This is a genomic window from Paenibacillus eucommiae (assembly GCF_017874215.1).
GTDB lineage: Bacteria > Bacillota > Bacilli > Paenibacillales > NBRC-103111 > Paenibacillus_AI > Paenibacillus_AI eucommiae.
Map to the genome: position 1 here is coordinate 1 of NZ_JAGGLB010000012.1, position 57,671 is coordinate 57,671.

Annotated in this window: 41 protein-coding genes and 1 pseudogene (1 of these 42 running past the window's edge); 12 read left to right on the forward strand and 30 right to left on the reverse strand. The window is 46.4% G+C overall.

Translation table 11 applies throughout. The features are described 5' to 3' along the window. Window positions 1–375: 375 nt before the first annotated feature. A complete protein-coding gene (locus J2Z66_RS17675; protein ID WP_209972781.1) occupies window positions 376–2,169 on the reverse strand; it encodes an alpha-L-arabinofuranosidase family protein in 1,794 nt (597 codons plus the stop codon). 424 nt (window positions 2,170–2,593) lie between these two features. Here J2Z66_RS17675 and J2Z66_RS17680 point away from each other — a divergent pair, with 424 nt between their 5' ends. From J2Z66_RS17680 to J2Z66_RS17695, 4 genes are all read left to right on the forward strand, one after another. Beyond that, on the forward strand, window positions 2,594–5,485 hold the full coding sequence (locus tag J2Z66_RS17680; protein WP_209972782.1) for a glycoside hydrolase family 31 family protein: 2,892 nt from the start codon (window positions 2,594–2,596) through the stop codon (window positions 5,483–5,485). Window positions 5,486–5,624: 139 nt separating this feature from the next. Next, entirely contained in the window at window positions 5,625–5,891 is a 267-nt protein-coding gene (locus J2Z66_RS17685) for a hypothetical protein (protein ID WP_209972783.1), read from the forward strand. 337 nt (window positions 5,892–6,228) lie between these two features. Then, a complete protein-coding gene (locus tag J2Z66_RS17690; RefSeq protein WP_209972784.1) occupies window positions 6,229–7,818 on the forward strand; it encodes a helix-turn-helix domain-containing protein in 1,590 nt (529 codons plus the stop codon). A gap of 208 nt (window positions 7,819–8,026) precedes the next feature. Further along, window positions 8,027–9,079, forward strand: coding sequence for an ABC transporter substrate-binding protein (locus J2Z66_RS17695; protein ID WP_209972785.1), 1,053 nt, complete (start codon window positions 8,027–8,029; stop codon window positions 9,077–9,079). 241 nt (window positions 9,080–9,320) lie between these two features. On the opposite strand, the gene J2Z66_RS17700 is transcribed toward J2Z66_RS17695, so the two are convergent. Together J2Z66_RS17700 and J2Z66_RS17705 are read right to left on the reverse strand one after the other, a co-directional pair. Continuing rightward, window positions 9,321–10,196: a metal-dependent hydrolase gene (locus tag J2Z66_RS17700; RefSeq protein ID WP_209972786.1), complete on the reverse strand. Its 876-nt coding sequence runs from the start codon at window positions 10,194–10,196 to the stop codon at window positions 9,321–9,323. A 170-nt stretch (window positions 10,197–10,366) separates the two neighbouring features. Then, entirely contained in the window at window positions 10,367–10,774 is a 408-nt protein-coding gene (locus J2Z66_RS17705; protein ID WP_209973090.1) for a CHRD domain-containing protein, read from the reverse strand. A 180-nt stretch (window positions 10,775–10,954) separates the two neighbouring features. Here J2Z66_RS17705 and J2Z66_RS17710 point away from each other — a divergent pair, with 180 nt between their 5' ends. Continuing rightward, window positions 10,955–11,227 carry a hypothetical protein gene (locus J2Z66_RS17710; protein ID WP_209972787.1) on the forward strand — a complete coding sequence of 91 codons (273 nt, stop codon included), beginning with the start codon at window positions 10,955–10,957 and terminating at the stop codon, window positions 11,225–11,227. Between the two features lie 154 nt (window positions 11,228–11,381). On the opposite strand, the gene J2Z66_RS17715 is transcribed toward J2Z66_RS17710, so the two are convergent. The 16 genes from J2Z66_RS17715 to J2Z66_RS17790 all read right to left on the reverse strand — a co-directional run bounded on the left by J2Z66_RS17715 (window position 11,382) and on the right by J2Z66_RS17790 (window position 38,207). Continuing rightward, window positions 11,382–13,166, reverse strand: coding sequence for an ABC transporter substrate-binding protein (locus tag J2Z66_RS17715; RefSeq protein ID WP_209972788.1), 1,785 nt, complete (start codon window positions 13,164–13,166; stop codon window positions 11,382–11,384). Window positions 13,167–13,212: 46 nt separating this feature from the next. Further along, window positions 13,213–13,806: a hypothetical protein gene (locus J2Z66_RS42710; RefSeq protein ID WP_245375640.1), complete on the reverse strand. Its 594-nt coding sequence runs from the start codon at window positions 13,804–13,806 to the stop codon at window positions 13,213–13,215. A 132-nt stretch (window positions 13,807–13,938) separates the two neighbouring features. Then, window positions 13,939–15,495, reverse strand: coding sequence for a response regulator (locus tag J2Z66_RS17725; protein WP_209972789.1), 1,557 nt, complete (start codon window positions 15,493–15,495; stop codon window positions 13,939–13,941). Then, on the reverse strand, window positions 15,492–17,258 hold the full coding sequence (locus J2Z66_RS17730) for a sensor histidine kinase (RefSeq protein WP_209972790.1): 1,767 nt from the start codon (window positions 17,256–17,258) through the stop codon (window positions 15,492–15,494). The genes J2Z66_RS17725 and J2Z66_RS17730 overlap by 4 nt, the downstream gene beginning before the upstream one ends. 71 nt (window positions 17,259–17,329) lie before the next feature. Next, complete coding sequence (locus tag J2Z66_RS17735; RefSeq protein WP_209972791.1) at window positions 17,330–18,538, reverse strand: M24 family metallopeptidase; 1,209 nt, start codon at window positions 18,536–18,538, stop codon at window positions 17,330–17,332. A gap of 615 nt (window positions 18,539–19,153) precedes the next feature. Beyond that, window positions 19,154–19,834 carry a PIG-L deacetylase family protein gene (locus J2Z66_RS17740; RefSeq protein ID WP_209972792.1) on the reverse strand — a complete coding sequence of 227 codons (681 nt, stop codon included), beginning with the start codon at window positions 19,832–19,834 and terminating at the stop codon, window positions 19,154–19,156. Between the two features lie 89 nt (window positions 19,835–19,923). Beyond that, window positions 19,924–21,981, reverse strand: a complete 2,058-nt coding sequence (locus J2Z66_RS17745) for a hypothetical protein (RefSeq protein WP_209972793.1) — start codon at window positions 21,979–21,981, stop codon at window positions 19,924–19,926. 110 nt (window positions 21,982–22,091) lie between these two features. Next, a complete protein-coding gene (locus J2Z66_RS17750) occupies window positions 22,092–22,826 on the reverse strand; it encodes a carbohydrate ABC transporter permease (RefSeq protein ID WP_209972794.1) in 735 nt (244 codons plus the stop codon). Window positions 22,827–22,923: 97 nt separating this feature from the next. Next, the gene (locus J2Z66_RS17755; protein WP_209972795.1) at window positions 22,924–23,796 is read right to left on the reverse strand and encodes a carbohydrate ABC transporter permease; all 873 of its coding nucleotides are present in this window, start codon (window positions 23,794–23,796) and stop codon (window positions 22,924–22,926) included. 98 nt (window positions 23,797–23,894) lie between these two features. After that, window positions 23,895–25,208 (reverse strand): ABC transporter substrate-binding protein, encoded by a 1,314-nt coding sequence (locus tag J2Z66_RS17760; RefSeq protein ID WP_209972796.1) that lies wholly within the window; start codon window positions 25,206–25,208, stop codon window positions 23,895–23,897. 105 nt (window positions 25,209–25,313) lie between these two features. Further along, window positions 25,314–30,170, reverse strand: coding sequence for an S-layer homology domain-containing protein (locus J2Z66_RS17765; RefSeq protein ID WP_209972797.1), 4,857 nt, complete (start codon window positions 30,168–30,170; stop codon window positions 25,314–25,316). 473 nt (window positions 30,171–30,643) lie between these two features. Further along, entirely contained in the window at window positions 30,644–31,372 is a 729-nt protein-coding gene (locus J2Z66_RS17770; RefSeq protein WP_209972798.1) for a GntR family transcriptional regulator, read from the reverse strand. Between the two features lie 268 nt (window positions 31,373–31,640). After that, window positions 31,641–33,947: a hypothetical protein gene (locus tag J2Z66_RS17775; protein WP_209972799.1), complete on the reverse strand. Its 2,307-nt coding sequence runs from the start codon at window positions 33,945–33,947 to the stop codon at window positions 31,641–31,643. 222 nt (window positions 33,948–34,169) lie between these two features. After that, window positions 34,170–35,801, reverse strand: a complete 1,632-nt coding sequence (locus tag J2Z66_RS17780; protein ID WP_209972800.1) for a helix-turn-helix domain-containing protein — start codon at window positions 35,799–35,801, stop codon at window positions 34,170–34,172. A gap of 115 nt (window positions 35,802–35,916) precedes the next feature. Beyond that, the gene (locus tag J2Z66_RS17785; protein ID WP_209972801.1) at window positions 35,917–36,924 is read right to left on the reverse strand and encodes an ABC transporter substrate-binding protein; all 1,008 of its coding nucleotides are present in this window, start codon (window positions 36,922–36,924) and stop codon (window positions 35,917–35,919) included. A 701-nt stretch (window positions 36,925–37,625) separates the two neighbouring features. Further along, complete coding sequence (locus J2Z66_RS17790) at window positions 37,626–38,207, reverse strand: TetR/AcrR family transcriptional regulator (RefSeq protein ID WP_209972802.1); 582 nt, start codon at window positions 38,205–38,207, stop codon at window positions 37,626–37,628. A gap of 127 nt (window positions 38,208–38,334) precedes the next feature. On the opposite strand from J2Z66_RS17790, the gene J2Z66_RS17795 reads away from it, so the two are divergent. Then, window positions 38,335–38,979, forward strand: a complete 645-nt coding sequence (locus tag J2Z66_RS17795; protein WP_209972803.1) for an NADPH-dependent F420 reductase — start codon at window positions 38,335–38,337, stop codon at window positions 38,977–38,979. A gap of 251 nt (window positions 38,980–39,230) precedes the next feature. On the opposite strand, the gene J2Z66_RS17800 is transcribed toward J2Z66_RS17795, so the two are convergent. Beyond that, on the reverse strand, window positions 39,231–40,982 hold the full coding sequence (locus J2Z66_RS17800) for a glycoside hydrolase family 2 protein (RefSeq protein ID WP_376774432.1): 1,752 nt from the start codon (window positions 40,980–40,982) through the stop codon (window positions 39,231–39,233). Window positions 40,983–41,139: 157 nt separating this feature from the next. Between J2Z66_RS17800 and J2Z66_RS17805 the strand changes: the two genes are divergently transcribed. Continuing rightward, window positions 41,140–42,042 (forward strand): ArsR/SmtB family transcription factor, encoded by a 903-nt coding sequence (locus J2Z66_RS17805; protein ID WP_209972804.1) that lies wholly within the window; start codon window positions 41,140–41,142, stop codon window positions 42,040–42,042. Between the two features lie 24 nt (window positions 42,043–42,066). Here J2Z66_RS17805 and J2Z66_RS17810 read toward each other — a convergent pair whose 3' ends face one another. From J2Z66_RS17810 to J2Z66_RS17820, 3 genes are all read right to left on the reverse strand, one after another. Beyond that, on the reverse strand, window positions 42,067–43,128 hold the full coding sequence (locus tag J2Z66_RS17810) for an SGNH/GDSL hydrolase family protein (protein ID WP_209972805.1): 1,062 nt from the start codon (window positions 43,126–43,128) through the stop codon (window positions 42,067–42,069). Between the two features lie 72 nt (window positions 43,129–43,200). After that, window positions 43,201–45,393 (reverse strand): right-handed parallel beta-helix repeat-containing protein, encoded by a 2,193-nt coding sequence (locus J2Z66_RS17815; RefSeq protein ID WP_209972806.1) that lies wholly within the window; start codon window positions 45,391–45,393, stop codon window positions 43,201–43,203. A 190-nt stretch (window positions 45,394–45,583) separates the two neighbouring features. Further along, a complete protein-coding gene (locus J2Z66_RS17820; RefSeq protein ID WP_209972807.1) occupies window positions 45,584–47,533 on the reverse strand; it encodes an alpha-amylase family protein in 1,950 nt (649 codons plus the stop codon). Between J2Z66_RS17820 and J2Z66_RS17825 the strand changes: the two genes are divergently transcribed. Further along, window positions 47,513–47,860 carry a hypothetical protein gene (locus J2Z66_RS17825; protein WP_209972808.1) on the forward strand — a complete coding sequence of 116 codons (348 nt, stop codon included), beginning with the start codon at window positions 47,513–47,515 and terminating at the stop codon, window positions 47,858–47,860. The two genes, J2Z66_RS17820 and J2Z66_RS17825, sit on opposite strands and share 21 nt — an antisense overlap. Then, complete coding sequence (locus J2Z66_RS17830; protein WP_209972809.1) at window positions 47,832–48,053, forward strand: hypothetical protein; 222 nt, start codon at window positions 47,832–47,834, stop codon at window positions 48,051–48,053. The genes J2Z66_RS17825 and J2Z66_RS17830 overlap by 29 nt, the downstream gene beginning before the upstream one ends. 145 nt (window positions 48,054–48,198) lie before the next feature. Here the strand turns inward: J2Z66_RS17830 and J2Z66_RS17835 are convergent, their stop codons facing one another. The 3 genes from J2Z66_RS17835 to J2Z66_RS17845 all read right to left on the reverse strand — a co-directional run bounded on the left by J2Z66_RS17835 (window position 48,199) and on the right by J2Z66_RS17845 (window position 51,747). Next, window positions 48,199–49,077 (reverse strand): carbohydrate ABC transporter permease, encoded by an 879-nt coding sequence (locus J2Z66_RS17835; protein WP_209972810.1) that lies wholly within the window; start codon window positions 49,075–49,077, stop codon window positions 48,199–48,201. A gap of 19 nt (window positions 49,078–49,096) precedes the next feature. After that, window positions 49,097–49,996: an ABC transporter permease gene (locus J2Z66_RS17840; RefSeq protein WP_209972811.1), complete on the reverse strand. Its 900-nt coding sequence runs from the start codon at window positions 49,994–49,996 to the stop codon at window positions 49,097–49,099. An 80-nt stretch (window positions 49,997–50,076) separates the two neighbouring features. Beyond that, window positions 50,077–51,747, reverse strand: a complete 1,671-nt coding sequence (locus J2Z66_RS17845) for an extracellular solute-binding protein (protein ID WP_209972812.1) — start codon at window positions 51,745–51,747, stop codon at window positions 50,077–50,079. A 294-nt stretch (window positions 51,748–52,041) separates the two neighbouring features. Between J2Z66_RS17845 and J2Z66_RS17850 the strand changes: the two genes are divergently transcribed. Beyond that, window positions 52,042–54,300 carry a helix-turn-helix domain-containing protein gene (locus J2Z66_RS17850; RefSeq protein ID WP_209972813.1) on the forward strand — a complete coding sequence of 753 codons (2,259 nt, stop codon included), beginning with the start codon at window positions 52,042–52,044 and terminating at the stop codon, window positions 54,298–54,300. 116 nt (window positions 54,301–54,416) lie between these two features. After that, window positions 54,417–55,235, forward strand: a complete 819-nt coding sequence (locus J2Z66_RS17855; protein ID WP_209972814.1) for a DUF368 domain-containing protein — start codon at window positions 54,417–54,419, stop codon at window positions 55,233–55,235. A 182-nt stretch (window positions 55,236–55,417) separates the two neighbouring features. On the opposite strand, the gene J2Z66_RS17860 is transcribed toward J2Z66_RS17855, so the two are convergent. Beyond that, on the reverse strand, window positions 55,418–55,810 hold the full coding sequence (locus J2Z66_RS17860; protein ID WP_209972815.1) for a type II toxin-antitoxin system death-on-curing family toxin: 393 nt from the start codon (window positions 55,808–55,810) through the stop codon (window positions 55,418–55,420). 2 nt (window positions 55,811–55,812) lie between these two features. Continuing rightward, a complete protein-coding gene (locus tag J2Z66_RS17865; RefSeq protein ID WP_209972816.1) occupies window positions 55,813–56,100 on the reverse strand; it encodes an AbrB/MazE/SpoVT family DNA-binding domain-containing protein in 288 nt (95 codons plus the stop codon). Window positions 56,101–56,556: 456 nt separating this feature from the next. Here J2Z66_RS17865 and J2Z66_RS42715 point away from each other — a divergent pair. Further along, window positions 56,557–56,964: pseudogene (locus J2Z66_RS42715) on the forward strand (ATP-dependent DNA ligase); the annotation flags it as partial. Window positions 56,965–57,020: 56 nt separating this feature from the next. Here J2Z66_RS42715 and J2Z66_RS42720 read toward each other — a convergent pair. Beyond that, on the reverse strand, window positions 57,021–57,401 hold the full coding sequence (locus J2Z66_RS42720; protein WP_245375663.1) for a hypothetical protein: 381 nt from the start codon (window positions 57,399–57,401) through the stop codon (window positions 57,021–57,023). Next, window positions 57,398–57,671, reverse strand: the 3' portion of a protein-coding gene (locus J2Z66_RS17875) for a hypothetical protein (RefSeq protein ID WP_209972818.1). Its footprint extends 29 nt past the window's final position; 274 of the gene's 303 nt are visible here — the last part of the coding sequence; the start codon falls outside the window, past its right edge; it ends in the stop codon at window positions 57,398–57,400. The genes J2Z66_RS42720 and J2Z66_RS17875 overlap by 4 nt, the downstream gene beginning before the upstream one ends.

Sequence of the window (57,671 nt, forward strand, 5' to 3'; positions counted from 1 at the left end):
AGGTGCTGTGGAGGGGGCTCCAAGTGTTTCGCAACGTCTTGGATACGTATCGATTCTTACTGTAAATTTCCGGAAACGTTGTGGGGCAAGCTTAGACTACGGTGACCATTAGCGCACGTGTTACCCTCGCCGATATGAAAATAGCTATGACAAGTACCGGGCTGCTATAAAGCTGGCATTTTCGTAGCATTTAACCGCCATCGAATGTTAGCTTGACTGTCAAGCACTGATTATTAGGTTGAGCCTCTTTTTTAATTTCATTTCCCCGACTTCGTATCAGCACTTTTTTCTATAAGCCCTTTGTCATCACCCCCTTAAGTTCGAAGTCCGAAGTTCGAAGTTCGAAGTCTGAAGCCCGAAGTTCAAAGTTCAAAGCTAGAATTCAATCCGAATCAGTGAAAGTGGTGGAAGCTCCACAGCAGCTCCTGCAGAGGGAGGTTCCGTTATCTCCATAGGGGAGTTTGTATCCTTCGCAGACATCTTGTTAGCCGAACGCCATTCTAATGAAGGCAGCTCTACCTTGGCCGATCGACAGGATGAGCGATTGCTGAGATACAGCCATAAGGATCCTTTACTGCGAATCGCGAAAGCGTCCACCATCTGAGCCCCATCTTCCCATTCCGGCTGCTCCAGCTTCACTGGAACCATCTCCCCTGGAAACACTGGGCGATACAACCGGTACAGCTTGGCAATCGAAGTCTCCGATATCTCACTATTATCGTTACGAACCATGCCCATGATATTAATTAAATGATAGTAATTGGCTACTTCCATATCTGGAGCCAGCCTGGCAAGGGCCTGAATCATCCCCACATAAAACATGCCATGCCGAACATCATCAGGTTCGTAGAAATCCTTGCCGTCCCAATGAGAGGCCGTCGTCCAATAATTCCACTCCGTTAGCGCAACCCGTGCTGATGAACCATGCTTACGGCAGTCGGCAATCAATTCGCGCAAATCTGTAACTATTTTTTGGGCGCTATCTGCTGCATTAATCATTTGCTTCTCAGGCTCTACATGCCACTGGCCTTTATAGCGGTTGAGCGAAATTACATCGAACAGCTCTTTCGCTTCCTTCAACACTTCTTCGCGCCACAGCGAATCCGGCTGCCATACGCCAATCGAGATAGGCTCACCCAACACAACAATTCGTGCTTTTGCGTAGCCTTGCCGCACACGCGGAACAAAAGCTTGCAGAGCCTGCACATACATCGCTGCATCCATGTGAGCCAGCTCCCACCTGCCGTAATGCTCGTTACCCATTTGAAAATAAATAACCGGTGGCTCTATACCTCGCTGACTATACCAATCCGTACAATACTGAGCCCACTCCCCGGCTTCATCAGGTGTTCCCGTACCGATATTAATCGCCAGGAACGGTTGGATACCATGCTTGCAGCACATTTCCAAGTATTCTTCAAAGCCGAAATCATATTCAAGCCGCCCTTTGTTAACCGGGTCCTGGCAAACTTCCCGGAGATGAACCGGCCCCGTTCCCTTGCGCCAATGGTAAGAAACAGAGGTACAGCCGCCGGGAAAGCGAAGATTAGGCAGCTCCAAGGAGTTGATCAGCTCCTGTAATTCTTGATTAACTCCTGGCTCATTCAGCGGACGCAAGTGAATTTGATCAAAATATACCGCTCCAGGACCTTGGACAGCTACTACAAAAACAGCCTCTGGATCACTGGCGGGACAATCCAAAACAACGGTATATTTCTTCCAATATGCACTATCAATCTTAAGCTGCTGCACGCAGTAGTCGGGGGCTGAGGCGGCAAGCGGCCGCAGCGAAACCTCTATCGTTGCAGGCTGATGACGAACCATCGCCCAAATTTCTGCTTCCAGGCGCTCACCAGCCTTAATTTTGCGGCCCGTTTGTAATAAAGAACCACTGGAGCGATCGGCATAAACAAGCACCAATTGGGCCTCTCCACCGTTCATCCCCATACCTTGAACGAGCTTATATTGTCCAGGACCATAATGAAGGCCGCGTGGCAACCAGCCCGGGGCAATGCCACTCGGCCCTTCAGGACCAGCAAACTTGGGATTATCAAGACGCTCCGATAACAGCACCCGATTCGTAAAAATGCCCATCTCCAGATTGGACCCCATAATCCCCGCTGAAACGCTCACCCCTTGACCTTCACTAATCTCCACCCGATATGTCATCTTAAATCTCCTTTTCTCTTTTCATCATTATTCATTTAATCTTATTTTTCTTATTCAATGCCGCTGACATATGTAGTTTATCAGCAGGACCCGTATCGTTCTATGTAATAATCATGACATTATCCTGTTTTCAAATAAGAATTTATGTAATCCCACTTTTCATGCCATATGACATCTTCACATGAATTTTAATGACTTTTCATCATATTTACAGTATGATTAATGCAGATACAAGTATAATGGGATGATAACGGATTAATGATGGATTGATGGTGGATTGATGATGAGTTGATGATGGATGTAGATGGATTAATGATGAGTTGATGATGGATGTAGATGGATTAATGATGAGTTGATGATGGATGTAGATGGATAACGAGTTGCTGAGCAGTCGATGATGGAACGATGAATGGAGAGGGATAGCATGAATGGAACATCCCGAAGTGGAGATGCCGCTTTACAGTTTGAATTAAGCAATGGACGATGGATGCGAATTTATCCTGTTGCCCCCCATACGTTCCGGATCCGGATGAACAGCTCGGGACAATTTACCGAACCTGCGCTAATACGCAGCGGCATTGTTTGTCATCCCGATGCTCTGTGCGAATTTGCCGCAGATCGATCCGCTCATATGGTATACATACAAGCCGGACAAGCTGGACTAGCCATCGACACCAGGGACGGCCAGTTCCGCTTCATCAAGCCTGGCGGACAGGAGCTCCTTGGCACCCTAGCTGCGCCAAAATGCGATGTCCCCGCCGGTTTCAGCATTACATTTATGCTACACGATGAAGAAGTCTTATATGGAATCGGTGACTCTATGGAGGGCCGTTTACAGAAGCGTGGACAAAAAGCGGATATGTGGTGCAATAGAACTTACCCTTATATTCCTGTTCCTTTCGTTATGAGCAGCCGAAACTGGGGCCTTATGCTCGTCACCACCCATCGGCATGAGTTCGATCTGGGCTGCACAGATAAAGATGTATTCAGCCTAACAAGCCCGGAGGGGGAACTTGATCTCTATCTATTTGCCGGCAGCAGCTTCAGTGAGCTGCTGGACCGGTATACGAACATCTCCGGCAAGCCTAAATTATTACCTATATGGGCCTACGGTCTTTCTTTTATCGGCAATGAAAATACGAATGCCCGCGATATTATTCATGACGCCCTCAAATTTCGCGAAGCCGATATTCCTTGCGATCTGATGGTGCTTAATAACGGATGGTCACAGACTGGCGACGATGGTTCCGCTAATCATAAGTGGCATCCCGATCGTTTTCCCATGCCAGCTCGTTCTTCTTACAGGCCTATGTCGTTCATCGATACCTTAACCATTCACGGTTTCAAATTAAGTCTGCGGTCCTTCTACGATTACGATTTTGCCTCTAGCGAAGAACGCCCTCAAGCATTAATAGCTGACGGAGCAAATTCCTTTCAAATACTTGAATCCGACGACTGGGAAGCTCATCAGCAGCCTCCTTTGATATTGGGAGTGGAGGAACAGGAGCAGCACAATCTATACCCGGTATTACTGGTAAAAAAGATACACGACGTATTCCTTCATCAGACAGGACTGCGGCCTTTTATCGTACATACGAAAGTTGGTTATACCGGTATCCAGCAGTTCGCTGCGACACCCTCGGGCCAATATGGAAGAATTGATGAGGCCTTGGTTGCTGTCTTAGGATACGGTCTTATTGGACATAGCCATACAACGATCAACATGGACCTGAGTACCCGAGAAGGCATTCATATAGGATTTCTACAGACATGGGCGCAAGTCAACAACTGGTCTGACTTATGGCATCCTTACCTGCTTGAGGACTCGATGCGAAAATTATTTCAGAAATACGCCAAGCTCCGCTACCGGCTGATGCCCTATCTGTATGCTGCTGCACACGCAGCTGCCCGCACTGGTCTGCCTGTCGTACGGGCGATGCTGCTCATGTATCCGAATGATCCAAACTGCCGGGAGCTTCAGCATCAATACATGCTGGGCGAGTTCCTGCTTGTGGCAGCTTTTTCGAAACCTGTCTATTTGCCTGCTGGTATTTGGATTGATTACTGGACGGGCGAGCGCTACAATGGACTGCAAACTTTGAATTACACCATTCCGGACGGAACCGGGGGCCCGTTATTCATTCGCGCGGGTGCCATTATTCCTTATTGGCCAGATATGGATTACATCGGTCACAAGAAAGTGGAATGTCTTACCTTACATGTGTACCCACATCAATACAGTGAATTTGTTCTGTACGAGGATGATGGCGAGACCCTTCAGTATACGGAGGAACAAATTGCAGTCACACACATTCGCTGCGAAGCAGATGGAGAACGAACACGGGTCGACATTGCCCGGCGGATTGGAACCTATAACGGGATGCCTGCACACCGCAGCTATGATCTGGTCATTCACACGGAAAGCAAACCACTGAGTATTTCTATAAACGGCAAGCCACTACTCGAACAAAAGCACCCTTCCCGGACAAATTCGGCTTCTTCCGGTTGGAGATATACCAGGCGTGCAGGAACGATACAGCTTCATGCGGAAGAAACTACCCGCAAGGATTCGCTGCAAATTGAGATCGTTTATCCAGCTTCAGCTTCCCGCAAAACGAAGAACCGGACAGAGATGCTGGAATCCTTCCACGCTGCCGATCAAGAAGCGGTAAACTCAACTTTACACCCGCTGACAGTACTCCATACTGCCTTAAACAATGGCGATCCTGAGGTTATGAAGGCTGCTCTGGATGACTGGTGGACGCGTTTATTAATCAAAGCTGCTGTGCCCAGAAAATGGCGGCTTCATCTGTTGAATGCGGCTTTGCTCGCTATCCGCCATGCCGAGCGTCACGGCGGGATCGCTGAAGATGTTTTCGGCCAAGATCTGGACACGCTGTTTATGCTCCAGAACGTCACAACGCCGAACCAAGGGCTTGATCTGCTGCAGCGGCTATTTGTTCAAAGCATTCAGCAAGCCTGTGAACCAGTCATGCCTTCCCTGCATCCCGCAGTCCGTGAAACAATTGCCATCGTCAAGCGGGACATCGCAAAAAAGCTTTCACTGTACGAAATAGCCGCACAAATTGGCTCTCACCCTTCTCACCTAAGCCGATTATTTCTCAAGGAAGCCGGCCTGTCATTTACCGATTTCACGCTGAAAGAGCGTATGGAACGAGCAAAAGAGATGCTCGAAGCTGGCCTGAAGGTTCATGAAGCCGCTGCCGCCACAGGCTTTACCGATGTTCCTTATTTTTCCAGAACCTTCAGCAAATATTGGGGTGTACCTCCTGTTACCTTTAAAGGCAGCAGTTAATCATGTGGCGTTGCATGATCGCGCTCCTACCATAAATTATCTGTTTGCAAACAAAAAATTGGCATGAAATCAACCGCCGCCTGAATAGATATAAGTGAAAAGGGCTTTTTTCATTTTATCTTAGGTGGTGCTGCCTGTTATGGAATGGCTATGGATCATTATTGCAGTCGTTGTTGTCATCGCAATTATTATCGCAATTATTCGGGCCAACTCGCGCTGGACGGTCGTTGAGTCAGACGCCGGAGCAAGAATCGATCGGATTTATCGGCTTGAGGCCTATCTGAAGGCTCAAGGGGTGAAATCAACAACATCTCCAGGGGTCGGCAACACCATTCAACTCAAAGTACTGAAAAAAGATGCTGAACGCGCCAAAGCTTTGTCCCGTGAGTTCGAGCAGGAGGTGTAAAGCGAGGCGTGCTTGTGTTGTGGAATGAAGCGTATACCGAAAAAAAGCGCAGCGCCTAAAACGGCGCTGCGCTTTTTTTATGCAGGTAAGGCTCCCATATACAAACTACTTTACATTATCGAACTAAGGTTTTGTGATAGATAAATTGAAATAAAGATTTTTCAGATGCCAAAACTGAATTGAAAAAACAAGGCATTTTCGTTATTCTATAAATGATAATATTTCTCATTTATTCTGTATGGATGGAGGCAACTGATGGAAAAATTTTCGAACTATCCTTTTATATACCGCCAAAAGCATGAACAGCCGGATTTCATAGTGTACCTGGAGCTATGTCATGAATGAGCTCCAACGAATCGATTCGCTTTGGTTCAAGCTGCGATCCATCGAGAAAGTTCAATCCGGCGATTGGCTTTACTCTCTAGGCTACTTGTCTTCCCACCTGCTGCTGGTGAATGTCGATGGCGAAGCACAGATGACTGTCAACGGCAGTTTGCTGCGGCTTGAGCCTGGCTGTGCGTTCATCTGCCTATCGGGCGATCTGCTTAGTATTACTCCGTCTAAGGACGGCAATATGTTCGTCATGGAGTTCGATACGCTTGAGGACAAAAACGGTTTGGTGGCGGGATTGGAGGTAACGAAGGGCAGCAGCAGCTTCCTGCTCCAGGGGTCCATTTCTCTCTCGGATGCTGCGACAGCGGAAGCTCTGAGCTGCAGGGCACTTTTGGACTGGCGAAGCGAAGGCATGCGTGGGCGAATGAAGGCCCAAGCCGTCTTTTATGAGCTGCTTGGCCTTCTGCTGGAAGAAGCTAGCTCAGAAGCAAAGCCTGCCGAAGAGGCGCTGTTGCGGACGATTGCTTATATGGAGCGGCACTACGACCGGAATATTACGATCGATGAGCTGGCCGAGTTGGCAGGACTTAGCCGATACTACTATATGCGGCTTTTCAAATCATCTTATGGCATAAGCACTATGGACTACTTGACAGAGCTTCGGATGAATAAGGCCAGACGTCTGATGGAAGTTTCCAAGCCGAAGCTGCGCGAAATTGCCAGACAAGTCGGGTACAGCGATGAGTTTTATTTCATCCGTAAATTCAAGCAGCAGGTAGGCATCCCTCCGGCCACCTATATTCGCAACCGGGAGCGGCGTATTGCAGCATACAGCTTCCCGAATATTGGCCAGCTTCTGGCTCTCCAGATCGTGCCGTTCGCTGCGCCCATGGACCAAGGCTGGACAGATTTGTACCGGCGTAAGTATCAAACTGATATTGTTACGGAGCTCAGTCATAATTACGAGTTTAATCTGGCAGCTCTTCGCGCGGCTCAGCCTGATTACATTATTGGTGTTGATGCATTTTTGCCTCCGGAGGAACAGGAACGCATCCGCGCGATCGCGCCTTCATTGTTCGTCCCTTGGGGGAAAGACGATTGGCGGGGGCATCTGCGAAGTATATCGGAATTCCTGGACATGACCCAGGAAGCGGATGCGTGGCTGCGCAAGTATGAGAAACTGGCTGCTGAAGTACGCAGGCGGTTCCAGAGCATCGCAGGACAAGAGACGGTACTTGTCGTTCATTTAAACAAGGAAGGATACAATGTCTATGGAAGCAAAACGGTGGCCGGTGTTCTATACGAGGATCTGGGCTTGCTGCCTGCAGGCTGGTCCGCCGGGATAGATTACCGTGAAACTGTGGAGCTTGAACAACTGGCACAATTCGGCGCCGACCGTATTTTGCTGATGTTTCCCCGTGGGGAAGATATCCAGGTCCAATGGGAAAGATTGCAGCATTCAGAGCCGTGGAAACAGCAAGCGTCCATGCTCAGCAGCAAGGTTACTCCCATCGCCTTTTGGCCATGGTTCGATTACTCAGCTTTCTCGCAAGCGAAATTTCTAGCGGCGGCGCCTGCAATCTTCGGATTATAATAATCCCCTCACCTGTTGTTTGCTAAGTCCAGCTTTATTATATCTTGTGACCTTCGGTCCGGTAGGAATAGCGTTTAAGTTCTGCGGTGACCGGTGGAGGCACCATAATCCATGGCGGTTGGGCACAATCTTCTATGTTCATAGGGGCATGCATTGGTTATACTAGTAAACGAAACTGATAATCATTATCATATAAGGAGAAAAAATAATGAAACTGTCCCTCAAATTTCTTTCCCTCCCCGCGGCCCTTGTGCTGCTGGTCATGCTGCTGGTAGCTTGCGGAGCCCAGTCACCAGCAGAAACAGCCGCGGAGCCTACGCCGGAGTCGACCGCTAACGGACAAGCAGCACCAACACCTGAGCAGCCGAAAGAACTGGAAACCCGTGTGTTTAAAGACTACGCCGGACGAGAAGTCACCATCCCGTTACACCCTAAACGCATAATTGTCAATCAATTCATGGGGCATTTACTTGCCGTAGGCATGAAGCCTGTAGGCGCTACCAAACCGCAATTAACTCAATTCGAGGACTCGTCCTTTCTGAAACCGCTTGGCTTGACGGAGGGTGTGGAAGATCTGGGCGATACGATCTCGCTGGAAAAGACGCTGACCTTAAGTCCCGATCTGATCATCGTTCAACAGAACAATGCCGATGATAACAAAAATGTCGAGGAGCTGTCCAAAATAGCGCCTACCGTTGTGTTAAGCTACGGCTCCAAGACAATGTTCGACCAGCTGAAGGAAATTGCCGATATCGCCGGTGTGCCGGAGAAGGCTGAGCAGTGGATTGCCCAATACGAGAGCAAGGCCGAACAATACCGCAAGCAATTGGCCGATGTTATCGGCCCGGATGTCACGTTCACCGTGATGGAAGCATGGCCGAAGTCGGAAATTATGATTTTTGGGAATTTGTTCGGCAGAGGTACCTTCAGTCTCTATAATTCCTTGCAGCTGAAGGCCCCACCCAAGGTGCATGAGGCGGTTATCGATAAGGAGCCTTCGTACTTGAAGGTCTCGCTTGAGACATTGCCGGATTATATCGGCGATTACGTCTTCTTGACCGTGTACGATTGGCAGGACGGTGACAACAGCAAGCTGGAGGAGGAGCTCAAGAATGCTCCGGTCTGGCGCAGCCTGCCAGTCGTCAAGGAAGATCGCGTCATCAAGGTTGATGTCAAAAGCTTCCTTCCCGGAGATCCTCTGTCGATCGAGAAGCAAATGGAGGAGCAAACAAGGCTGCTCCTTGAGAAATTCAAGAAATAAGGTTACTTCAACCGCTTGATGATCCAGACATTTCAGCGTAACCAACCGCGGAATCTGCTTTCTTTGCTGATCAGCGATGCATGAAATGGTTGCAAATGGTTGCCTGATCCGCCATAGCAGCCCATAATCTGCAGTGCATTAATCGAAATTATATCCCCATTTTCCAATCTTAAAGTTAAAAAAAGAAGCCGATAATTGCTTATCAGCTTCTTTTCCATATTCTGCAACTGTCTTCACTTCTTTATTTGGGTATATACTCGAAAAGAAAAGAAGCTCCATTACGGTAAAATCGGGGATCATACAAACCCATACGCTTATCATCATCAACTATAACCACGAAGGGGGACCATTCGTACAGCGTCTCAGCTTTCGGATTCTGCTTGAACAGAAGCTCTAAATCAGCATTTTCATGGCTCGTTAATTGCGTTTCCACCTTGGAGCCACTCCAGATTGAAGCTTTGCTAAGCTCGATGCTATCGCCATTTTTAGTAATTACAGTAAATAGGCCAGGAATGAAGTCTGCGGACAAAGCCACCTGCTCGTTATGCTCGGCAGCCTGCTTGTACAGAACAGCCCCTTGGGCTGATTGAATCGCCACATGTAGAACGATCAAGAGCCAGACTACACGATAGATGCGATGGACGGAACCCCGCTGCTTCTTGTGCCAATAGCGTGCAAACAACCAGCCACCGAGCATCAGCGCCCAGAACACAAGATCGACAATCGGTACCGTTCCAAAGGTGATGCGTGCCGAGGAAAAGGGCTCAAAGAAACCGGTCCCCCAAGCGTTGAACAGATCACTGGTATTGTGAATAAATACGGCCAGAGCTGCCATCAAGTACCAGCGCCACCCTCTGATTTTCCAAAAAAGTCGAAGCATAGCAGCAATGAAAGCAGCCCAGACCGGCACCATAAACAAGGAATGAGTCAAGCCACGGTGCCACATTTGATAGCGGCCAGCTGTGTCCCATAGGGAGGAGATAACGTCAATGTCAGGAATTTGTGAGCCCGTTACCGTGGTGAAAAGTAGAGCCGATTTCTCCCTTACCGTCATCTGGCTGCGGTCAACAGCTGCGTATAAGGTTAATCCGAACAATGTATGAGTAATAGTATCCATAACGATAATTATAAAGCTTTTCCCTGCACAATGCGACAAAACACGGCAACTAAAACACATAAAAAACACAAAAAAACAAAAAACACATTATGTTATTAATGTGTTTAAAATCGATTATTTAGGTGGTTTGGTTTATTCGGGTTATTGGGATTATTCAGGATCATTCAGGGTTACTTTTGAGTTTTAATTTGGCCTCGAATTTCTCCGTTTGGATTTTGAACCGTGTGGACATTTACATAGGCGTTACCTTTTTGAAACTCATTGATGAGATGGGCCAATGATTTACCTGCAAGAGGTCCCACCAAATCACTTGCGGTTATTACGCCTCTAATGACTCCTTTTCTCACGGAGATGCCAAATTTAGATGGACCAAACAAGAAAACGACAACGGGACCATTAACTCCTCTAGGCCCAAGATGAATATGCCCCTGTGTTACGTTCGCGATATTTCTGACCACAAGCTGGAATCTCAATCTCTTTTTATCTCTACTAAGATGAAAAATAGCATCTCCAGAAGCTAAAGTTCGTACTGGGGGGACCTCTTCCCTACCCGTTAAGCATGCAATGAAGGTTTTAATGACTACTCACTCCTTTTCTTCAAGATACATCATCATATTTCCGAAGAAAGAAAAGGGTTTGTACATTAATCAATAAAACTGCGCATGTTTAATGAGAATGGGCATGGAAATTATGAATTGTTTTAATTCGGCACATTACAGATAAGCCGCTCAGCAGCCCACCTCCCCGGAATTAAGCGTATGCTTCTTCACTTAACGATGTTTTTCATCGTTAAAGTAAGAATGTGGAGAGGACCTGCTACTTTAACGATGAAAATCATCGTTAAAGTGCAGGTCCTCTCGGTTGTACACGCTGGTGTTGCCGTTCTTCAGCCCCAGCGGCTTGGTCTGCCAGGAAATCTCCTCCAACCAAGAGAAAAACACCTTGCTGGCAGTCCGTTTGAGCTTGGTGTTCGTGCGATTCGTACGATTGTAGCTGAGAAGAGGGAGGGGGTGTGGGAGGAAGCGCGATAGCGCCCGCATTTAAAGATTTGTTCCAACCTCCACATCCATTCATTCAAGGGAACAAATCTTTTACAGCGGCTGGAGCCCACAGCCATTCCCTCCGTAACGCACCCAAGTCCCGAACACGCTCCTCAAAGGACGCCCAGGAAGGGCGTCTATCTTATTACTTCAGCTTCATGATCTGCAAGGTCATAACCGTTGCTTCCGCACTGGTTGCCAGCTCGTTCGGGCCAAAACGATTGTCGTCAGCGGCCTCTATAATTCCATTCTTGCCCGCTGCGTCCACATAACCTCTTGCCCAAGAGGGGATCTGAGCATCATCCGCATAGGAGGTTTTGGCCACCTCGGTAACGGAAAGCTTCAGCGCGCGAACGACCATCGCCGTCATTTCCGCGCGGCTGATTTGAGCCTGCGGATGGAAGCCGCCATCTTCGTAGCCGTTGACGATGCCGTTCTTCACAGCAAGTGCTACAGCGTCACGTGCTCTTGCATCGATCTGCTCCGCATCCGTAAAAGCAAGTTCTGCTCCTTCACCTTGCAAATCCAGCGCACGCGCCAGCATATAGGTGAACTCGTCACGGCTTACGTTCCGATTCGGATCAAATTCCACTCCTTCAAAGCCAGTAATTAAGCCCGCAACAGCACCACCATCCGGACTATTACTATTGAAATCATTAGAAACGATGTAGCCAGGTAAACCAGGATCTCTCCGGTACTTGCCAAGGTTCACCCAATCATAAGACAGGGAATCGCTCTGCACCTGCCAGATTTCGTATAACGAGTAGCGCCTGTCACCCATTTCATCCAGCACCATCCAGCCTGTCGCCCCTGCATAAGCTCCAGAAAGCGTCACTAGCTCGCTCTTTAATTCCTTTGCATCCCCCGGCTTGTCCATCTTTTGAAACACAGCCGCCAGCATCCATGGAATATCATAGGCAAAAATAGCTTCTGGGGTAACCGCTGCACCCAGCTTCTTCTCAAGCTTAGCCTTCACATCTGTATACAAAGGATTAGAATCAATACCAAATGTAACCCCGGTAAGCTTCACAGCAGCTGCAAAAAGAGCCGCCTTCTCACTCGCTAACAGGGAGGGGCTAAGCGTCAACGTATCTGAACCAAACCAGCGAACATCCTGCAAGGAAGCCGTCTGCTCAGCCAGCTTGGTCTGCCCGGCCTGACTGAAAATTTGATTAGCTTCATCAAAGGAAACCAGCATAATGCCTGTTGCTGAGCGATCTGCCTTGGATGCTTTCAGCCGCACTTCAATCTGCTCGATCACCGATTTGAAATCAGTCGTGTTCGATTCATAGACAACAGGCTCAGATGCTGTCCCGCCAAATTGTCCGAACTCTTTCACTAACAGCTCTGACAGCTCTTTGCCATAAATATCATTGCGGTACACCGGTATGATGTGACGCATATTTTCCTGCTCCAGTAAAGTAGCAAGTGCATTCGCTTGTTGACGGTCGCTTGGCACTACCCGGAAAATCCCATCATTGGCTACACCAAGTGATGGCGCCGTACTGCCATAACTAATAACTATCGTACCCTGCTCATCCGACCACGCTTTTAAACTAGAAACTTCTGCGCTGGAGCCGGTAATAAAAATGTGCGTTCCATCTGCACGAAGCAGTTCTGCCTGCTTCAGTGCCTCTGCCGGATCGTTCTGGCTATCGATTACCTTAAGCTGGAGCTGATAATCCATTCCGGCTTTGGCCAAATATTCATTCGCTTCATCCACGGCTAGCGAAATTGCTGTTTCTTCGATCTTTCCTTTGGATGCAAGTTCACCGCTTAGCGGAAGAATCGCACCAATGTGAATCGCAGCTGGTTTCTTCCCAGTATCAGAACCGTTCGTCTCCGCACCGGCATAGGCCGGAATGAGTAGGGTGAAAAGTAACAGAATCGTTACTGCATAATTAAATCGAAAAAATCGTTTCGGTATCATAATTTCTCCTATTTCTCCTTATCACAAGACATCTCGTGGTGATGAATTATCTCATATTCCCAATAATACTTGCACGGGATTCCTGCATCTTTTTCACAAAATTAGTCATGACATCAAAAGCTTCATTACGCTTATTTGATAATGATTGCATTCTAAGCATATCCATCTGCTGGCTGTTCCCTGCAGCATCTATTTTTGATTGCAACTCCTTAACCAATGTTTCATCTCCGTTTTTACGAGCCTCTGCGAGCTGCGTATTTAATTCGACAATCAGCTGGTTCCGTTTCTGAACTTCCTCAATCTGTAATTTCAATTGATTCTCAAGAAGCTGCGTCCTTTGGGATTGGACCATTAATAGTGCCGTCTCAATATCCATGGACGAAATCTGGATCATGGTTGCTCCATTTTGTTGGAGTTGAACCTGCTTCTGCTCAGCCAGCGTAGAATTACCGCTGCTCTTGGCAGCTTCGATTTCCGCTGTAAGCCTAGCTTGATCCGCCTGCAAGCTGCTTACCGCATTCTGCTTCTGGCTTATTTCTCCAGCGTAAGCATCAGCTGCTGAGGCTGAGGATATAGCTGCCGTTGAAGAAACAATGGCTGCCAAGGTGAGCACTGTAAGTATTTTTTTGGTAACTTGCATTACAATCATTCCTCCTGATAAAATATTCAAAAAAACCAATTGGAAATAAATACCATTTTGTTGCTTGGCGCTATTTCTGCTGTATTATACCATAAATTGGTCTGAACATATAGATAAACGCTCATTGTTTCATCATTGTTTCACAGATTGCTTACGGAATTTCAAAGGGGGCTGCCCCGTATATTTGCGAAAAGTTTTAATGAAGTAGGCAGCATCATTGAAGCCCACCTGCTCACTGATTTCCTGAATGGAAAGCGTGGATTGTGTCAGCAGCCGCCGGGCATGAGCCACACGTGCCTCAGTGACATACTGCGTGTAGGTAATTCCAACTGCTTGTTTAAAAAGATCGGATAAATACATCTTGTTGAAATGCATTTTTTCGGCCATGGCATCCAAGGTGAGGTCCTCATGTAAATGAGCATCGATATATTGCTGGATCGAACGGATTTTGCTGCTTCCTGCTTTTTTCACAGCTGCTGAGGATAGGCGCTCCAACTGCTCCACACATGAAACTGACCATTCATATAGACCTTCGAAAGTATTGAAATGCTCTACTGAAACATCCAAAAGCCCCTCGCTGGAAGGTAACAGTGAGGCAGCCTGAAATTCATTGTACAAGGCGTTTACAATTTCACTGAAGCACATACGGATTTCGTTGTCACTCAGGCCAGGCCCTTTATGCAGCCAGAGGTTTCTCAATTCTTTTGTCAACCAGGCATACTGCCCTTGAAGCAAATTATTTTTCCATTCTGCCAAATCGATACGCTGCGTCCCGCTCCCTGCTTGCTGAACGGAGCCAGATCCGTACGCATCGATATCCCCCCTGCAGTGGAAATGGCCCTTTTGGGCATTCATCCTTTTGTAGCATTCAGGAAGCTTATCGACAGATACGAGCAGCGGATGATACAAAGCTGAAACTGCAATACCCAGCTCGCTCTGTAATTTTTGCTGCAGCTTATGAGTAATCTGAACTGCAAGTGTATGGGCCTCAGAACGGCTTAAGCTGTTAGAAAAAGCAATAATCGCAAACAAAGAGCCTTCATGCAGTTCGGTAATATCCGATTTGTATGAGGCCAATACTTCTTCTGCGACTGCTGCGGCACGAGCTTCCATCTCTGCAGGATTTCTCCATAAGGTGGAGCTCTTCCTGATCCATTTGTAATCATCAATTTGAATGTTTATGATTTGCAGATGATCCTCAGCGCTGAAGCTGTAGGGTTCGGCATGAGATTCTGCCACAGCGCTTAGCGTTCCTGCCAGCCAGTGGCGCAAATAAGCTTGCTTGCCAAGCCTGTTGAAGGAGCCTCCCCGCTTCTTGTCCTCTTCTTCCAGCCGCAGCAGGATGGGAGCCAGCTGCTGTTCTGTCATCTGATGCTTGAGCAAATAATCAATAACACCAAGCTTAAAAGCTTGGCGTACATATTCAAAGTCCATATAGGAGCTGAGCACAATAATTTTCGCATCCCGATTCAGCTTCAGCATTTCTGTACAGAAATCTATCCCATCCATGATCGGCATACGGATATCCGTAACAATTAAATCGGGCTGCAGACGTTTGTAATCATGAAGTCCTTTTAGCCCATTGTCAGCCTCATAGATGTGATCGTAGCCAAATTTCTGCCAATCGATGCTTTCTTTGAGCCCTGCCCGCACGAACGGTTCATCATCCACGATAAGCACGGATTTCATCTGCTGCCACCCAGCCCTTCATTGTTAGCTAGCGAAAAAATAATAACAACCACAGTTCCAATACCCGGCTTGCTGAACATTTGCACATCGGATTCTCCATCCGCAAAATGATGGGCTATCCGCTGCCTCACATTGTCCAAACCGACGGCGCGGCGCGTGCCCGGATTCAGCTTGTCATGAATGCCCACCCCATCATCGATTACTCGAATCTGGCAGGTGCCCCCCACACGCTCCACCTTAATATGAATGCCTCCCGGACCTTCTTTGGGATAAATACCGTGAAAAATAGCATTTTCCACCAGCGGCTGCAGTAAAAACTTCGGCATAAAGACGCCCAACAAATCGGGATCAGCCTCAATGTTCAAATGGATTCCGAACTCCGTACGGAACTGATGCAGCCTCACATAATGCTCGATTAGGCCTAATTCACTGGCTAATGTCGTCACCAACCGCTTGGATTTTAAAGAATCCTGCAGCAGTTCAATGAGCGAGGTAGTCAAGGTTTCAATTTCACGGGTCTTATTTTTCCTGGCAAGAAACACGGTCAAATTCAGTGTGTTATATAAAAAATGCGGATTAATCTGTGCCTGCAGAGCTGCCAGGTCAGCTTCCTTCGCCTTCTTTTGCTCCTCTATAATATCAGCGATCAGGCTGCGAATCTGATGATTCAGCATATTGAACCGCTCTGTGATCTCTTTTACTTCTGCCGGGCCTCTTACTTCCATTTCCCCTAAGGCCGCACCAGAGCCTAGCTGACGCATAGCAACCATCATCTTTTTAAGCGGCCTTATGACCTGACGGCTCAAAATCATCGTAATCACTAGCGCACACCCATAAGTAATCAAAACAAGTAAAATCGATTTATTCCGCAAATCACTAGCTTCCTTCACCATCAGTTCATAAGGGACGACCTCATATACGAGCCAATCCGTCACATTAGAGCTTTGGCTTACAACCACATATTTCTTATTGTCCTTCATCAAATCGGTTGTGCCTGTTTCCTTTACATGCAGCAGACTTTGCGGGTCAAGTGCATTTCCCTGCTGATACAGCAGCTGACGGCTCTGATTGAACACATACACAGAGGACCCTGGCTGGGGATTCTCGCGAAAAATTCGTTCAAACATTTGAATATCAATTTCGTAAATCAGTGTCCCAAAATGCTCCGTAAACTGGACCGGGTCATTAATCTGGCTCAGGTGAATCCAATGTTGATCGCCAAACCGGTAGCTGCCCCTAAGCAGCTTGCGTTCCTCAAAATCCCGATATCCCGGAGAATGATACAACCGTTCCTGATCAATAAGAGTACTGTCGGACACCATTAAATCGGTGCCAGAGGTGGAATTGTATACCTCTCCAGATTTGGACAGCAGAACGATTGACGCCAAATATTCCTGACTGTATTTATAGCCGCTGAGCAGCTCTCTAATTTTACTGATATTCTCACCTTGCTCATATGGATTGTCCGGATCCAGCTTCCGCCCCTTCTCAAGCAGCGCCCATAAAACTTCATCCTTGACAATATTGACAGTAAGCCTTGTAAAATCTGTAAAAAAAGTATCCATCGATTCAACCGCATGATTCGTATCATATTGAATAAGCTGCTTGGTCTTGTTGGCAATGTTCGTAGTGAAGGCCGAGTAGCTTATCATAATGACGATGATCAGAGGGGTTAGCACGGTTAAAGAAAAATATACGACCATTTGCGTCATGAGACTTCTTGATGACAGTCTGATCCTGCCCGGTCTTATACGAAATCTCATAACAAGCTCCCCCTCTGCCCGGCAATCTTACCTTCAGTCTACCTGCTACAAAGAACTTGTCAATAGAAGGTCTATAGGGAGATGCTGGATGGCTCGATGCTGCCGCTTTCCTTCCATTGCTCGCACAATTGCGGAACAAGAGCGGATAAGGAAGCATAGCCAGTCTCCGTGATGACGAACGATTCTTCAATCCGGTTGGAGCCGTCAGGATGGCCGAACAAGCTGATGTCCGTGTTGACGGTCATGCCTGGCTGGAACACCTCTGTGGACGCCTCGTTCGGATACGGCGATTCCGCTTCAGCTACTCCGCAGCCATGCAGCGGCGGATACAGATCGTACTGGCTCACCCCGCTTGCGCGAAAAAAGTCTTTAACAGCCTTAACCAGCTCAGACTGCTTGCCGCCTGGAGCAAGCTTGGATTTCGCAGCCTCATTAGCGCCGATCAGCAGCTCGATAAATTGTTTTTGCTGCTCTGCCATGTTTCCTACGACAAAAGGAAAGTTGATCGTGGCAATATAGCCTTCGTATTGAACGGATAACGCCGCCATCACCATATCACCATCGGCAAGCTTCTTGGACGTCGCCCGTCCAATAATCGTATTTACGCGCTCACCGCTTGATACAAGGCAAAAAGGAACTACTTCCGCTCCCTCGCGATAAGCCGCCTCATGTGCCGCCGCTGCCAAATGATGCTCCGTTGCTCCTACCTTGGCAGCAAGCAGCAGCGCCTTGTAGCCGGCATCGGCAATCCGTGCCGCTTCCTTCAGACAAGCAATTTCGTCTGCTGACTTCATTAGACGTGCTCCCGTCAACAGAAAATTGCCGTCAACGATTTCACATCCCTGCAGATTGTCTGCCATCGCCATAAATACCTGATGCGACATCGCATCCATGCCTATAATGCCGGCTTTCTTCAGCGGCGCTGCCTGGCGTATTTCTTCGAAGACATTGTGGAAGCTTGTATACGCAGCATTCGGGTATTCAATTTCCTCCGGAACCGTCACACAGGCAAAATCGGGAATGACCCGGATATCGTCCCAAGCGCTCGTTTCCCGGCAAATCATCTCCCCTTCCGGAGCAGCCAGCAGGATCGGCTCCCCTTCAAGCGGAACAATCAAAGCGCCGCGCTCAAACAGCGCCCAGAAGTTGCTGACATACCGCAAATTTTCCCGTCTGTATTCATCTCCATAAATAATGCAGACATCCAGCTGCTCTTGGCTCATCCGCGTTCTCAGTTTCTCTATTCTTTGTTTAAATTCTGCTTTCTGGATTTTAATCATGTAGATACCCCTCCTGGATTATGCTGTCTTTTTTCTGGCTTACATCTGGAACTGGCTAATTAAACGTATACCTTTTGAGGCAGTCGCTTAACTGTGGACAAATACACGCCAATAAGGGCCTAACCTGCCACGGGGGCCAAAAAAGACCCCTCCAAGTAACTATTTTCCTGCACATTGCAGGTATTCTCGGCCCATAACCGATTTCAGGTGAAAAAGCCGTCTTGTGGTGTCCTCTGAAGTACGTGTTGGTGACGCAGGTGCGTTTCGGAGGGAAGGGATGAGGGCTCCAGCAGCTGGGGCTGAAGAACGGCCCCGACAGCGTGTACAACCGAGAGGACCTGCTACTTTAACGATGATTTTCATCGTTAAAAGCATCCGTTCCGCTCCAATCCTTACTTTAACGATGAAAAACATCATTAAAATCCCTTTTAACCACCCTGAGAGGCCATCCGTCCTCTTTTAACGATGAAAATCATCATTAACGTGACGGATTGAGCTGAAACACTTACTTTAACGATGAAAAACATCGTTAAGTCAAGCACACGCTGGACGTAATCCGCACGCTATTGGCTTGCTTGGCTACCAGCTTGCTTTTACGTAAATCCAGCCGGACAGCTACTTTATAACCTCTGGCTTATCTATGCTTTTCAGAAACGCTTCTCCGTATTTGACTCCCGCCTGTGCTCCCCGCATCAACGCTTTTCCTTCAATTTGCTGCAGCGCCCCGGACACAACGGTACACTGGGAAGCATATGCTCTCATTGCCTCCATCTTGGCCTCGAAGGTAGCTTCGATGTCTACGATATGGGAAACGTGTGCCAACAGCTCGATGACCTCAAAATAATACAGCGATTTCGCCTTCCACGGCTCCCCAAGGTCGAGCGATGCGTTCCAGCCCGCCTGCCAGAAAGCGTCACTGACGATTGAGGCTACCGCTTTATGCGTGTTATATTCCCGCCAGTAATGAGTGAAGACGATATCTGGCTTGTATTTGCGGATTGCCTGCAAGCACATTTTATAGGTCGTTTCATTTGCTGGGATCGCATAATCTCCATAATCATAAGCCTCGTAGGTATGAATACCGAGGATATCCTTAACAACCTCCCGCTCCTTGCGTCTTATTTCTACAATGTGCTCTTTATCCTTCAAATCTGTATAGCCCTCATTACCATTGGCGAACATCAGCACGTTTACTTCTATACCTGCATTTGTCATCTTTTTGATGGTGCCGCCAAGACCTAACACCTCATCATCCGGATGTGCGCAAATGACAAGCGCTCTCTCAATATTCAGCATATCTATCTCTCCTTTTTAGATTTTTAGATTTTTAGATTTTTCTATTCTTCTATTCTTCTATTCTTCTATTCTTCTATTCTTCTATTCTTCTATTCCTGATCGAAATCAAGCTCCAGAATGACCGTCCCTCTTCCAGGAACCGTTACATTGAAGTAGGTCCCTCTCGGGCTAACCGGCGTGCCAGGGAAATCTGTACATACTTTGATTTGCGAGATGCTCCGCCCGACATCAATTTTGGGAGACTTATAGTCCAAATTTCCGTTCGCAATGAGCAACCGCCAGCGATTCTGATCGATTTCCATTGCATTAACGCTTATTTTTGAGCTCTGCTCCAGCACTTTTGGCGATTCCGAGCAATTACCAATCCATGCCACACACTCCTGAAGGAACGTATCCGTTACAGCCGAGAAATGAAGCCCTTGCACCCAAGAAATCGCATCATCAATCGTGGAGCTATCGGCAGCACTATTCCCAGCGTCATCCCTGCCCGTTTCCTCCCACAAAAACTCTGGCTTCGACGAGCCTCCATCTGGATATATGGCCATAAAATAAGCATCCCTGCGCTTAGATTCATTAGATTCATTAGATTCCACATTAAGCTCAGCTGCAGCAGCAGAAAGTCCCAGACTGGCAGCACGATCCGTCATTTTGCCAATCAGAATGACCGGTCCTTTGGTATAGGCCAGCACACTTTGCAGTTCATCCTCCGGCCACAGATGCGCATTCGTTACGAAAACCGGCCCTGTCAGCAGCTCCAGATTCTCAATATTTGCCGCGGCATACACAGGGGCTCCGAGCGATATAAGCGTATGCAGCCATTTGTGGCTGGAGTAATCTCTCGTTTCAATATAATGATGAAGCTCAGTAGCAAGCATCTGATCCGACCATAGGAATGTGGCGCCAATCAGGCGTTCAGGCTGGCCATTAAAACCAAGCTCCCAGCGGCGGTTGATCCACTTCCATTCCTGCCGATCTATACCGTCTGCCAGACAGCCCATCCACCCCGACGAACAGCGTTCCAGCTGCCCTTGACGGTCATAGCGGTATACGTTCGGCAAGGTTAGGATATCTCTTTCCAGCACAGCCGGGGCATGACGCAAGGCGTCCCAACGCTCGGTCGTATCCTGAATTGTATTCAGGCAAATCAGCTTGGTGTCGGGCACGTAGCTTTTGATCAGCATCAGTGTCGCCTTAAACTCATTGCAGGGCTCATACTCCATTCCGCCTGCTCCTAAAGTCAGAGCTGCTGCTCCCGCCTCAATAACAAAACCGTCAATCCCCGTATTGGCCAAACGCTTGTAATCCACACCAAAACGGTACATCGCTTCAAAAGGATCCCTCGTCCACGTCGAATTCAGCACAAACTTCTTCTCCAGCGGATGCAGTCTTGCTGCTATTTTGCGCCAAAACGTCTCCCAGCGCTCCGCATAGAAATCAATCCATTCAAAACGCTTATTCGCCCAAATCCAGTCCGCTCTTGCACGCAGCAGCTCCGCATTTCCTTCGCAGTCGCCGCTCAGCTCTGAAGGGAGCTCAGCCCGGCCTGATGCCGTGAACTGACCGACCATATCGTCCGAGTAATCGGCTTCCGCCAGACTGATTCTCGGGCTCGTATAGCCATCCGCCCCATGATAGCCGTCAAAGCCGTAATCTTCCATAACAGCAGCCAATTGCTTAACAAAAAAATCCTCATAATAGGTCCCGTCTGCAAGTCTGCCCAGCGGATTCAACATCTCCGTACGTTTGACCGAGCTAGTAACGACATGCAATTCAGGATGCTGGCTGCACCATTCACTGCTATAATACTTTCCGTCCAGCTTATAGATGAACAAATCGAAAAAGCTGCAGTATACCTCAACGCCACGCTGCTGCAATTCACTTAAAAGTCCGCGGAGCTGAGTACTGGTCCACTCTTGTCTCGCCCTGTCCCTTCCGTACGGCCTGGCTGTATACGAACATATTTCTGGTGGAAATACACGCTCTTTTTCGCTGCGATCATGAAGGTGCACAAAATCGGGCGAATAGAAAAGCAGCGAAAGCGCAGCAGGTACAAAGCCTAAATTGTCCAAATAAGCGGGGACACCGTAATTCTCCTGTTCATTGTCGAAGCCAATCAGTTCTACCCACAGCCATTTTTCAAAGTTCACAGAAATCCCTCCACCTTTCTTGTGTCGTAAACTTACATCTTGCATCATCCAACCTACACCTTGCATCATCAACCTGCACTTTGTATCATCAACACATTCACTTTGCAGCCTTAACCCTTAACCCCTGACATCACAAAACCATTAATTAAAAAACGTTGAAAAAACAAGAATACCAGAAGTGCAGGTACAACCATTATAGCAGCTCCAGCCATAACAAGGTGAGGCGTAATAAAGCCATATTGACCGACTAATCCCGCAATGCCTATGGGAATGGTCTTAAGCTCCTCACTATTGATCACAATCAATGGCCAAAGCAGCGAATTGTAAAAGGAAATGAAAGCGAGCGTTCCCAATGTTGCCAATGCAGGCACGGAAAGGGGTAAATAAATCCGTACAAAAACACCTAAATTACTGCAGCCATCCAGCCGCGCAGCTTCATAAAAATCACGGGGCAGGCCGAGAAAAAACTGGCGGATCATAAACACACCATATCCCGAAAACAGCATCGGCAGAATGAGTCCAAGGTACGAGTCGATCATCCCCAGCTTTTGCGTAATCATAAACAGTGGAATCAGAACAACGGAGCCTGGAACCATCATGCTGGATATAAACAAGGCGAACAGAAAGGCCTTTCCTCTGAACGTAAGCACTGCAAAAGCAAATGCAGCAGAGGAAGCCAGCACAAGCTGCAGCACAGTAGTCGTGGTCGATACGAAAAGGCTGTTTCCCAAATAACGCAGAAGTGAAAGCTGCTTGAATACCTCTACAAAATTAGACCATTGTGGAACAGCAGGCAGCAGCTTGGGAGGGAATATATAGAATTCATCCAGCCCTTTTAGCGACAAAGACAGCATCCACAGAAACGGGGCACAAAAAAACAAAGCCAGAACAAGCGTGAGCGCATATTTGCCAAAGAGACTAATAGCCAGTGAACTTGTTGGTTTAATTGTAATGCACCCACCTTTCCTGAAACTTCCATTGAATTAGCGTGACGATCGCAATCAGCGCGAACAGAACAGTAGAAATCGTTGCCGCAAGCCCCATATTGAACCCCTTGAAGGCCGCATTTACGATAAAATAAACCAGTGTTGTCGTAGCGTAACCGGGTCCTCCCTCTGTCAATAAATAAACAGCTTCAAAAGTTTGCAAATTGCCGATCACCGATGTAATCACAATAAAAAACATAGTTGGAGAAAGCAGCGGCAGCGTCACCTTGCGAAACACATAGAAGGGACTTGCGCCATCCACTTTGGCGGCTTCATACAGCGTTTCATCAATAGACTGCAGACCCGCTAGAAAAATAAGCATATTGTAGCCGGCTGAGTGCCATAAGGAGAACATGATAACGGCAATAATTGCTGTAAAAGAGCCCGATAGCCAGCCAACAGGAGAAATGCCGAACAAGCTTAGCATATAATTGATGAGTCCAGTGTCCTTCGTGTACATGTTTCCCCAGATTACGGACATGGCAACCATGGAAGTGACAGCAGGTATAAAAAAAATAGAGCGGAACACAGGCTTCCCAAAAGGCAGCTTGTTGACCAAAAGCGCCAGAAGAAGTCCGAAAGCTATCGTTAGCGGAATCGAAATGATGACAAACAAGAGCGTTGTTCGGATGCTTGCGATGGCTTCCTTGTTTTTCATGAAATCCGCCCAATTGTCGAGTCCTACATAGCGGATCGGCGACGTTAAATCCCATTGGAAGAACGATAAACCAAGGCCCATTACAGCAGGCACAAGAACAAAGATGATAAAACAGATCATTGAAGGGAGTATAAATAGATAGGCTGAGAGTTGTCCCCAGGTGCGGTTCATCATAGCCTCCCCTTTCCATTTTTTTGGCGGACAGGCTCTTATACCCGCCCGCCGCATTGCGTGCTTTTTTTACTTTTGCTTTGCTTTTTTATCTTTGCTTACTTTTTCTTATCTTCGAAAATTTTATTTCCCTGTTCTTCCATAACCTTTACTGCATCTTGAGGTGTCTTCGTGCCATACCATACCTGCTCAATTTCTTTGCCAACAATGGTTTGCAGCTCCAGGATTCCATTTTTTGCTAGATAAGGAGTAGCTGTTCCAATCAATTCCGCATATTTCTTCAATAATGGGGACAGCCCTTCCTGAGAAGAAATACGTCCGGGTACACCTGCATTTGTTTTGGTAATAATCTCATTCAGGCTCTCGGTACTTGTCAGGAATTTAAGAAATTCATAGGCTTCCTTAGAAAACTTGGTCTGCTTGCTAATGACGAAGGCTCCGCCCAGGCCAGTAGTAAACTGTCCTTTAGGACCGGCTGGTACTCTAACCATATCCCATTCGAAAGGAACATCCTTGAAGGAAGGGATCACCCAACCTCCGTCTGCCATCATGCCTGCAAGCCCATTGAGCCAAATCGGACGGTTCGACTTCCCTTGCTCAGGCTTTGGTGTAATGCCCATATCCATATTGTCTTTAAAGAACTGCAGGGTATCGATTCCCCCTTGATTGTTGACCCCTACCTTGCCCTCAGGCGTAACCATCGTAGCGCCAAAAGCGCGGAAGTAAGAATCGCCTGTGAAATCTGCTGCCATGGTGGACAGTAGGCCGTATACTTTTCCTTTGTCCGATTTCAGCTCGGTCAGCTTCTTAGCTGCTGCTCTCACATCTTCAAGTGTCCAGTCATTGGTCGGATAATCCAGCTTGGCTTGATCAAAAAGGTTTTTATTATAGAACAATACCTGTGCTGAAACATCATACGGAAAACCATAAATTTTTCCCTCATAGGTCAAGTAATCAATCATCATCTTGTGGAAGTCTTCCAAATTCAATGAAGCGTCATCCTTGATGTAATCATTGAGCGGAAGCAGCATATCATTCTCCTGCCACTGCGCTCCTAAGCCCGGCGTAAATACCCAAACATCCGGCATCGTGTTGGAAGCAGTCATAACTTGAAGTTTTTTCCAGTATTCTACATAGGCCGTATTCTCCAGCTTCACCTCTATATCGGGATGGGCAGCATTCCACTGGTCAACCACTCTTTTATAAGGCTCCAAGGTTGCAGGCTCCATGGCCGTTGCGAGGCGAATGGAAACCTTTTCCTTTTTATCAGGAGTCTTACTGGCTTCTGGTGTATTTGTCTGCGCTGGACTGGTGCTTCCTGCTGCTTCCTTATTTCCGGATGAACAGCCTGCGAGCGTGATGGCTGCTATAAGCAGCATAATAAGAAATGTGACCCCGCTTCTCCTCTTCAAACTAACTCCTCCTTATATACGTGTGTGTAAAGCGCTTGCATAGCTAATAGTACCTCTTTTTCAGCTAAATAAATTGGCATTTGTTCATGAAAAATATAAAAATATTCAGGTTGTATGAATGAAATTAAAGATCGCCTTCGCTGCCTCTGCACGGGTCGTATCGGAGCGGGGGTCAAAAATCTCAGCACCTCTGCCCTGCATCAGACCAACCGAAATCGCCTTATTCACATGCTCCCTCATCCATTCTGATACTAGAGCTCCATCTTTATACTGAGATAATTCATTCCCGGCCTGAATGCTGGATCCTGACCTGTACTCATACGCTCTCACAAGTAGCGCTGCCATTTGCTCCCTGGTAATTTCAGCGTTTGGTGCAAACTTCGTTTCCGACAAGCCTTGGATAAGCCCTGCAGCATATGCGGCTGCCACGTCTTCAGCATACCAGTCGCCAGCACGAACATCTGTAAATGGAGTCGATGGTGTATCTTTTTGTAATCCCAGAGCTTTAACCAGCAAAGAAACAAATGCCGCCCGGGTTGTCTTCTTATCAGGCTGGAACTCCTCGTCATTCACACCTTGGACGATTTGCTGCGCTGTCAATACCTTTAAGGTACGGTGTACCCAATGTGTCTCAGGAACGTCTGCAAAGGTTTTGTCGTATTCCAGCACCGCATAGATCCCCGGTTTCCCCACGCTAGCTTGGACCTTGCCATGCTCCTTATCAATAGATCCCCCTACATACTCCCATACTACAGTAAGCTTATTATAATAATAGATGGCTACAAGATCAGCGTCTACCTTCTTCACATCATAGGGAAGTGTGAGCTCGATTGAATGATTAAATGTATTCAACTCTTTTACCTGACTGGCAGTCCGAACCGACAGACCTAGAACGTAGGCCTGACCGCCCATCGTAAGCCTGGACTTGCTCCCATCATGCGATACTTCATCCGTCTTTCCCAGTCGTACAAAAATCCGCTGACCGCTTGCTTGGGTGGTAGTAAGAGCTCCTGCTTCCTTCAGCGTACTCACTGGTATTTGGACTTTCATACCACCGGAAATCACTTCGAATACATGCTGACCGATAAAATCAGCGGCATTCAGAGGTAATGATAGCTCATCCTGCCCTTCCTCCAAGGATATCGTAACTATGCCGTTTTGTGCTTTTTGCAAGTCCTTGTCGCTCACTACCTTTATTCGGCTATCCTTGCTGTCATCCTTTTCCTGACCATTCACACCCGAGTTGGCTGGTGGATTGGGATTCGGATTGGGATTGGGATTCCCTGGCTGAGCAGATTCAGATTGCGTCGTTACCTTGACAGAAGGCCCGTCCACACTCCAAAGACCTGATTCATTTCCCGCCTCTACCTTGAATGAATATTCCGTAGCCGGTGACAAACCTGTAACTGCAAAATCATACACATTTCCTGATACAGCCGCTATTTCGCTGCCATTTTTATAAACTTTGTAGCCTGTAATCTCGTTGGAATCAGCAGCTCCGCTCCAGTGCAATGCAATGCTGGTCGTAGTCGTAGAAGAAGAAGTCAATAGACCGCCCCCGATCCACGCTGGCGCACTTATAAGCGGAGTCGAATCCGTGATCGTTATTTCAAGTGATTGATCAGCTCCGGCATTAAACACAAAATCCAAGCTATTGTCTCCAAGCTGAAGTGAAGTCAAGTATTCTTTTTTAATGGTGACAGAGTTTCCATCTTCGGCTACCAAGTATTCGGATCCCCTCTTCAGTCTTTTCCCGGTATTCCAGACACCCGTCAATGTATTTCCTTTCAGTTCCATAGACACTTGAACATCTCCGGAAGCGTATTTATCAAATGGCCATTCAGCCGGATTTATTAGGGATTGATCAGCTTCATTTCCGTCTGAGATAACATACAGCCTGCCTTCTCCCGGTAAAAACGTTGCAGAAATCTCCCCGGTTGCCTCATTATAGTTCGTGCTGATTTCCTTTCCGGACGTTTTGGACAGCTCGTTTACGTTAACAGGTTTAGGGTTCAATTGGAACGAAAAAGTTTGGCTATCTGTAATGGATTTGTTCACAACCATGATATAGTCCTTGCCACTGCTATGCTTGAAGTGAGACACAATGACATCATCACTTGCATTCGCTGGCTGCCAAAAAAAGTTTTTCGGCACCTTGCGCGTGCCCTGCACAGGGGTAGCTCCTGAATGATAAACCCCTTCCGACTCCAACTGCATAAATACAGGCCCCCAGCTGGTAACCTGAGCGTTCAGATTTTTTACAGGTTCATATAAGTCCGATTTCTCGCCCGCTCTGTCAATAATCGAGCTTGTAAACGGTCCATGCCCTTCGAGTGGAGTAGACCAGGTAAACCAGCTTAACGCTTGAATTCCATAAGCCAGATTCGTAAACACGTTCCATCTCATTTGATTTTCATTAGGACGATCCATCCAGCCTTCAATCCCGACGGACTGCAAGAAACTATGCGTTTTCACGTCTTTTTGCATGCCCATATCACGTATCAAATCCAAATTAAGATAATAATCTTCCTTGATTTTCCCGCTCATGAACGGATAAATATCGAAAGATAAATATTTCAAACTTGTCGGACCAACAGCGTCCACCCATTCCTCAAGAAAATCCTGATATAAGGAAGTGAATGCAGCTCTGAAATAAAAATCGCCTTCCAGCTTAATACCATTCCAGTGGGCGTTCCCATCTGTATAGCTCTCCCCGGCCGTCCGCCATACTCTTCCGACTTGCCCATCACCGCCACTTGTATGCGTGAGTTCAAAGTAATAAGAGGTATCTGGCTTCAATATGGCGTTCACATAAAAGCGCGGATAATCTCCATTATTTGTCCCTTTCAAGGAAGCGGAACCGAGCATTTCATTTTTATTAACGCTATCGTAAATAGTGACGGTCAAGGCTTCGTCAGCTGTCCATCCCGCGGTTTCCATGTTAAGCTCAATAAACTGCAGTATTCTGTTTAAATGTTGTGGCGTTTTAAAGGTTTGCCCTAATTTCTGCACCCCTAATCGCTCATCGCTAACATACTCTCCAGTATCCTTTGCTATTTGTTCCACCGTTTTGTCTACCGGATCTGCATTTCCGTATACTTTGAACACTACATCCTGATCCGGATTCATAACACCATTCTCAAAAATCGCCCCATTTGCATATACATCAGATCCCGAGCCCATGACAACGATTGAATTATCGCCGCCTCCATTATGGCTCAGCTCCAAATAATAAGCCGTATTCGGTTGAGCAGGAGCATTTACGTTAAATACAGGAGCACTGTATCCATTCGATTCAGTCAATGATGCACTCCCAAGCAGGCTAGTTTTTGCAGGAGAGTCCCACAGCTGCAGGGTAAGTGATTCGCCTGCCCCCCATGTTTCGATATCCAGTACCGTAGCAATGCTTTCTATGCTTTCGCCTGTTGCCGGGGTCTGGAACGTTTGCCCTATAGGATTGCTGCTTGTCACCGTGAATTCGGCGCCTTGCATCGTTTGCGAAGTCAGAAGCGGCCGTTTTGCAACACTTTTTTTATAGACATTAAAGAAGAAATCGAAGGTTTGGGCAACCCCGTTCACATAAGCGGTCGTTACAAACGGCAGCTTAGCTTGCGGCGAATAATAGCCTTCACTAGGGGCAGATTGAATCGTGACTGAATTATCGCCACCTCCAGCATGCGTCAGTTCCCAGTAATACATTTGATTTGGACTTACCTGTGCATCGATAGAAAAATTTACTTTTGAAACGTTGGTGGTAGAATTCCTCGTGTCTGAAGCGATCAAAGTTTGCTTGGCCGGAGAGTCCCATAAAGATAATGTTAAAAATTCATTGGTCCCCCATGTATTATAATCGAGCGACAATTCAATAGACTCTATATAATTCAAATCATGTGAGGTTAGAAATGCCTGGCCAAAGCTGCTTGTACTCGTTAATGGATGTGACTCCATACTAAATTGTTGAAATACGGGCGCTGATGCAATCTCAGTACGGCCCCCATATACTTTGAAATATACATCATACAATTGAGTCGTCCCGTTCTCAAAGGCGCTTCCTCCGGTATAAACCTCTTCCGTGGACACAGCAACTGGAACCGTATTCCCACCATGAGTGAGTTCGAAATAATAAGCCGTATTTGGCGTTACCGACGTCATCAATTCGAATCTGGGAAAATGCATATTGTTGCTATTTGATAATGTTGATGAGGCCAATTGCTTCGTTTTGTCCGGTGAATCCCACAGCGTGAGCGTCAGGTTATTGTTCTGCCATTTTGTCACATCTACATTGAGTTCAATTCCATAGATGAAATGACTATCCGGCAGTGTAGTGAAGGATTGCCCCAGAGAAAGACTTGAATTCGTATTTCTCCAGCCTCCAACGGTCGTTTGCGACACTTCTTCTTTGGGCGCAACATTCATCATTGTAAAAGGATCAGCAAATAGTGGTAGCATATTCGCATAAGGAACGGAATCGGGAAGCGTATGCAAGGATCGATTGTAGATTCTTGCGTAGCTATCGAACCTGATAGCGGGCGGCTCATCCCTTACATAAATACCGCCAAGCGCTGAATAATCCTTGTAGCGGTCTATAATACTGTCAATTTCCCGGTCTGAGTAGCTATTAATAAAATTAACTCCTGCCCCGGTTGCAATCGCCTTAACTCCTGCCTTTGCGGCATACTCCAGCATCGTCTTGTTGTCCTCATCCGAATTGAGACCGGAGTCCACGATGTTGATGACATGTGTGACTTCCGCATCCTTTAAATAATTGTACTGCGCTTCGCTCACATGCGGTGTGGGCGGCGCCAGAAATGCGCCGATCATAAACTCATCGGTCACTGCCGCGTTGACCACCGTTTGAAAGGTGAAACTCACCGCCAATGTCACCACAAATGCCCGCAAAACCATTTTTTTGAACTTTCTTTTCAATCCCTTCAATTCCTTCGATTCCTTCAATTTTTTCAATTCCTTTGACCTCCCTGTTCATAATTTCATAAATAGTCGCCTTGTTAAGCGCTTTCATGTTTTATATTACAGTTCTTTCAAAGTTATATATTGTAATTTGTTTAGGTAAAACATAACAATATTTAGAATATATACGATATATAATACATACTATGAAATTTCCTGGCGGCTAAGGCTCTGGGATCTAGGGATGAAGCGAACTGAAAGGACCTGCTACTTTAGCGATGTTTTTCATCGTTAAAAGTAGCAGGTCCTCTCCACAACCTTACTTTAACAATGAAAAACATCGTTAAAGTCTCTTTTATCCACCCAAAGGGTCCATCCGAGCACATTAAGCGATGAAAAACATCGTTAAGTGAAGCACCTGCTCAATTCTGAGGAAGCGGGCTGCTATAAGGTTATGCTTCGGGGCATGCTATCCCTGCGCTTAAACTTTCTGAACATGAAAAAAACAGACCTCTCAGTCTGTTTCTTCACCGTTTATGTTTGTTCAACCACACGTTCTCGCCATATTCGGCCACGCCTTCATCTTTCGCATTCCATTTTACGAAATCCGAGTAGGATCGGTATATGTGTCTGCGCATAACGTCTTCTGCACGGTCAGGATCGCGCTGCTTAAGCACCTCAACAAGCTCCCAATGCTCTTCCATCTCCTTCATCTTCGAGGAACGGGAACCCATTATCCGATTGATGAGTGCGATTTGGAAAGAAATTGACTTGTACATGCTGATTAACCGTGAATGATTAGACAGCTTCATAATCGTCTCATGAATATAGAAGGAATCATTCAGCAAGTACGACACCGGCACGGTATCATCCGCAACCTTGTCCTTCATACCGTTGTAAACCCTCTCCAGATCCGTCAAGTCTTCCTCTGAAGCATTCTGCGTAGCCAGGCGGATAGCCAGGCCTTCCAGCATCGACCGAATGGAGTATACTTCAAAGGCATCCGTAATATCGAGCGAGCAGACCATCGGTCCCTTGTTCGGAATGATGGTGATAATGCCTTCTCCCTGCAGCTGCCGCAGCGCTTCCCGTACTGGCGTCTGGCTGATGCCTAATTCTTTGGCCAGCTTCGTCTCCACAACCCGGTCACCCGGGTTCAATTCACCGCTCAAAATTTGCTGTTTTAAATATACAATCAGATCTTCACTGATGTTTTGTTTTTGAAACAAAGCCGGTCTTCCCGTTTCTTCCTTCATGGATTTCATCCTCTATTTGTTAAGTGGGGGCAATAACTTCTATTTTACCACAACATCCGATAAATAGTTATTCATTATATAGAATATTTTATATTTCTCTTACCCCACTTGTCAAACAGCTGGAAAAAGAACTACACAAGGTAAGAAAAATGTACGTTTGCATGTGCAAATGAGTGGCTTAAAATCCATCTTTTCACACCTGCGAGCTCATGGATTTGGGCTTGGGCTTGGGCTTGGATTTGGGCTTAGCCTTAGCCTGGGTTTACACTCACACTTCCGCCACGTGTCCCATGAGGCCCAGCTCACCTTCCAGGAAAGTCAAATCTTCTTGCAGCAGCTCGATTTTCTTTTTCAGCATCATAGGACTGGACGGGAACAAGCCTTCGAAGCGCAGCGCCAAATCAAGCCATGGTGCCTCAGCATAAAGCGGCTCAGCCCGCTTGGCATTGTCCAGCTCAGCCCGCGCGATTGCCAGCATTTGCTTCTTCAATTCCTTTTGACCAGCAGCTTCCCCAGCCTTGATCCGCTCCTTCAAATGCAGGAAATGGTAAGTGTTGCGGGTTGTCACTAAGGTCCGGTAAACAAACTCGCTAAGCACCTGCTCCTCACGGAACAGCTCACCAGGCACGCCCTCCTGCACACCAGCAGCCGCGATTGCTTCATACTGCTTCACAGCTTCCCCTGCATAATAAGCCGCCTTGTCAAACTCGCGCAAAGCAACCTCCCAGTAGTCAGTACCCGCTTCGAGACGCATCATCCCCTTAAGATCAAAAAGCTGGCTATGCACCACACTGTGACGGGCCATCCTGATCGATTCGGAAAACGTTTCCTCCATTTCCTGTAGAAAATACAGCTCAGCAATAAATTCAGGAAGCTCATCAGCCCTTTGGCGCAGCAGGAGAGGATGGGCGGGACCAATAAATTCCGGACCGGAAAAATAAGGAGGAATGAACGGGTAGCGCCCAGCGCTTTCGCTCATATTCGCCCATGCCGCAATCATGCCTTCCGCATGCTTGCCGAAATCCCGTTCCGCCAGCATGCGCACAATGTTTGCAGCGTCCAGCTCCGGCATCCAGTTCATCCACCAGCCGATTTCTTCCGCACGCGATCCCCACATGCCAAAAAACATCCATGCCTGCAGAACACCACTCGGCTGTGTGTCACGAACATGGCTCCACTTTTCAGCGATTCGCTGCATGCTCGGAAAATAAGGAATGTGGAACGCTTCCAAGCCTATCGCCGTTTCGGATTTTACGAAAAGTCTGGAGTTCTTGTCCTGCAAAATATTTATTTGCGCCAGCAAGTTATCAGCCGGACCTGTATAATCAACGCTGTAATCCCAAATCAGCTTGTGGTATCCGTCCTTTTTCGCCCACTGGTCTTTATCGATCGTATTCAGCCAATCCACCTCATCCGGCAGCGTCTGGACAAGCTCTAGCTGAGCTTCGTCAGACGACCATCTGAAGGCGCTGTATGGCCACGCCATAACTGCTGCTTGCGGCTGTGCCCTGTGCACGGCTTCTGCCGTCACCTTCAGCAGATGGTTCACCACATCCTCCGGTTTCCTTCCTGCACATACCGGACAATCGGTTTTTGCCCCCGGTGCTGTACCTTCCAGATCGGGCCGCATAAAACAGTGGTAATAAGATTCTCCCCCAACAATTAAAATAAGGCCGCCAAGCTCTGGAACTTCCTGAAACAAGTTTTCCATTACCTCTTCATGCAAAGCCAGACTATCCTCTGAAGAAGAGCAAAAGCAATGAATGCTTTGAGCTTTATCCATATTGCCTGCTATTTTGGAGCCGCGAAGCTGTGGACTGCGCTGAAAAACAGGATGCTTGGAATCCAGCTTCGGACTGACCGCAACATAGTAGAGCTTGACCCCATATTTCCCTGCCCTCTGGGCCGCATCCCTAAGTGTTGCTATATTTTGATCATAATCAGCATGATTCAATTCAGGAAAGCTTTCATTTCGTGTGTAGCATAACCAATCCCCGTAAAGCGTCATCGCATTGATGCCTTGATGAATAAGCTGACGAAAAGCATCGTCGCTCAAATATTCAGGACTTAAATCAGGTACCAGGAAATTGGCACCGAACGGAGCTTGACTGATCTGCGTATTCCAACGAGGCTGTTTGCACACGATCCCCGCGGATACAATTGGCGCTTTCTTCTGCATCATCATTTTTTCCAGGTACACGAGACTTGACCAGATTCCCCCGATACTAGTCGCAGTAATTAGAATTCTGCCCGCTTCCGCCGATATTTCAAAGGCTAGTGTCTCTTCCTCACCATCGGATGCCAGAAGAAACTCAACCGTTTGTTCAGAATCGTCTGACAAATCCACCTCCATAATCCGCAAGAACTCAGAGAAATCCTCAATAGCCTCCTTCATGCCAGACACCTGCAGATCGCCCTTCACATTCCACACTTCTGACAGCTCAATTTCCCCGCTTGCTGCGTGGATGCCCTTATCCCGGTAAACCCATCGATGCGCATTCCGGCGCTGCCGATGCATCGGCGAATGGTTGGCCGCAAGCAACCTGTCTCTGATCAAAAAAGAATTGTGCATCATAAATCCTAATCACTCCTCTAATGAAATCGATTTCAAATTCAAAATTGGTTTTTGTACTTATTTCAGAAATTACCATTTCAAACCTTATCCTTGCTCCAATGCTCCAACTCACCATTACATATCATATATAATATATATGATATCCAGGAAAATTAGAACATGCATTTTAATTTTGTATAACAGCGTTCTAGAAAATGAATGTGTAGGTTCGTACATTATCGTTTATGACCAAAGCCGAGTGAAATGATTTAGCGTATAACTGCTTGTCCAAGCGTCATCTGAGTTCCAAATGGAACTAAGAAAATGAACGCTTCCGTTTTTTACAGCAGGCAGAGTGCTCCAACCAGGCAGGCTTTGCAAGTCCTTTTTGACAGCGGGCATATTGTTGGATGGCCGGGCTAAAATAAACAATCTATCCCCTACAGCATATTGTTCTAGAAGATTCGGATCAACGTGGATATAATAGTTTCCGTGATTTGGCCGAATGTGCTGTATGTGCTTATCCCTTTTAAAGCCCATCGGATGATAAAGAATTCGTAGTAATCCTCTATTCCGATGCATTAAATATAGCTTTCTATTAGAGTCATAGAAGAGGACAACTGCTGTTTCCTGTGCAGACTTTCTAGTCTGAAGATCTCTCCATACCTTCTCACATCTGCTATCATATTCCTCCAGCCATTTCTTGGTAATGTCATGTACACCAAGAATTTCACCGAGCTTTCTTAGCCGGCTAGGCATCTCAGCATACTCATTCAAGCCAACGGTCGGTGCAATTGCACTGGCCTGCGGGCATTGCTCATAGCCGTAACGGCTAAGCAGTACGAGATCTGGGTTAAGTTCACGTACTTTCTCCAGATTGACTGGAAAACCAATATCCTGTGTCCGCTCCAACGTTCGCTCCAACTGATGGATGACAGGTTCACTGCTGCAGAACCGCAAACTTGCTCCGACAGGAGCAATCCCCAATGCAAGCAGGTCTCCTAGCGTACTTGCATCGTCGTACACGATACGTTTGGCTGACGAAGGGATGAGCCGTGTTATTCCACGCCAGTCCGTAACCTGATGCTGATGATTTTGTATACGTGTAAATTGCCCGGGAGATATGCCCATTAATTGCTTGAATCGACGGTTAAAATATTGCTCGTCATCATAGCCGACTTTGTTGGCAACCTCCCATATCCTTTCATTCGTACTGCTTAAAAGTCTCTTGGCTTCTTCCATTCGCAGATGGGTAATATAGCTGCTTGGATTGCAGCCAGTCAATTGTTTAAAGCTGCGCAGATATTGCCAGCGTGGGAGATGTGCCCTATCAGCCAACTGCTGTACACTGACATTCATGGAATAACTATTGTGCAGAAATTGCAGAGTTTCTTCTACAGATTGCTTTGGATCCAAGCATACTTGCTGCTCCTCATGTGTTCGTTGTTCAACTAAAAGGGTAATCAGACATAAAAAATGTTGCTGCCTCTGCAGCTGAAACACTATATCCTGTTCATTTGGCTTATCAGCAATGCTTTCTGTCCATTTAAGAAGATTTGATAGTGGTAAGTGAGTTTTTCCAGCAATTGACCTTACAAGCGGATCAGATGCCCCCCGATTTCCCTTCTGTTCTATCGCATTAAAGGTAAACAAATAAAGCCTGCTGGATATATGCACCTTCAGGCTGCACTGGTGATTCGGCAGAAGAAGTGTACAAGTACCAGGCTCAGCTGTGCTGTTAAACTGCTGGATTTGCATACTCAGCCTTCCTTGTATTACGATAAGCAATCTATAATCGTCTGAACTACCCAACTCAAGCGAATCTTCACCGCCATATGTCAAGGTAAGCACATCGGTTAACACAAGCGAGAACATGTTACCACCTGCCGCATAATTGATGTTTTTTAACTATAGTAAAGGATTCTAGAACTTTTAATAGCCACCTTCATGAAAATGAAAGTGGCCTCAAATAATGTAGAAAAATTAATATCTATTCAAACATATCAGTTTCTAATATTTTTGGGAAATCCTCAATCAGCTTGCGAGTAGCAACCACGTCGCTATCATTGTATTCAAGAGGAATATAATGGACTTTTCCATTTTTGACAGGCTCCAGGTTTTTAAACACCAAACTTTCCCTTAACTGCTTAAAGCCTTCCTTGGCTTCAACGTTGTTGTCATAAAGAATGAACAGACGGTCTGCAATCAAAGCGCCTGGCATCGCTTCCTCGCTTATTTCAATATATGGAGAGCCGTTTATCGGATTTAGTGAAGCCACCTTCTCAGACATTTTGTAGCCAAGAGGATGATTAATAAGATCGAACAAGCCAAAATTTTTCATAAGATACATTTGTTTGTTCCAATAGTACACGACGACAGCTGCGGTCTCATTCTCTCCAATTTTCCCCTGCTCTCGCAAGGATTGAAACATCTTCTCCGTTTTTCCCTCTAATTCATTAATGATGGCTTGAGCCTCTTTTTCCTTGCCGACCACTTCACCAATTGTCGTAAGGCGATCCTTGAGGGGCAAGGATTCATCAAAGGTAGCGACAGGCCCGATTTTGCTCAACATGTTATATTCATCAGTTTGCGTCTCATAACCCAGAATTATCAACTCAGGGGATAAGCTCAGAACCGTTTCAAGGTTGGTAGGCATTCCGATATCTGGGGCCTGCTTGCTTAAACGATCCTGGATTGGTTTTAAAATAGATGAGTTTTGCAAATAGCGATGAGGATAACCTAACGGTTCATAGCCCAATTCTAGCAAATCAATGACAGCCCCTGAACCTGCAGCAACAACAATTTTTTGTGGATTAGCAGGGAGTGTGACTTCACGCCCTTCAAAATCAGTGTACTTTTTCGTCACTGCTGCAGTTTCCTTGGCAGCGTTTGAACCTGTAGCAGTAGGCGCTATAGTATTGCTCTGTGTCTGAGATCCACAGGCACAAAGCAGGGTGATGCATAGTAATAACATAATGGACGATACATAGTTCCTCATATAATTCCTAATCCCCTGTTCACAAATTATTATAATTGATAACAATACTCATTATCAATTGATAGTTTCAGATTAGCACATAGTCAAATCAGTAACAATGGATTTTTGATAGGATTTTTGTACAGGTTGTACCGTTATCACACATGGGTTTGGGTATATCCTTGCAAGCATTCCCGCCGCGCTGCTCCGAACCCCTGGATTGGCAGTCGCTTTGATGTTAAGCACAGTTTTTCCCTATCGTCACTATCCCTTCTTTACTCAGGAAAGCAACCTCTGCTGACTTAACGATGTTTTTCATCGCTAAAAAGTACCAGGTCGACTCCACAACCTTATTTAACGATGAAAAACATCGTTAAATGGCAGAACCTCTTGGTTGTAACCGCTGGCGGGGCCGATCTTCAGTCCCAGCGGCTTGGCCCGCGGGGAAATCTCCTTCCATCCAGAGAAAAACCCTTGCTGGCTGTCCGTTTGAGCTAGGTGTTCGTGTGATTCGTGCGATTGTAGCTAAAGAGAGGGAATGGCTGTGGGCGAAGGAGCGGTAGCGTCCGCCTTTAAAGATTTGTTCCTACCTCCTCATGTATACCATTCAAGGGAACAAATCTTTAACAGCGGCTGGAGCCCACAGCCATTCCCTCCGCAACGCAATCAAGTCACGAACACGCACCTCAAAAGGCGCCGCAAGGTGTTTTTGTTAAACTGTTTTATAAGCGATGTGAATCAATCAACGTGGCTGCCGTATGAACTAAATCAGTCGACGGACTATCCGCTCCAAAAAAACGGGAAGATATACAAAACCCTTCCAGGAACACAAACAGCTGGCGGGCAAGGAGTCCGGGTGACTTCAATCCAGCCTGTTCACATATAGATTCCAAGCGCTTAATGATCGATTGCTTGTGGTCAACAGCCGATTTATTCGCCATATGCTCGGGAAATGGAAACTCTACAGCCACGGCCTGATAAAGACAGAACGTCGACTGGGGGGACATGGGATGCCGCTTTGCAACGGCTTCGAATATGGCGAGGAGCTGCTGCTCCGGTTGTTTAATGCCATGAATTGTATGCTCAAACCATTCCCAGTACATCTCGCCGGACCGCTCCAAGATAGCAAAGATCAGGTGATCCTTCGAAGGGAAATGCTTGTACATCGTCATTTTGGTAATTCCCGCTTCAGCTACAATCGTATCGACACCAACAGCATGGAACCCTCTTTCAAAAAATAATCTGCTTGCAGTAACCAGCAGCTGCTCCCGCGCAGCTGATTTCTTACCCTCAGTTTTGTTCAAGTAAACATTCACCTCTTATATCTGCATCCTTATAGTGTGATCTCTTATAGTTGACATTATACAGATCGGTATGTATACTGTCAAAGTAAGTATACAGACCTGTATGTATAATAAAAGGAGGAAACACATGAAAATTGGAGTTATCGGTTCCGGGAATGCCGGGCAAACGTTGGGCAGCGCACTAGTTAAACAAGGTCATGAGGTCAAACTGGGTACGAGAAGCATTCCGAAGCTGGACGAATGGCTTCAGCAAATAAACGACGATAGAGCTAGCGCCGGTTCTTTCCAAGATGCTGCTAAGCATGGCGATATTATCATTAACGCGACTGCTGGAGCAGGGGCTTTAGAAGCGCTGCACGCAGCGGGCAGCGCCAATTTGCAAGGCAAAATTTTGATCGATGTTTCTCTTCCTCTGGATTTCTCAGAAGGTGCATTGCGTCTGTTCGTTGTGAACACCGATTCTTTGGGGGAACAAATTCAACGTGCCTTTCCGGATGTGAAAGTTGTGAAAACCCTGAATACGGTAGCCTCAGCCTTAATGGTAAACCCACGCAGCCTTGCGGATGGTCAGCACGATCTGTTCATTAGCGGAAATGATGCAGCTGCCCGAAACGAAGTCATAGGATATTTGAAGGAATGGTTCGGATGGGAGAGCATTATCGATTTGGGCGACATCACTTCAGCACGCAGCACCGAAATGCTGTTTGCTCTTTTAGTCAGAGTTCATATGTCTCTTGGCCACTCTAATTTTAACTTTAAAGTTGTGCGCTAAAAGGGATGTAAAGGTTATGGACATGAGTTCCGCTATTTTACCATTTTTCTCTTTTTCGCGAGAGTTACGGACCTACGTTCCGTTATTTTCCTTAGATTTATGATTTTGGCGCGGTTTCAGCATCAATAGCGGCTTTCATGTCCGTAAGGCAGCAAAAAAACCTTGAATTGCTAAAATAACGGATCTGAGTCCACAAAAAAATGAAGAAGGGAAGGGCTAGAGCCCTTCCCCACCAATTTCAGCATCTTAACCTATTTCCCGTCATTGATTTGCTTGATCATAGCTAGCGGTACCTTCGGCTTACGGTCATAGGTCAATAATCCATTGATCTCCTGCTCCACATCGGTTAGCTGAGTATAACAAAAACCCTGAACAACTGGGGATTGCAGCAAGGGCTGCGTAACAGCCTTGTATCGTTCCATGTAATCCTCGTCGCTTACAGCTGCCGAGTATCCCCAGCCCTCCCAGTCGCTTTTTTTGAAAGAAATCCCTCCATACTCGGACACCATAATCGGGGTACCTTCATAAGGGAAGCCTGGCACATGGATCGTGCGATTCGCCGGCTTGGCATGAACGGCTTTTTCTACTGAACTATATCTGTCTTCAAGAACGGCTCTCTTGCTCTCATAATCATGAATCGTACAAACATCCGTCTTGATATGCTCCCAGCCATCATTGGAAATGACCAGACGTGTGTCATCCAGCGATCTTGTCAAGTGATACATGGCGAGCGCGTGCTGCTGCTGAAGCTTATCCACCACAATATTCGGAACACCCCAGCTCTCGTTGAGCGGCACCCAGGCCACAATACAGGGATGATTGTAATCCCGCTCGATAACTTCCTGCCATTCCAAGGTCATGCGACGCACATAGTTTTCCGAATAAGCCGCGGCATTAGCCATTTCCCCCCACACCAATAGGCCCAAACGGTCACACCAATACAAGTAACGGGGATCCTCTACCTTTTGATGCTTGCGGGCTCCATTAAAGCCCATGGCTTTCGTCAATTCAACATCCTGCTTAATCGCTTCATCCGAAGGCGGCGTCATAATCCCATCCGGGAAATATCCTTGATCCAATACAAGCTTCATATAATAAAAACGGTTATTCAAGCAAACCTTGCCGTCCTCCACAGAAATTTTCCGCATGCCAAAATAGCTTTTCACCTGATCAATGACGCTTTCTCCCTCATAAAGGGTAAACTCCACATCATATAAATTCGGCTTTTCCGGCGACCACCAGCGACCTTGCCCATGATCATTAAAATCGTGCAGACCAATCCTTCGGACCATTTCTGCTTCATTCACCTTGCATGTATCTTCAGCAACAACGCTTCCCTGAAAAGATACAACTGTTTTTAAAAGCAGCTGCTGCTTTAAGCTTCCTCCCATAAAAGCCCTCAGCTTGATTTCATTCGAATCAATATACGGGGTCAGCTTCACCTTCTCCAGACAGGTGCCCGAGAGCGGCTCCAGCCATACAGTTTGCCAAATGCCGGTAGTCCTTGTATAGAAAATACCCGCTGACTTTTCGGCATAATATTGTTTTCCTTTCGGAAGCGTGTGATCCTGGCTAAAATCCTGGGCTTTGACGACAATCGTATTCTCACCGTCTGCGCATTGTTCCGTAATATCGACCGAAAAAGGGGTATGCCCGCCCTCATGGAACTTCACCAGCTGCCCGTTAATCCACACCCATGACAAATAATCAACCGCGCCAAAATGTAAAATTAATCGTTGTCCTTTATAGGATTCGGGTATGGCAAATTTTTTCCTGTACCAAACCACATCGTGAAACCCTGTATCCTCAATGCCGCTCAAGCTGCTCTGAAAGCAAAAAGGAACTTGAATCCTCTTACTGAAGTCATGTGCAGCAAACCATTTCCCCCTCGTTCCCGCCTGCTCATCATCAAATTCAAATTCCCATTCGCCGTTTAAATTCAACCACTCAGCTCTTTCAAATTGTGGACGCGGATAATCCATTCGATACGGCATCATTGTCATTGAAGTCACTCCCAGCTATTAAAATATGAAAAATACACTTACATTGCAATTTTAATATGTACATTATGATTTTACAATGTTAAGGAATGATTGTAAACTATAAAGAAAGGGATAATGAGAATAGGGGCTGTCCGTTATTACACTATCGAATGATAAAATGAAGCTTGTTCCACCCACCCAAATCCAAGAGATCGCAAAAGCCCTCTCAGGAGATTTAAGACTGCGCATTCTGGAAATTCTCGGCGACCAGACCTTAAGCGTCAGTCAGCTTATGTCCGCTCTAGGGGCCGCACAGCCAACGGTGTCCATCAATGTACAAATTTTGGAACAGGCTGGCCTCATCATAACCACACAAGGAGCAAACAGGGAAAAGCTCTGTTCGAGAATCCATGACACGCTGCTGCTCCAATTGCCTAATGCGCCTGGAGAATCGCTGCATGAATTAGAAGAAGTCAGCATGCCTGTTGGCATGTACACGGACTGCTCGGTTCAACCTACCTGCGGACTTGCCAGTAAAGAAGGCATCCTCGGATGTCCGGATGATCCGAGAAGCTTCTATTTACCCGAACGTTCAAGCGCTGCGCTTCTTTGGTTCAGTGAAGCCGGGTATGTGGAATATCGCTTCCCCAATCCAATGCCTTCCAGCATGGAATTATCCGCCATTTCACTCAGTGCGGAGCTTTGCTCCGAAGCGATCGGATTCAATGAAGACTGGCCTTCGGACATTACACTGTTTGTCAACGGACTAAAAATCGGAATGGTCACAACTCCGGGGGATTTCGGAAAAACCAAGGGGCTTCATACACCCAACTGGTGGGCTTACGGCAGTCAGTATGGATGGCTATGCGAATGGCGCATTGATCATGAGGGAAGCTTCCTCAACGGTGCACACAGCTCCACCACCCAATTAAACGAATTGAAATTGCAGTTTCACAAGCCCATTACAGTCCGCCTGGAGGTAGAAGCAAACGCAAAAAACCAAAGAGGGCTGAACCTCTTTGGATCTGGCTTTGGCAATTATGAGCAGGATATTAAGCTCACCTTTGTTCATGTGAAATAAGGTGAGCTGGACACCTTGTGATAATTACTCCTTCTGACTTCTGTTTTTGAGCCCATAATAAATCACATCGGCCATTTGATAATAGCCGTCCTCCGCTGGATGCACACCGTCCGTCTGTCTGACGATTTGCTTGGAGCAGCGGCTGTTTGCGGATACAGAATGGCTCGCCATATTATGCACCGTATCCAGGTTCACGTTAATCGGCAGCATAAATATGCCATCTGCTTTCCGATGTTCAAACCGTGCAAGGAGCTCTTTGTTCCACAAAAAAATATTTCTTTTATACCGCCAGCGGGTTTGTCCCGCACCATAGTTGCTTCCGAAGCTATCCTGGAAACGGGATGGGGGGATCGCAACCATCAGGCCAATCTGGATACTCGCGTTATAATCTTGGATACTGGCAATGATCTTCTCCAGCATGGGCATTTCTTCATCGATTACACGCTGCACGCCAGCATCGTTAACCTTATTAAACACATCATTAATTCCGAGATGAATACATACATAGTCCAGATCACGATAGCCGTTTGTGCCCATATACCGGGTGAAATTAAAGCTTTTATCAAAGACAAACGGACTTTCTTCACCTGAAAAGTATGAATCCACCCGCCATCCTCCACGCCCTTCGTGGCAATTCGGCGCCGTGCCCTTAGTGCCTAGCAGCACAATGCTTTGCGGGTCATTTTGAAATAAATTCAGCAGCTCATCCGTATAAAATCCCGCGGCCGTCGTGCTGTCACCGATGAATAATACGCTTTCGGGTATCCTTGCGTTATCCGAAGCTGTATCCGAGACTGTATCCGAGGCCTTATCCACAACCGCCTCGCTTCCGCTTACTTTGATCATTGTTGTCGCCGTAGCCAGCTTTGTGATCGTGTCCGCGTACAAACTAATGGTCAGAGGATACTCCCCGGGAGCATCCGGGATAAGAGTCCACCTTTCATTCTGGTGCTGGCCGATATCACATATCACATCGACATAGTAACGGTCTGCATCTTCAATGATCAGATTATCAAAATAAATGTTGATTTCCTTACCCACCACGGCTGGAATTTCCTTAGGCAGCAAAATTTCAGGATTGACCATACATTTCACATCCTTGTTCAAATGATGCTATTCAACAACATCATACAAATAAAACCAGCCGCTGCCAAGCACTTATATTTCAATTTTACCAAAAGCCTTCCAGGTTCCAGGAGCACCGGCTGCGGTACATATCCAGCCGAATGCACTTCCGGGCGCCGGGCTTGCATTTTTTACCGTTTCCCCAAGTTCCCAGTAGCCGACAGCCGGAATAGAGGGAAGATGGAAATCAGCCTCAGTGCCGATTTCAAAGCGGTTCAAGCTGGCTCCAGCCTGCGCCAACACCGGAAAGGCAACCTTACCGTTTCCTCCGCTGCCCAACCTCTGAAATGCACAAACCAGTTGAGCTGCTGTAGCAGATACGGGTACAAGAATTGATTTGAACTGCCACTGTCCGCTCCCGGCGGCAGTTAGCGTATCAGCATGGCTATTCGTTCCGTCATAACTTACCACCTTCACATCGTTCCCTGAATCCGCTTTCACCCATGCCCCAAACCATACCAGTGTCCCCGGCAGCTCCGGGTATTTCGTAGTGATACCGGCAATAGGCTGCCCCCACCATTCCGTCCCGGCCGTCAGCTCGAACGCCGGATATCCATCAAGCCGCTGCTGTGATTTCAGCAGATCGCCGCTTGTGCCTGCAATCCGGGAATATGCCGGGAAATTGCCATCATAGTAATTCTTCGTCCTTGCCGCGGTACTTTCGATATAATGCCCTCCACTGACAGCGAGCCCTGCATCCACGCCAATCAGCTTCACATCATAACGGCTGTTGGCCCGCAGAATGACATCTCCTTTAATGATCGAAGTATTCCCGTTCCCCCAAATAGTGAGCAGTGAGTCTGCTTTACTGTTATCGTACACCTGAACGCTTTCAATAGTCAGCTTGTCGAGATAATTACTGAAGACAAAGGAAGTGTTGTTAACTCCCCCGTTATCTACCCCTTCACTATTTAGCGGCGTCCAATGAATACCGCTTACTTTCACACATTCAACAGGCTTTGCCGGATCAATGCCGATTGTTATTCCGCCTCCGCCCAGCAGATGAATATCGCTTTTGACATTAACAGCCGTGGGATTCTGCGCATCCGTGTAGCTCATACCCACTTGAGCATTACGCTCGAAATAACATTCAACGATATTCACATTTTTTAAATCATAAGCAATGATACCAGCCTTGGCATTCTTTTCTATCGTGCTGTGGCTAACGTTCACATTAAGGCCGTTTCCGATTCGCAAGCCGATACCGCCATTACTATAAATATCCGTGCTCAGCACATTGACGTTATTGTTATAATTGGGCGTTCCGTACGAAACCAGCCCATCTCCATAGTTGGAAACAATTTGGCAGCGGAAAAAGCTGTTATTGTAGCCATTTACATGCAGCGCTTCAACCCGGGTACCCGTAATAAACAGGTTCGAAAAAGTACTGTGTGTTACCATATCGAAATATACCGCACTATCCGCAACAGCATTCCCGTCAAAGGAAAGATCCTTTATTTCCATCGTATCATTCGTAGTCCCTTTAAACATCGTATGCAGCACATTGGGTGAAACCGCGATAAGGTATGTAACATACTGGCCATCGCCAGAAATACTGACAACCTGCTGGGGAAGGTTGATGACTGCCGATATTGTATACACTCCTCCTGGAATGTAAATGCTTCCTGGCCGTGTAATTGCATTGAAAGCAGCCTGAATTGCAGCAGTGCTGTCAGTAAACGTTTTGGCCCCAAACCAGCATACATTGAAAGAACCGCTAAACTGGCGAAGCCACACGCCGCCGCCCAGAGCGTTGAACACAGTACCTCCGTTTGCAGTGCCCGACGCTCCCCAACTGAATATGCCACCCCTTAGTGGATCAGAAACTAGAGCACATGTATTTGAACCTCTAGAGAATGCCAGCAGGGCAGGAATATCGTCCAGGCAAGGAGCACCATGCTCCTCGATCAGTTTCTTTTTATCCTTCTCTTTTTCCTTTTCCTTCTCTTTATCCTTTGTAGCTGCATATGCAATGCCGGCTCCACCATTCAGCAGCATACCTGCCATGGTAGCAGCTCCTGCGGCGCCCAAAGACATCAGAAGCTTGCGGCGGCTTAGCCCGTAGCCACGATCCGCCTCTCCTCCACCAGCTTCCAATTTCTCCAGCCTCTGCGCCGCTAATTCCATCAATTCTAACTTTTCCATCTTTTCCAACTTCTCTAACTGTTCGAACCTTTCCAACTTTTCCAACCGTTCCGTCTGCATTTCCTTCATCTCATTGTCCATTCTTCATCGCCTCCACAGAATTATTGATTACTGCAATGTGAAATTTATTGCACTCCAGTAAAATCGGAGCGAAAGCCGACACAAAGGCAAAAACGAAAGCAAAAACGTTGAAATTTAAGAATTCAAGATAATCAGACAGAACTGTTATGTAATTCAAAATGCATGCTGCCATTCTGTTCTTTTACATACTTTAATAATCGATCCCAACCATTTGATGACAATCAATTACTGGAACTTGATAGCTTACGGTCTGTCCCTCCTGCTCGAAAGCAAGCTCCTCCATTTGAGGCACCGTATACACGCGATTCACCGTTTCCGGCAAGCGAAGAGTGACATCGATCTGATAGATCGGGGTAATATCTTCGATGATTTCCATCTGCTTGCCCCGCTTCACCGGGAATGCATACAGCAGATGGTTCACATACCTGGCTTCGTGCTTCTGATGCTGCAACGAAACTACACCTTGTGCAGGCAAGCTGGTGGAAAGAGTCTTCCTGTCGCCGAGCAATCTGTCAATGGCCATCATCACGGTTTCTCTTACCTGCAGGCTGCCATTTTCCCTATAATCCTCAAATACATTCCAGGCGAGGTAAATGCCGTTCGGGCTCTCTACCATACCTGGTCCGCCATCATTGCGGCTGTTAGGGGTATGCGTGAAATAGTAAGCATTTAAGTCGCGGTTAAAATAAGGATCCTCACGGTTACCAAGCTCCGTGCCGCCATTTAAGGCAATCTTTTGTCCCTGTGTATAGAATACGAAGGATCCTTCCCCGAGAATCGGCAGTGGAGTATGCGGCTTATAATAATCGGGCTTGAAGGAATTAACCCCTTTCCACTCGACACCAAGATCAAGCGCGAAGCCGTCTCCTGCTTCATTCAATCCGGATTCTCCGGTTGCCAGAACTTTACCGCCATTCTGCAAATACCGTTCCAGCAACTCAGCCAATGAGGAAGTAATCCTTACTTGATCAGGTAAAATGATAACCTTGTACAGGCTAAAATCTGTTTCCAAATCAATAATATTGAAGAGAATATTGCCTTCCTGGAGAATGCGGTAAGCACCAGTGTCAGAAGCGCCCATTCGCTCCGAGTAACGGGCAAGACCCTCAACAGCTAGGATGGCGACATCGGCCACATTTTCCACCTGACTGCACCATGGCTCCTTAGCTTCCACCTCCCTGAATGCCCTTCCGACCATCTTGTAAACAATCGGGTCCATAATGCCATCAGGATGCAGATGATCTCCTACAGAGCATTTCGTCCCGTGTGCCAGGCATAATGCCATCTCGAAACGAAAGGCGTTCTCATGTTTGTAACCGCCAAACTCTCCCCAATTCATCTGAAACCGCCCAGTCATCCCAAGGAGCTCTTTGCCCAACTGCTGTAAATATCGGGCCGACATAGGGAAATAATCGTACCCCCAGCCGCCAGAAGGCAGTGATTCCACCTCCAGATGGCTGTCCATAGCCGCAATATCTCTGCGTCCACAGTGAATGCCACTGTTATGAAATACACCGAGCTCCGGCTTAATCGCCCGCACCCGCTCGTTTACCTGCTTCGTATAATTTGCATACACCCGTTCAGCAAGTTCCATGACAGCTTTCTTATCCCGCGGGTCCTTGCCTTCCTGCAGCAAAGTAGTCCGGCAGTAATGGCAATAGCAAGCCTTCGGATATACAATATCGAGGAAAATTCCATCCGCATCATAGCCTGCTGCCACCTCTTCAATCTGCTGCACAATCCGTTCCAAATAAGGCGTATTGAAGCAAAACACATGAAGACCCGGCTGCAAAAAACCCGGATCCCAGGTAGTAAGATCATTCTCATCGCGGTTCAGCCAATCGCCATGCACATTCACCAAATGTTCACTTAAGCCTACGTTCAGATAAACCGGCGTCTTTACGCCAATTTCATGAGCTGCATCAATCATCTCCCGCAGCAAATCAAACTTCAGGCCCGGATGCTTCTCGAATTTTTGAGTGTCATAATAAGCCCAGCCATGAAAGCATTTAGCAAAGATTGTAATCGAATCGACATTTCCGAGACGCAGCATTTCCTGGAACTGCCCCTTGGAGAACCGTTCTCCAATAGCAACCGATCCATGGTTATGAAAATCAAGATGAATTTGTCTAAAACGCATGTGTGTTCCTCCATTTTGTTGTATTCATTATCTCTTGTTCAGAAACCAGACGTCTTCTGGCTGTTCGTTGAGCTTGGATTGTTCGGTGCTTGGCGCAGGTTCGGTGCTTGGCAGGTTCGGTACTGTGCAGCTTATACCCCGAATCAGCCCGCCCTCCGCCGAAATGAGCGTGTGCTTGACTTAAGCGTGTACTACTTCCACTTAACGATGTTTTTCATCGTTAAAACAAGTGTTCCAGGTCAATCCGTCACGTTAACGATGTTTTTCATCGTTAACGTGACGGATTTGGAGCGGGCTTATGCTTTTAACGATGAAAAACATCGTTAAAGTAGCTGGTCCTTCTCAGCTGCGCGCGCTCTTCATTCCCAGCGGCTTGGCCCGCGGGGAAATCTCCTCCGATCCAGAGCCCCCCTTTAAAACCCTTGCTGGCTGCCCGTTTGAACTAGGTGTTCATGCGATTCATGCGATTCGTACGATTGTAGCTGAAGAGAGGGAATGGCTGTGGACGGAAGAGCGTTAGCGCCCGCCTTTAAAGATTTGTTCCAACCTTTTAAATTTCATTCAGGGAACAAATCTTTAACAGCGGCTGGAGCACACAGCCATTCCTTCTGCAACGCACCAACGTCACGAACACGCTCCTCAAAGGAAGCCGCAAGAAGTCTTTCTCATTCCTTCACACTACCTAGAACAATGCCTTTCATAAAATACTTTTGCAGAAACGGGTAAACGACCAGCACTGGCAGAGCCCCCATGAAAATCTGTGCTGCCTTCACCGTACGATCTGAAATTTGCTTCAGTGTTTCAAGATTCAAATCTGTCAGCTCCGAGAAGTTTTTCTGAATTACAATCGTTTGCAAGTAACTTTGCAGAGGGTATTTGCTTGGGGAGTTCATGTAAATCAGACCATCAAACCAGCTGTTCCAATGCCCTACCATCGTGAGCAGCAGAATGGTCGCCAAAGCAGGTACCGATAAAGGCAGGAAAATCTTGAAGAGTGTGGTGAAATGCCCCGCGCCGTCCATGAAAGCAGCCTCTTCCAGCTCCTTCGGCAACCCCCTGAAAAAGTTGAGCAGCAGCAGCACACTAAACACAGGAACCGCGCCAGGCAGAACAAGCGCCCATATACTATTCAGCAGACCCGCTGATTTAATCACCATATAGGTTGGAATCAAACCGCCGCTAAATAAAATAGTCACAACAAAAAACCAAATATACCAGGTCCGCGATTTGAATTTGCTTGATTCCTTGGATAAGGGATACGCGAGCAGTACAACGAGCAGCATGTTGATGGCAGAGCCAAGCGCAACACGCTTTAGTGAAATGACGAATGAACTGACAAATTCCTTTTTCGCCAGCACATAGCTGTACGAGGTTAGGTTAAAGTCGACTGGCCAGAGCCGTACAATGCCTGCCGACGCCGCTGCGTTCGAGCTGAGGGACAAGGCAAGCACATGGATCATCGGCAGAATGCATAATAAAGCGAGCAAACAAAGAAATGTATAATTCACGATCTGAAAGCCGACTCTCCATTTCGAATGCCGCATTCGTGTGAGCCCCCTTTCTCTAGAAGATACGATATTTAGCAAAGCGATAGGCAAGATAATAGGCGACAGATATCAGCACGAAGGAAACGATAGAATTGAGTAAGCCGATGGCGGTTGCAGGCCCATATTGCGCGCTGACCAAGCCCATGCGATAAACAAACGTATCGATAATATCGCCGCTTTCATAAACCTGAGGATTGTAAAGATTGAACACCTGGTCAAAGCCGGCACTAAGTATGCTTCCCAAGCTGAGTGTGCCCAGCAGAACGATGATAGGCCTCATTCCCGGCAGTGTGATATGCCAGGTTTGTCTCAGCCGGTTAGCACCATCCACCACTGCAGCTTCATATAAAGTAGGATTAATGCTCGTTAGGGCCGCCAAATAGATGATCGTGCTAAATCCGAATTCCTTCCATTCGTGAGTCGTTACAAGCACATAAGGAAACCAATTATTATCACCCAGGAAATAAATAGGTTTAATATGCAACAAACCCAGCAAGGCATTTACGATCCCCACAGAGGGTGACAAAATATCAATCAACACACCGCCCAATATAGTCCACGACAAAAAGTGGGGCAAATAAATTAGCGTTTGTATACCCCGCTTGACAAGGGTGTGATAAATTTCATTCAACAGCAGCGCGATGATGATCGGTACGATCAAACCGACTGCGATTTTCATAGTGGCGATAAAGACGGTATTTTTCAGAACCTCAAGTGTATCAGGGAGCCCCCATACATATTTAAAATTGTCCAAACCAATCCATTCAGATCCAAAAAAACCTTTGGCTGGAATGTATTTTTGAAAGGCGATAACAATCCCGAACATGGGGCCATAATTGAATATAAGAACAAAAATCACACCGGGTAAAAGCATCAGATGCAGCGGCCAGTTAGCCAGCTTTTTGGTCATGTCCATTCACCTTCTTCCAAGTAGCATGGGTGAGAGAAGCAGTCGCCTCACTCACCCATGAAATTCATACGGCGATTGCAGGCTTGCTATTTCTTCGCTTCGTACCAGGCGTTAACGTCCTTAAGAATCGTTTCACCGCCCAGCTTGAGCCACTGATTTTTATATTCTTCAAAACCATCGATCGGAGTAGTGCCAAGTATGATTTTCGTCATAGCCTCTGTTTCCAGCTTAGTAAGCACAACACCATTTTCAATCATCGAGGGGAGTGGTGTTGATGTGAATTCGTTATTGATATAGAGATTATTTTCCCGATATAAATGAGCTATCGACAACGAATTTCCTTTATTGAAAATGAGATTCCAACCCCAATTGCTTTGATCGCCGGATTGATATTTCAGGATTTTCTCGTATACCCCTTTGTCCTCGGGAGTTAGCTTAGACGTATCCTTACTATCGAGTGCGTCGATAATCCGCAGGCTTTCGTCCACATTCTTGAACGCCTTATAGGCGGAAATCGCATTGAGCAGCCAAACCTGATTATTGTCTTCCGGAGACGTGTTGAACTTCTGGTAAATTTCGTCCGATTTGTTTTCATAAAAGGTTTGCAGCCAGAAATCGAGCATTTTGAGAATCGCCTCTGGATGTTCAACACCTTTCTTCACGACCCAATAACCGGCTACTCCCAATTCAACTTGAGACTTGACAGGCTGATCGTCCACCGAAGCGAGCGGAAAAGCTTTCCATTCCATCGATGGATCTTTGTCTTTAGCCGCTTGAAGGGGGTATAAACCTGCATAGTAAGGGTTATAGAACATACCAATTTTACCGTTGGATATCATCTCGAAAACCTTGGTAACATCCTTGGCGCCGAATTCAGGATCTACTTGACCCGCTTTGAACATCTCCTGCAGCTTGCCAAGCGCCGACTTCATTTCCGGCTGAATCGTTCCATAGGTCAGTTTTGCTGCTTCATCCTTCAGGAACAAGCCTGGATAGGCATGAAAACTATTATAGAAGCCTTTGAGAAGAGCGAAATCTTTGTCCACCGCCAAACCGAAGGTATCTTTTTTGTTGTTGCCGTCCGGATCCTGGGTGGCGAAAGCCTCACTGATTTTGAGCACATCCTCCATCGTCTTAGGCTCAGGCAAATTCAATTTTTTCAGCCAATCCGTCCGGATGTAAATCATGTGTGATCCTTCTCTGCTGGGTGAACTGAATGGAATAGCCATCAGCTTACCATCGATTTTAGCGGATTCCAGGGCCAAATCCCCTTCCTCGTTCAGAAGACTTTTCACACCGTCCGTAGCATGCTTCTCGTAAACTTCCGTCATATCGGTTAGCATATCTGCCTCCGCCAGCTGTTTGAACTGGGTAGCAGAAACGAGGAAGAAATCGGGAATATCGCCAGAAGCAATCGTCAAATTCATTTTTTGATCCAATTGACTGGGGTCAACTGCCCATAAGGTTTTGACCTTGATGCCATACTTCTCCTCATAAGCCCGGGTCCACACATTATTTTCAATGGAATCCCCTTCCGCGAATTTAACGGTATTTTGCTGCGATCGTACTGTAGTCAGTGTAATTGGAGGATCATACTTGCCATCTTTGCTCACATTTTCTGTTCCTTCTTTCTCCACAGCATCGCTGCTCTTAGGAGTTGGTGTAGCTTCATTCCCTTTTTCACCGCTGCTGCATGCAGCAAGCACCAATACGAGCGCTAACAACATCCATACTATACCGCGCTTGTTTCTTTTCATTTTCAGTCCCCCTTAAATGTTCTTACTTTTAACGTCCTATATTTCTTGCTATATTTCTTGGATGAGCTCATCCAGCCTGTTACAGCTTTGCGCACCTTTAGCTTACTAACTTCGTCATGTTCTGAAAAGCCGCAATTTCCGTTTTATTATTCCTTTCGCTGCTATTTAACCAACAAAAAACAGAAAATGAATAAATGATTTGGAAAAGAAGGTTTCTATTCTATAGCTAAATCCATTATTATGAAGAAAGACTCCTCATAGTAGAGCTTATTAGAAACGGGGGCTGTACAAAGCATGATTTCCAAAATGCGGATGAAACGAAACTCTCTATTCGTCAAGTTATTGCTCAGCTTTATGGTCATCGTACTGATTTCTTTTCTTTTCAATACCTTTTCCTTTAATTTTTTCCAAAGCAATTTACGCAAAGAAATCATTACCTACAACACCCTGAATATGAGTAATACCGTAAACAATTATGAGAAGCAATTCCGTCTTCTGGATGATGTTGCGACGCAATTATTTTTCAATGCAGATGTCGCTATTCTTGAAAAGGGCAGGTCTAATTTTTTTGCGATGAACAGGCTGACCAAAGAGATCAATACGATCCTGTCCAACACCACGAGCTTGAATCTGGAAAACTTATTTCTTTACAACGATACCTATAACTTCATTATTGATAAAAGCGGCCTGACCCAAATGGAAGAGATGCATGAAAGTTATTACATTAGTGATACGTACAACGCTGATTTCTGGAAGCAGCAGGCAGACGGAGATTACCATATGAGAATTTTCCCCGCTGCGCTCTTTCATAAGAAGAGTTTTAACGGCATTGTCGGCGAAGCCGGTGTGTATTTTCCCGTGGTTATCAAAAACAAACTGCAAAAACGCATTTATTTCGCAGCATTAATCAAAGCTAATGAAATTTACCGGGAGTTCCATTTTTCGGTCAATGATATGTTCTATATTGCGGATGATCTAGGGAAATTGTTCTACAGCACAGCGCCCCAAGAAATGAGCAATCTGGCTTTGTCCGCGGATCAACATGTAGCTTACGACGAGGATAAACACAATTATTATTTTTATGAAAAAGGCGAGTATTCCGGTCTTACCTATGTGAATGTGCTTCCCAATCAGCAAATCGCTGCCAAAATAACCCGTCTGAGCTTCATTCTCCTGATTCTGCTCGTGCTGTCCGTAGCGCTCAGCTTGCTCAGCTCGGTGCTGCTTAGTATCAGGTTCAAAAGTCCTGTCCAGCGTATGCTGGAATCTTTACAGAAAATGAATCCAAACTTTCAAGTGAGCAGCACGATTAATGAATTTAACCAAATCGGCGACAGCGTAAGAACGATCATCGCTTCCAACCAGCAGATTCATTCGGATTTGCAAAAGAAGGATTCACTGCTCAAAAAATACGGCTATTTAACAAAGGTCAAAAGCATTCCTATTGGCAGCAAAGATGTCCAAAATCTGATCGACACGACCAAGCCGTTTTATTTCGTTATGTTCCAGCTTCATTTCACGAGCACCTTTCACGAATCTCTGCCCAAAGAGTTGAACTGGAATGCTTATTTTCTTGAGTTTATTAATTTAAGCATGCAGCAAAGCTTCGCCCAATCGGAAACCCTGCAAATTGAAAAAGATTTGATCGCAGCCATCATTTTCACCGAAAACGATGCTTTGACACTAGATGCACTCACAGAAACATTGCTGACCATCAAAAAGGTGTTCGATCAGGATCTTGAGCATTATTACATCACGATGGCTGCCAATCTGCAATTGCGCAATCCAAGTGAATTCACTAACGCCTACGAAGAAACCATGGGAATGCTCCGTGAACGCAAGCTCAATGCTGCAACACAAATCATCACCGAGCTGCCGGTCGAGCAAAACGATTTCCACCTCTCGCCCGTAGACGCGCAGGAGCTATCCAGCCATATCAAAGCGGGTCACACGGCAGATATTCTGCTGATGATTCGCCGTCTGCTGCAGCAGTTGAGTAAGAACGGTAAAGCATTCGCCTACAAGCAAATGGCCAGCGAGGTCATTTCGCAAATCCTGCTCTCGCTGATGACGCAAAAAATTGAGGTTAGCGAGCTTATGGCGGAAGGCCCCCTGTCCCTATACGAGCAGGTGAATGAATTTGTCTCTGAGGAGCAATACATGTCCTTTTACACCAGCTTGGTCGAGAAGGCCGTGTATTTAATCGACGGCAAGAAAGCCGACAAGGATCCTATTGTCGACTACGTGCTTGCCTATATGGAGCGCCATTACAGCGAGGATATCAGCCAGGAGGCGATCGCTGGCAAGCTCAACATCTCCGTAGGCTACATGGCTAAATACATTAAGAACAAAACAGGGCAAACCTTCAGTGATTATCTCGAAGATATCCGCATCCGCAAAGCCAAAAGCATCCTGGAAGAAACCGATGATAAAATACATGAGGTCGCCGTTCAAGTCGGCTATCACAACGCCAACTCCTTCACCCGCATGTTCAGACGCATTACAGGCTCTACACCGAATGAATACCGCCTGGAGCAGCGTACCGGGAAGTGACACTTGAAATTAGACTTTTATCCCTATGCATGTTATAAAAGGAAGGATGGAAACAGCAAAACAAGAAAGTAGAACAAGGAGCGTAGAAAAAAATAACAAAGGAGTGATCTTTGATTTTGAAATGGAATAATCTTTGGCGTGGGGCAATGATGGGAGTGACCGACATCATACCAGGCATTAGCGGCGGCACCATTGCCATAGTTCTGGGTATTTATGAAGACACGATTAACTCCATTAATCAACTGTTCAGTACTTCATGGAAAAAAAGTCTCAGCTTTCTGATCCCCCTGGGCATAGGTTTATTAGCAGCTATTTTTTCTGCAGCAAGAGTTATTTCGTGGCTACTAGAGGTATACACACAGCAAACCTACTTTTTCTTTATTGGACTGATCCTGGGAATTGCTCCTTATTTATTGCAGAAGGTCAGCTATCGCACTACATTTAAAGCACATCATTACTTGATTCTCCTAGTATCTCTAGTCATTGTCAGCGTCCTTGGAACGATGGGTGAACGAAGTAACGAAGTGCTGGAGATGACCAGCTTCATGGATTATATAACCTTATTTTTTATTGGCTGGATTGCCAGCACCGCACTCGTATTGCCAGGTGTCAGCGGATCTTTCATGATGCTGCTGCTGGGCTACTACGAAACAATTATTCACGGTGTTAAAACGTTAGATATTGCTATTATTATCGCAGTTGGCATAGGCGTCGCTTTCGGTATCATCGTAACGAGCAAACTGATCTCCTATTTACTACATCGTTTTACAACCGTTGTATACGCAGCTGTTGTGGGCCTGGTAGTCGGCTCTGCTTATGTGATTTTCCCGGAAATAGGGGATTCCATTGGGGGCATTATCGCCAGCATCCTCACCTTTGGACTCGGCGTCGTAATTGCTGCTGTTTTGGGTAGGATTGAATATAAAAACGCTTAGTTTCAATTATTCAGTGATGAATCTCTACTTTCCAGTAAGTCGACAAAAAAGCCAGCCTAATACGGCTGGCTTTTTTGATGCTGAATTACGAAGGATTTGAAACCCTGTCCAATGATCTCAACTCATAATCTTCAATGAGTGTTGCCATGGTTTTAATGTCACTTGAGCGATCGCTCCGCAGATTACTTTTCTACGGAATATTCTTTCAGGATGCTCGCGATAGCCTCCAAAGAATGTGTCCCTTTCGCAATATCAACAATAAACTCAACGGCATATTGCCGTTCCATTTGTAGTTGAAATCCATTCAACAATAAAAATGATTTGACTACAAGATACGCTGTTCGTTTATTACCATTGTGAAAACAATGATTTTTGACTAACGATTCTAATAAAGCAGAAGCCTTATCAAACAAAGTTGGATATTCATCTTCTCCGAACACGCTCTGCTGGGCTCTATGCATCGCAGAGTCCAACAGAGCATGTTCCTTAACGCCCGCTTGCTCTGTATCATTCATTTTCTTCATCAAGAAATAATGCGCAGCCACGGCCTCTTCCTTCGTCAGAAAAATTGTCATCGTTAGCGGTCCCTCAAGTCATTTAATATTCCTTCATCCTCTTCGAACACATCAAAGAAGGCCTCTAACACTTCAGGGCGGACATTATCAGGAAGTTTCATTTGACGGACCTTTTTAAGCACAATTTCTCCTTGATCGTTCTCGATAAATTCAATCTCATCTCCCTGTATCACATTTAACTTTTCTGCAAGGATTTTAGGCAAACTTATCCCTAAACTGTTGCCCATTCTCCCTACTTTACGAGAGTAAACTTTACGTTTATTATCTTTCATTCTGACCACACCATTCATATTGGTATCTCCTCTCATAGTATGATCCAAACACAAAAAGTAATACCTTCTAACTGTATAAACTTTATAACGTATGTACATTATAACAAACTAGACAACGCGATAAAAGCAAAAACCACAACGGTTGTGGTTTACATGATAGGGGCGAGGGAGTCGGCTTCCTTTGAGGTACGTGTATGTAACGCTAGTGCTAAGGGAAAAGAATGAATGTGGGCTAAATCTGCTGTTAAAGATTTGTTCCCTTGATTGGACTTCGGTGGTAGGAATTTATCTTCGCATGTGGACACTATCGCTTTTCCGCTCACACTCACTCACTCTGCTACAATTGTACGAACACCAAGCTCAAATGGACAGCCAGCTAGATAGAAATCAAGCGGAAAAACTTACCAGATTCTAATTATATCTTCCCACGTTATAATTGTTGTTGAGGTGTACAACATGAAATTCATAGCTCCAATGCTGTTAGAGACCGCAGCAGCCCCATTTGACAATGACAACTATATATACGAACCAAAGATTGACGGTCATCGCTTGATCCTATCGCATACCAACTCTTTAACCCGCCTCTACACTCGCCACAACAACGATTGCACTCGGCAATATCCAGAACTGTTATCTGTACCATTTACAGAGGATATCATCCTGGATGGAGAAGTTGCGGTAACGAACTCTGAAGGCTCCATTTGTTTCGAATCTGTTATGGAGAGATTTGCAGCAACCAAGCCCGGTAAAATTAGAAAGTTGAGTGAATCCAGACCGGTTAACTACGTCGTATTCGATATTTTAAGATACAAGGGCGAGGATCTCCGGGGGTATCCGCTTGAACGGAGGAAAGAAATTCTAAAAACAGCAGTCCTGCCTGTAAATCCCTACATAGCTCAGATTCCATTTTATGAAGATAAGGGAATAGATTTATTCTCTCATATACAAGCGGCTGCATCTTCCTGGACCAATGTAACCGTCGTGTCTGTATTAGTCTCGGCCACTTTGAACGAGTCACCGGATACCAGACGGACGAAGGTATATTTTACCTGCATTAATCCCGTTGGTATGGATGATTGCCCTCTGGCTTTTTGATAGGTGAAAATAACCTGATCGCCAACAATTAGACCATGACCTGCTATTGTTAGGGTTTTAACTGTTGTATCTACGGTAATCGCAGTACTATCCCACTTTGTAGGGGTGAGCGTGTAGCTGCCTAGCAACACGCTACTGCTTCCACCTCCGCCGCCCGATCCGGGAGGAGCTACAACAATAGGGATAGCTGGTGGAGGCGTAACATTAATTATGATGTCATTCATATAGTAATCCCCCTTATAGCGGGTATACACATCGTTGTGTCAGACGTTTTAATAGTTCCATCAGGTGATGTGTACTTTATATCCGTTTCAAGGGTGCCGGTTGGCCAGGCGGTCGTATCGTCCACACTAAACCGGAATGTTCCTGGTTCGCCTGTTTCTTCTATGACCACATCTGCAATGAGCCTGCCGCTGCTATCTCGTATCTGTGACCGCAGCTCGCTGGCAGCCACGCCCTCCCAGGTAGCTGTATAGTAAACCGTATCTCCACGC

Excerpts from the sequence above, each read along its gene's own strand:
- J2Z66_RS17675 (WP_209972781.1), bottom strand. The coding sequence starts at position 2,169 with ATGACATATCGGGTGGAGATTAGTGAAGGTCAAGGGGTGAGCGTTTCA.
- J2Z66_RS17680 (WP_209972782.1), top strand. The coding sequence starts at position 2,594 with ATGAATGGAACATCCCGAAGTGGAGATGCCGCTTTACAGTTTGAATTA.
- J2Z66_RS17685 (WP_209972783.1), top strand. The coding sequence starts at position 5,625 with ATGGAATGGCTATGGATCATTATTGCAGTCGTTGTTGTCATCGCAATT.
- J2Z66_RS17690 (WP_209972784.1), top strand. The coding sequence starts at position 6,229 with ATGAATGAGCTCCAACGAATCGATTCGCTTTGGTTCAAGCTGCGATCC.
- J2Z66_RS17695 (WP_209972785.1), top strand. The coding sequence starts at position 8,027 with ATGAAACTGTCCCTCAAATTTCTTTCCCTCCCCGCGGCCCTTGTGCTG.
- J2Z66_RS17700 (WP_209972786.1), bottom strand. The coding sequence starts at position 10,196 with ATGGATACTATTACTCATACATTGTTCGGATTAACCTTATACGCAGCT.
- J2Z66_RS17710 (WP_209972787.1), top strand. The coding sequence starts at position 10,955 with ATGCTTCTTCACTTAACGATGTTTTTCATCGTTAAAGTAAGAATGTGG.
- J2Z66_RS17715 (WP_209972788.1), bottom strand. The coding sequence starts at position 13,166 with ATGATACCGAAACGATTTTTTCGATTTAATTATGCAGTAACGATTCTG.
- J2Z66_RS42710 (WP_245375640.1), bottom strand. The coding sequence starts at position 13,806 with ATGCAAGTTACCAAAAAAATACTTACAGTGCTCACCTTGGCAGCCATT.
- J2Z66_RS17725 (WP_209972789.1), bottom strand. The coding sequence starts at position 15,495 with ATGAAATCCGTGCTTATCGTGGATGATGAACCGTTCGTGCGGGCAGGG.
- J2Z66_RS17730 (WP_209972790.1), bottom strand. The coding sequence starts at position 17,258 with ATGAGATTTCGTATAAGACCGGGCAGGATCAGACTGTCATCAAGAAGT.
- J2Z66_RS17735 (WP_209972791.1), bottom strand. The coding sequence starts at position 18,538 with ATGATTAAAATCCAGAAAGCAGAATTTAAACAAAGAATAGAGAAACTG.
- J2Z66_RS17740 (WP_209972792.1), bottom strand. The coding sequence starts at position 19,834 with ATGCTGAATATTGAGAGAGCGCTTGTCATTTGCGCACATCCGGATGAT.
- J2Z66_RS17755 (WP_209972795.1), bottom strand. The coding sequence starts at position 23,796 with ATGAACCGCACCTGGGGACAACTCTCAGCCTATCTATTTATACTCCCT.
- J2Z66_RS17770 (WP_209972798.1), bottom strand. The coding sequence starts at position 31,372 with ATGAAGGAAGAAACGGGAAGACCGGCTTTGTTTCAAAAACAAAACATC.
- J2Z66_RS17775 (WP_209972799.1), bottom strand. The coding sequence starts at position 33,947 with ATGATGCACAATTCTTTTTTGATCAGAGACAGGTTGCTTGCGGCCAAC.
- J2Z66_RS17780 (WP_209972800.1), bottom strand. The coding sequence starts at position 35,801 with ATGTTCTCGCTTGTGTTAACCGATGTGCTTACCTTGACATATGGCGGT.
- J2Z66_RS17785 (WP_209972801.1), bottom strand. The coding sequence starts at position 36,924 with ATGAGGAACTATGTATCGTCCATTATGTTATTACTATGCATCACCCTG.
- J2Z66_RS17795 (WP_209972803.1), top strand. The coding sequence starts at position 38,335 with ATGAAAATTGGAGTTATCGGTTCCGGGAATGCCGGGCAAACGTTGGGC.
- J2Z66_RS17800 (WP_376774432.1), bottom strand. The coding sequence starts at position 40,982 with ATGACAATGATGCCGTATCGAATGGATTATCCGCGTCCACAATTTGAA.
- J2Z66_RS17805 (WP_209972804.1), top strand. The coding sequence starts at position 41,140 with ATGAAGCTTGTTCCACCCACCCAAATCCAAGAGATCGCAAAAGCCCTC.
- J2Z66_RS17810 (WP_209972805.1), bottom strand. The coding sequence starts at position 43,128 with ATGGTCAATCCTGAAATTTTGCTGCCTAAGGAAATTCCAGCCGTGGTG.
- J2Z66_RS17815 (WP_209972806.1), bottom strand. The coding sequence starts at position 45,393 with ATGGACAATGAGATGAAGGAAATGCAGACGGAACGGTTGGAAAAGTTG.
- J2Z66_RS17825 (WP_209972808.1), top strand. The coding sequence starts at position 47,513 with ATGAATTTGTCTAAAACGCATGTGTGTTCCTCCATTTTGTTGTATTCA.
- J2Z66_RS17820 (WP_209972807.1), bottom strand. The coding sequence starts at position 47,533 with ATGCGTTTTAGACAAATTCATCTTGATTTTCATAACCATGGATCGGTT.
- J2Z66_RS17830 (WP_209972809.1), top strand. The coding sequence starts at position 47,832 with ATGCTTTTAACGATGAAAAACATCGTTAAAGTAGCTGGTCCTTCTCAG.
- J2Z66_RS17835 (WP_209972810.1), bottom strand. The coding sequence starts at position 49,077 with ATGCGGCATTCGAAATGGAGAGTCGGCTTTCAGATCGTGAATTATACA.
- J2Z66_RS17840 (WP_209972811.1), bottom strand. The coding sequence starts at position 49,996 with ATGGACATGACCAAAAAGCTGGCTAACTGGCCGCTGCATCTGATGCTT.
- J2Z66_RS17845 (WP_209972812.1), bottom strand. The coding sequence starts at position 51,747 with ATGAAAAGAAACAAGCGCGGTATAGTATGGATGTTGTTAGCGCTCGTA.
- J2Z66_RS17850 (WP_209972813.1), top strand. The coding sequence starts at position 52,042 with ATGATTTCCAAAATGCGGATGAAACGAAACTCTCTATTCGTCAAGTTA.
- J2Z66_RS17860 (WP_209972815.1), bottom strand. The coding sequence starts at position 55,810 with ATGACAATTTTTCTGACGAAGGAAGAGGCCGTGGCTGCGCATTATTTC.
- J2Z66_RS17865 (WP_209972816.1), bottom strand. The coding sequence starts at position 56,100 with ATGAATGGTGTGGTCAGAATGAAAGATAATAAACGTAAAGTTTACTCT.
- J2Z66_RS42720 (WP_245375663.1), bottom strand. The coding sequence starts at position 57,401 with ATGAATGACATCATAATTAATGTTACGCCTCCACCAGCTATCCCTATT.